This window comes from Macrococcoides goetzii, from assembly GCF_002742385.2.
GTDB classification, from domain to species: Bacteria; Bacillota; Bacilli; order Staphylococcales; family Staphylococcaceae; genus Macrococcoides; species Macrococcoides goetzii.
In genome coordinates, this window is the sequence record NZ_MJBI02000005.1 from 1 (window position 1) to 57,671 (window position 57,671).

At 36.5% G+C, this 57,671-nt stretch carries 65 protein-coding genes, 3 tRNA genes and 1 riboswitch; of the genes, 6 read left to right on the forward strand and 62 right to left on the reverse strand.

The window, feature by feature from the left end; genetic code table 11:
* Nucleotides 1–185: 185 nt before the first annotated feature.
* The 19 genes from BFS35_RS10215 to BFS35_RS10300 form a co-directional block, all read right to left on the reverse strand.
* Nucleotides 186–259 (reverse strand) — tRNA-Gly (locus tag BFS35_RS10215).
* A gap of 26 nt (nucleotides 260–285) precedes the next feature.
* A tRNA-Leu gene (locus tag BFS35_RS10220) sits at nucleotides 286–368 on the reverse strand.
* Nucleotides 369–505: 137 nt separating this feature from the next.
* Nucleotides 506–577: transfer RNA gene (locus BFS35_RS10225), tRNA-Glu, on the reverse strand.
* A gap of 168 nt (nucleotides 578–745) precedes the next feature.
* Complete coding sequence (locus BFS35_RS10230) at nucleotides 746–1,195, reverse strand: SprT family protein (RefSeq protein ID WP_099581369.1); 450 nt, start codon at nucleotides 1,193–1,195, stop codon at nucleotides 746–748.
* Complete coding sequence (locus BFS35_RS10235) at nucleotides 1,185–3,335, reverse strand: Tex family protein (protein ID WP_099581371.1); 2,151 nt, start codon at nucleotides 3,333–3,335, stop codon at nucleotides 1,185–1,187. Before BFS35_RS10235 ends, BFS35_RS10230 begins: the two co-directional genes overlap by 11 nt.
* A gap of 80 nt (nucleotides 3,336–3,415) precedes the next feature.
* Entirely contained in the window at nucleotides 3,416–4,183 is a 768-nt protein-coding gene (sigB, locus tag BFS35_RS10240; RefSeq protein ID WP_099581373.1) for an RNA polymerase sigma factor SigB, read from the reverse strand.
* 10 nt (nucleotides 4,184–4,193) lie between these two features.
* A complete protein-coding gene (gene rsbW, locus BFS35_RS10245) occupies nucleotides 4,194–4,634 on the reverse strand; it encodes an anti-sigma B factor RsbW (RefSeq protein ID WP_099581375.1) in 441 nt (146 codons plus the stop codon).
* 1 nt (nucleotide 4,635) lies between these two features.
* Nucleotides 4,636–4,962 (reverse strand): anti-sigma factor antagonist, encoded by a 327-nt coding sequence (locus tag BFS35_RS10250; RefSeq protein ID WP_099581377.1) that lies wholly within the window; start codon nucleotides 4,960–4,962, stop codon nucleotides 4,636–4,638.
* An 89-nt stretch (nucleotides 4,963–5,051) separates the two neighbouring features.
* On the reverse strand, nucleotides 5,052–6,050 hold the full coding sequence (locus BFS35_RS10255; protein ID WP_205757159.1) for a SpoIIE family protein phosphatase: 999 nt from the start codon (nucleotides 6,048–6,050) through the stop codon (nucleotides 5,052–5,054).
* A gap of 58 nt (nucleotides 6,051–6,108) precedes the next feature.
* Nucleotides 6,109–6,471, reverse strand: coding sequence for a type II toxin-antitoxin system PemK/MazF family toxin (locus BFS35_RS10260; RefSeq protein WP_096078043.1), 363 nt, complete (start codon nucleotides 6,469–6,471; stop codon nucleotides 6,109–6,111).
* On the reverse strand, nucleotides 6,472–6,618 hold the full coding sequence (locus BFS35_RS13815) for a hypothetical protein (protein ID WP_158554301.1): 147 nt from the start codon (nucleotides 6,616–6,618) through the stop codon (nucleotides 6,472–6,474).
* A gap of 62 nt (nucleotides 6,619–6,680) precedes the next feature.
* On the reverse strand, nucleotides 6,681–7,826 hold the full coding sequence (alr, locus tag BFS35_RS10265) for an alanine racemase (RefSeq protein ID WP_099581381.1): 1,146 nt from the start codon (nucleotides 7,824–7,826) through the stop codon (nucleotides 6,681–6,683).
* A gap of 56 nt (nucleotides 7,827–7,882) precedes the next feature.
* Nucleotides 7,883–8,221 (reverse strand): holo-ACP synthase, encoded by a 339-nt coding sequence (gene acpS / locus BFS35_RS10270; RefSeq protein WP_099581383.1) that lies wholly within the window; start codon nucleotides 8,219–8,221, stop codon nucleotides 7,883–7,885.
* Complete coding sequence (locus BFS35_RS10275) at nucleotides 8,214–8,693, reverse strand: PH domain-containing protein (protein WP_099581385.1); 480 nt, start codon at nucleotides 8,691–8,693, stop codon at nucleotides 8,214–8,216. Before BFS35_RS10275 ends, acpS begins: the two co-directional genes overlap by 8 nt.
* Nucleotides 8,686–10,191 carry a PH domain-containing protein gene (locus BFS35_RS10280; protein WP_099581387.1) on the reverse strand — a complete coding sequence of 502 codons (1,506 nt, stop codon included), beginning with the start codon at nucleotides 10,189–10,191 and terminating at the stop codon, nucleotides 8,686–8,688. Before BFS35_RS10280 ends, BFS35_RS10275 begins: the two co-directional genes overlap by 8 nt.
* Entirely contained in the window at nucleotides 10,178–10,657 is a 480-nt protein-coding gene (locus tag BFS35_RS10285) for a PH domain-containing protein (RefSeq protein WP_158554302.1), read from the reverse strand. The genes BFS35_RS10280 and BFS35_RS10285 overlap by 14 nt, the downstream gene beginning before the upstream one ends.
* Nucleotides 10,658–11,170: 513 nt before the next feature.
* Complete coding sequence (locus BFS35_RS10290) at nucleotides 11,171–12,688, reverse strand: DEAD/DEAH box helicase (protein WP_099581391.1); 1,518 nt, start codon at nucleotides 12,686–12,688, stop codon at nucleotides 11,171–11,173.
* 267 nt (nucleotides 12,689–12,955) lie between these two features.
* A complete protein-coding gene (locus tag BFS35_RS10295; RefSeq protein WP_099581393.1) occupies nucleotides 12,956–14,293 on the reverse strand; it encodes a UDP-N-acetylmuramoyl-tripeptide--D-alanyl-D-alanine ligase in 1,338 nt (445 codons plus the stop codon).
* Between the two features lie 5 nt (nucleotides 14,294–14,298).
* Nucleotides 14,299–15,369, reverse strand: coding sequence for a D-alanine--D-alanine ligase (locus BFS35_RS10300; RefSeq protein WP_099581395.1), 1,071 nt, complete (start codon nucleotides 15,367–15,369; stop codon nucleotides 14,299–14,301).
* 170 nt (nucleotides 15,370–15,539) lie between these two features.
* Here BFS35_RS10300 and BFS35_RS10305 point away from each other — a divergent pair, with 170 nt between their 5' ends.
* The gene (locus BFS35_RS10305; RefSeq protein WP_099581397.1) at nucleotides 15,540–16,751 is read left to right on the forward strand and encodes an FtsW/RodA/SpoVE family cell cycle protein; all 1,212 of its coding nucleotides are present in this window, start codon (nucleotides 15,540–15,542) and stop codon (nucleotides 16,749–16,751) included.
* 113 nt (nucleotides 16,752–16,864) lie between these two features.
* On the opposite strand, the gene BFS35_RS14025 is transcribed toward BFS35_RS10305, so the two are convergent.
* Nucleotides 16,865–16,999 carry an Lmo0850 family protein gene (locus BFS35_RS14025; RefSeq protein ID WP_165958643.1) on the reverse strand — a complete coding sequence of 45 codons (135 nt, stop codon included), beginning with the start codon at nucleotides 16,997–16,999 and terminating at the stop codon, nucleotides 16,865–16,867.
* Between the two features lie 207 nt (nucleotides 17,000–17,206).
* On the opposite strand from BFS35_RS14025, the gene cls reads away from it, so the two are divergent.
* Nucleotides 17,207–18,682 (forward strand): cardiolipin synthase, encoded by a 1,476-nt coding sequence (gene cls / locus BFS35_RS10310; protein ID WP_099581399.1) that lies wholly within the window; start codon nucleotides 17,207–17,209, stop codon nucleotides 18,680–18,682.
* A gap of 265 nt (nucleotides 18,683–18,947) precedes the next feature.
* The gene (locus BFS35_RS10315) at nucleotides 18,948–19,577 is read left to right on the forward strand and encodes an HD domain-containing protein (RefSeq protein ID WP_099581401.1); all 630 of its coding nucleotides are present in this window, start codon (nucleotides 18,948–18,950) and stop codon (nucleotides 19,575–19,577) included.
* Between the two features lie 500 nt (nucleotides 19,578–20,077).
* On the opposite strand, the gene yidC is transcribed toward BFS35_RS10315, so the two are convergent.
* The 8 genes from yidC to BFS35_RS10355 form a co-directional block, all read right to left on the reverse strand.
* The gene (gene yidC / locus BFS35_RS10320; protein WP_099581402.1) at nucleotides 20,078–20,938 is read right to left on the reverse strand and encodes a membrane protein insertase YidC; all 861 of its coding nucleotides are present in this window, start codon (nucleotides 20,936–20,938) and stop codon (nucleotides 20,078–20,080) included.
* A 79-nt stretch (nucleotides 20,939–21,017) separates the two neighbouring features.
* Nucleotides 21,018–21,659: a thiamine phosphate synthase gene (gene thiE, locus BFS35_RS10325; RefSeq protein WP_099581404.1), complete on the reverse strand. Its 642-nt coding sequence runs from the start codon at nucleotides 21,657–21,659 to the stop codon at nucleotides 21,018–21,020.
* 3 nt (nucleotides 21,660–21,662) lie between these two features.
* Nucleotides 21,663–22,445, reverse strand: coding sequence for a hydroxyethylthiazole kinase (gene thiM, locus BFS35_RS10330; RefSeq protein WP_407943227.1), 783 nt, complete (start codon nucleotides 22,443–22,445; stop codon nucleotides 21,663–21,665).
* Nucleotides 22,445–23,242: a bifunctional hydroxymethylpyrimidine kinase/phosphomethylpyrimidine kinase gene (gene thiD / locus BFS35_RS10335; RefSeq protein ID WP_099581409.1), complete on the reverse strand. Its 798-nt coding sequence runs from the start codon at nucleotides 23,240–23,242 to the stop codon at nucleotides 22,445–22,447. Before thiD ends, thiM begins: the two co-directional genes overlap by 1 nt.
* Nucleotides 23,235–23,912 (reverse strand): thiaminase II, encoded by a 678-nt coding sequence (gene tenA / locus BFS35_RS10340; protein WP_099581411.1) that lies wholly within the window; start codon nucleotides 23,910–23,912, stop codon nucleotides 23,235–23,237. The genes thiD and tenA overlap by 8 nt, the downstream gene beginning before the upstream one ends.
* Nucleotides 23,913–23,994: 82 nt before the next feature.
* Nucleotides 23,995–24,090, reverse strand: a riboswitch (TPP riboswitch).
* A gap of 85 nt (nucleotides 24,091–24,175) precedes the next feature.
* A complete protein-coding gene (locus BFS35_RS14140; RefSeq protein ID WP_099581413.1) occupies nucleotides 24,176–24,739 on the reverse strand; it encodes a transglycosylase family protein in 564 nt (187 codons plus the stop codon).
* Nucleotides 24,740–25,059: 320 nt separating this feature from the next.
* Nucleotides 25,060–25,899: a transglycosylase family protein gene (locus tag BFS35_RS10350; RefSeq protein ID WP_099581415.1), complete on the reverse strand. Its 840-nt coding sequence runs from the start codon at nucleotides 25,897–25,899 to the stop codon at nucleotides 25,060–25,062.
* A gap of 231 nt (nucleotides 25,900–26,130) precedes the next feature.
* Nucleotides 26,131–26,871, reverse strand: coding sequence for a single-stranded DNA-binding protein (locus tag BFS35_RS10355; RefSeq protein WP_158554303.1), 741 nt, complete (start codon nucleotides 26,869–26,871; stop codon nucleotides 26,131–26,133).
* Between the two features lie 208 nt (nucleotides 26,872–27,079).
* On the opposite strand from BFS35_RS10355, the gene BFS35_RS10360 reads away from it, so the two are divergent.
* Nucleotides 27,080–27,514, forward strand: coding sequence for a YwpF family protein (locus BFS35_RS10360; RefSeq protein ID WP_099581419.1), 435 nt, complete (start codon nucleotides 27,080–27,082; stop codon nucleotides 27,512–27,514).
* A 52-nt stretch (nucleotides 27,515–27,566) separates the two neighbouring features.
* Here the strand turns inward: BFS35_RS10360 and fabZ are convergent, their stop codons facing one another.
* The 30 genes from fabZ to BFS35_RS10510 all read right to left on the reverse strand — a co-directional run bounded on the left by fabZ (nucleotide 27,567) and on the right by BFS35_RS10510 (nucleotide 51,512).
* Nucleotides 27,567–28,004, reverse strand: coding sequence for a 3-hydroxyacyl-ACP dehydratase FabZ (fabZ, locus tag BFS35_RS10365; RefSeq protein ID WP_099581421.1), 438 nt, complete (start codon nucleotides 28,002–28,004; stop codon nucleotides 27,567–27,569).
* Nucleotides 28,004–28,228, reverse strand: a complete 225-nt coding sequence (locus BFS35_RS14040) for a DNA-directed RNA polymerase subunit beta (protein WP_240628429.1) — start codon at nucleotides 28,226–28,228, stop codon at nucleotides 28,004–28,006. Before BFS35_RS14040 ends, fabZ begins: the two co-directional genes overlap by 1 nt.
* Nucleotides 28,229–28,260: 32 nt before the next feature.
* Complete coding sequence (gene murA, locus BFS35_RS10375) at nucleotides 28,261–29,544, reverse strand: UDP-N-acetylglucosamine 1-carboxyvinyltransferase (protein ID WP_099581423.1); 1,284 nt, start codon at nucleotides 29,542–29,544, stop codon at nucleotides 28,261–28,263.
* Nucleotides 29,545–29,671: 127 nt separating this feature from the next.
* Nucleotides 29,672–29,893 carry a DUF1146 domain-containing protein gene (locus BFS35_RS10380; protein WP_099581425.1) on the reverse strand — a complete coding sequence of 74 codons (222 nt, stop codon included), beginning with the start codon at nucleotides 29,891–29,893 and terminating at the stop codon, nucleotides 29,672–29,674.
* A gap of 96 nt (nucleotides 29,894–29,989) precedes the next feature.
* Complete coding sequence (locus BFS35_RS10385; RefSeq protein ID WP_099581426.1) at nucleotides 29,990–30,391, reverse strand: F0F1 ATP synthase subunit epsilon; 402 nt, start codon at nucleotides 30,389–30,391, stop codon at nucleotides 29,990–29,992.
* Between the two features lie 20 nt (nucleotides 30,392–30,411).
* Nucleotides 30,412–31,827, reverse strand: a complete 1,416-nt coding sequence (atpD, locus tag BFS35_RS10390; RefSeq protein ID WP_099581428.1) for a F0F1 ATP synthase subunit beta — start codon at nucleotides 31,825–31,827, stop codon at nucleotides 30,412–30,414.
* 18 nt (nucleotides 31,828–31,845) lie between these two features.
* Nucleotides 31,846–32,712, reverse strand: coding sequence for an ATP synthase F1 subunit gamma (gene atpG / locus BFS35_RS10395; RefSeq protein WP_099581430.1), 867 nt, complete (start codon nucleotides 32,710–32,712; stop codon nucleotides 31,846–31,848).
* A gap of 35 nt (nucleotides 32,713–32,747) precedes the next feature.
* Nucleotides 32,748–34,259, reverse strand: a complete 1,512-nt coding sequence (gene atpA / locus BFS35_RS10400; RefSeq protein ID WP_099581432.1) for a F0F1 ATP synthase subunit alpha — start codon at nucleotides 34,257–34,259, stop codon at nucleotides 32,748–32,750.
* Between the two features lie 22 nt (nucleotides 34,260–34,281).
* Nucleotides 34,282–34,815: an ATP synthase F1 subunit delta gene (atpH, locus tag BFS35_RS10405; protein WP_099581434.1), complete on the reverse strand. Its 534-nt coding sequence runs from the start codon at nucleotides 34,813–34,815 to the stop codon at nucleotides 34,282–34,284.
* Nucleotides 34,815–35,357: a F0F1 ATP synthase subunit B gene (locus BFS35_RS10410; protein WP_099581436.1), complete on the reverse strand. Its 543-nt coding sequence runs from the start codon at nucleotides 35,355–35,357 to the stop codon at nucleotides 34,815–34,817. The genes atpH and BFS35_RS10410 overlap by 1 nt, the downstream gene beginning before the upstream one ends.
* Before the next feature lie 69 nt (nucleotides 35,358–35,426).
* Nucleotides 35,427–35,639, reverse strand: a complete 213-nt coding sequence (atpE, locus tag BFS35_RS10415) for a F0F1 ATP synthase subunit C (protein WP_099581438.1) — start codon at nucleotides 35,637–35,639, stop codon at nucleotides 35,427–35,429.
* Between the two features lie 48 nt (nucleotides 35,640–35,687).
* Complete coding sequence (atpB, locus tag BFS35_RS10420) at nucleotides 35,688–36,419, reverse strand: F0F1 ATP synthase subunit A (RefSeq protein ID WP_099581440.1); 732 nt, start codon at nucleotides 36,417–36,419, stop codon at nucleotides 35,688–35,690.
* Between the two features lie 23 nt (nucleotides 36,420–36,442).
* Nucleotides 36,443–36,796 carry an ATP synthase subunit I gene (locus BFS35_RS10425; protein ID WP_099581442.1) on the reverse strand — a complete coding sequence of 118 codons (354 nt, stop codon included), beginning with the start codon at nucleotides 36,794–36,796 and terminating at the stop codon, nucleotides 36,443–36,445.
* Between the two features lie 180 nt (nucleotides 36,797–36,976).
* Nucleotides 36,977–38,125, reverse strand: a complete 1,149-nt coding sequence (gene wecB, locus BFS35_RS10430) for a non-hydrolyzing UDP-N-acetylglucosamine 2-epimerase (protein ID WP_099581444.1) — start codon at nucleotides 38,123–38,125, stop codon at nucleotides 36,977–36,979.
* A 17-nt stretch (nucleotides 38,126–38,142) separates the two neighbouring features.
* A complete protein-coding gene (gene upp / locus BFS35_RS10435; RefSeq protein WP_099581446.1) occupies nucleotides 38,143–38,772 on the reverse strand; it encodes a uracil phosphoribosyltransferase in 630 nt (209 codons plus the stop codon).
* Nucleotides 38,773–38,838: 66 nt separating this feature from the next.
* On the reverse strand, nucleotides 38,839–40,074 hold the full coding sequence (gene glyA, locus BFS35_RS10440) for a serine hydroxymethyltransferase (protein WP_147329916.1): 1,236 nt from the start codon (nucleotides 40,072–40,074) through the stop codon (nucleotides 38,839–38,841).
* A 23-nt stretch (nucleotides 40,075–40,097) separates the two neighbouring features.
* A complete protein-coding gene (locus tag BFS35_RS10445) occupies nucleotides 40,098–40,619 on the reverse strand; it encodes a TIGR01440 family protein (RefSeq protein ID WP_099581450.1) in 522 nt (173 codons plus the stop codon).
* On the reverse strand, nucleotides 40,612–41,058 hold the full coding sequence (gene rpiB, locus BFS35_RS10450) for a ribose 5-phosphate isomerase B (RefSeq protein WP_099581452.1): 447 nt from the start codon (nucleotides 41,056–41,058) through the stop codon (nucleotides 40,612–40,614). The genes BFS35_RS10445 and rpiB overlap by 8 nt, the downstream gene beginning before the upstream one ends.
* Nucleotides 41,059–41,153: 95 nt before the next feature.
* On the reverse strand, nucleotides 41,154–41,579 hold the full coding sequence (locus BFS35_RS10455; protein WP_099581454.1) for a low molecular weight protein arginine phosphatase: 426 nt from the start codon (nucleotides 41,577–41,579) through the stop codon (nucleotides 41,154–41,156).
* Nucleotides 41,580–41,587: 8 nt separating this feature from the next.
* Nucleotides 41,588–42,592, reverse strand: a complete 1,005-nt coding sequence (locus tag BFS35_RS10460) for an L-threonylcarbamoyladenylate synthase (RefSeq protein ID WP_099581456.1) — start codon at nucleotides 42,590–42,592, stop codon at nucleotides 41,588–41,590.
* An 87-nt stretch (nucleotides 42,593–42,679) separates the two neighbouring features.
* Nucleotides 42,680–43,525 (reverse strand): peptide chain release factor N(5)-glutamine methyltransferase, encoded by an 846-nt coding sequence (prmC, locus tag BFS35_RS10465; RefSeq protein ID WP_099581458.1) that lies wholly within the window; start codon nucleotides 43,523–43,525, stop codon nucleotides 42,680–42,682.
* The gene (gene prfA, locus BFS35_RS10470) at nucleotides 43,509–44,585 is read right to left on the reverse strand and encodes a peptide chain release factor 1 (protein WP_099581460.1); all 1,077 of its coding nucleotides are present in this window, start codon (nucleotides 44,583–44,585) and stop codon (nucleotides 43,509–43,511) included. The genes prmC and prfA overlap by 17 nt, the downstream gene beginning before the upstream one ends.
* Before the next feature lie 42 nt (nucleotides 44,586–44,627).
* On the reverse strand, nucleotides 44,628–45,203 hold the full coding sequence (locus tag BFS35_RS10475) for a thymidine kinase (protein ID WP_099581462.1): 576 nt from the start codon (nucleotides 45,201–45,203) through the stop codon (nucleotides 44,628–44,630).
* A 137-nt stretch (nucleotides 45,204–45,340) separates the two neighbouring features.
* Entirely contained in the window at nucleotides 45,341–45,595 is a 255-nt protein-coding gene (locus tag BFS35_RS10480; RefSeq protein ID WP_099581464.1) for a type B 50S ribosomal protein L31, read from the reverse strand.
* A gap of 116 nt (nucleotides 45,596–45,711) precedes the next feature.
* On the reverse strand, nucleotides 45,712–47,028 hold the full coding sequence (gene rho / locus BFS35_RS10485) for a transcription termination factor Rho (protein ID WP_096078001.1): 1,317 nt from the start codon (nucleotides 47,026–47,028) through the stop codon (nucleotides 45,712–45,714).
* A 164-nt stretch (nucleotides 47,029–47,192) separates the two neighbouring features.
* Nucleotides 47,193–48,170: a class II fructose-bisphosphatase gene (glpX, locus tag BFS35_RS10490; protein ID WP_099581466.1), complete on the reverse strand. Its 978-nt coding sequence runs from the start codon at nucleotides 48,168–48,170 to the stop codon at nucleotides 47,193–47,195.
* A gap of 150 nt (nucleotides 48,171–48,320) precedes the next feature.
* Nucleotides 48,321–48,650, reverse strand: coding sequence for a winged helix-turn-helix transcriptional regulator (locus BFS35_RS10495; RefSeq protein WP_099581468.1), 330 nt, complete (start codon nucleotides 48,648–48,650; stop codon nucleotides 48,321–48,323).
* A gap of 121 nt (nucleotides 48,651–48,771) precedes the next feature.
* Nucleotides 48,772–50,028 carry a UDP-N-acetylglucosamine 1-carboxyvinyltransferase gene (locus BFS35_RS10500; protein WP_099581470.1) on the reverse strand — a complete coding sequence of 419 codons (1,257 nt, stop codon included), beginning with the start codon at nucleotides 50,026–50,028 and terminating at the stop codon, nucleotides 48,772–48,774.
* A 187-nt stretch (nucleotides 50,029–50,215) separates the two neighbouring features.
* On the reverse strand, nucleotides 50,216–51,073 hold the full coding sequence (gene fdaB, locus BFS35_RS10505) for a class IIb fructose-bisphosphate aldolase FdaB (RefSeq protein ID WP_099581472.1): 858 nt from the start codon (nucleotides 51,071–51,073) through the stop codon (nucleotides 50,216–50,218).
* A gap of 91 nt (nucleotides 51,074–51,164) precedes the next feature.
* On the reverse strand, nucleotides 51,165–51,512 hold the full coding sequence (locus BFS35_RS10510) for a response regulator (RefSeq protein ID WP_099581473.1): 348 nt from the start codon (nucleotides 51,510–51,512) through the stop codon (nucleotides 51,165–51,167).
* 65 nt (nucleotides 51,513–51,577) lie between these two features.
* On the opposite strand from BFS35_RS10510, the gene BFS35_RS10515 reads away from it, so the two are divergent.
* Complete coding sequence (locus tag BFS35_RS10515) at nucleotides 51,578–52,072, forward strand: DUF2529 family protein (protein ID WP_099581475.1); 495 nt, start codon at nucleotides 51,578–51,580, stop codon at nucleotides 52,070–52,072.
* 373 nt (nucleotides 52,073–52,445) lie between these two features.
* Here the strand turns inward: BFS35_RS10515 and BFS35_RS10520 are convergent, their stop codons facing one another.
* The 4 genes from BFS35_RS10520 to BFS35_RS10535 form a co-directional block, all read right to left on the reverse strand.
* Nucleotides 52,446–53,339, reverse strand: coding sequence for a nuclease-related domain-containing protein (locus tag BFS35_RS10520; protein ID WP_099581477.1), 894 nt, complete (start codon nucleotides 53,337–53,339; stop codon nucleotides 52,446–52,448).
* A 115-nt stretch (nucleotides 53,340–53,454) separates the two neighbouring features.
* Nucleotides 53,455–55,053 carry a CTP synthase gene (locus tag BFS35_RS10525; RefSeq protein ID WP_099581479.1) on the reverse strand — a complete coding sequence of 533 codons (1,599 nt, stop codon included), beginning with the start codon at nucleotides 55,051–55,053 and terminating at the stop codon, nucleotides 53,455–53,457.
* Nucleotides 55,054–55,187: 134 nt separating this feature from the next.
* Complete coding sequence (gene rpoE / locus BFS35_RS10530; RefSeq protein WP_099581481.1) at nucleotides 55,188–55,712, reverse strand: DNA-directed RNA polymerase subunit delta; 525 nt, start codon at nucleotides 55,710–55,712, stop codon at nucleotides 55,188–55,190.
* Nucleotides 55,713–55,787: 75 nt separating this feature from the next.
* Complete coding sequence (locus BFS35_RS10535; RefSeq protein ID WP_099581483.1) at nucleotides 55,788–56,603, reverse strand: GNAT family N-acetyltransferase; 816 nt, start codon at nucleotides 56,601–56,603, stop codon at nucleotides 55,788–55,790.
* A gap of 157 nt (nucleotides 56,604–56,760) precedes the next feature.
* On the opposite strand from BFS35_RS10535, the gene coaW reads away from it, so the two are divergent.
* Nucleotides 56,761–57,573 carry a type II pantothenate kinase gene (gene coaW, locus BFS35_RS10540; protein WP_099581485.1) on the forward strand — a complete coding sequence of 271 codons (813 nt, stop codon included), beginning with the start codon at nucleotides 56,761–56,763 and terminating at the stop codon, nucleotides 57,571–57,573.
* Nucleotides 57,574–57,671: the final 98 nt, after the last annotated feature.

The following is a 57,671-nucleotide window of genomic DNA, read 5'->3' on the forward strand; positions in this document are numbered from 1 at the left end:
GTATTAGGCACGCCGCCAGCGTTCATCCTGAGCCAGGATCAAACTCTCCATAATAGTTTGTTTGATAATGCTCTTTGATTGCTTATGGCAATCACTCTTGGGAGTGAACTAAGTTCACTCAAATTATTGGAATTAACGTTGACATATTGTCATTCAGTTTTCAATGTTCATGTTTTAAAAATTTATGGAGCGGGTGATCGGAATCGAACCGACAACATCAGCTTGGAAGGCTGAGGTTTTACCACTAAACTACACCCGCATTATTATTATGTGTTAAAAGCAAAGTGCGACCGAGAGGATTTGAACCTCCACTGGAATACTCCAACTAGGCCCTCAACCTAGCGCGTCTGCCGTTCCGCCACGATCGCGCGTTGGCATGTTCTCACTCGTTATCTCTTTTAACGACAAGATTAAGTATATAATGTTTTGATTAATAAGTCAACAACTTTTTAAAAGTTTTTTTAATTTCTTAAATCTTTTATTAAGATTGTTAATTTATTAAAAGTGACCCCTACGGGATTCGAACCCGTGTTACCGCCGTGAAAGGGCGGTGTCTTAACCGCTTGACCAAGGGGCCGTGTTTTCAACAACGAAATTAATCTTATAATGATTCAGAAATAAAGTCAACACTTTTTATAAAAAAACTTCTCGAATTGTAAACTTTCCTATCAATCCTTTAAAAAATCATTATAAATGACACTAAAATACACAAATGAAAACAGCGCACCCATGGGTACGCTGTGCTTTACCATACTTTTGTTATTGAGATTTCTCCCAAACACTTCGAACATTTATACTTCCCTGTATTCACTTTACGTTTTCTTAAGTAAGTCTGTCCGCATTTTTTACATGCATATGTGTATTTATAACCTTTGACAGAAGGAATCATCTCACAAAATCTAGGCGCTCCAACTTTTTCAGATAGATTTTTAAAGTCTTTATCGCGATGTTTATATCCTTTTCCTGCTAGATGTAAGTGATAATGCACGAGCTCATGTTTAATAATATCAACAACCGCATTCTCGCCGAAAGTAATATATTGCTTCGGATTAATCTCTATATTATGACTGTCCAATAAATATCTGCCACCAGTAGTGCGTAAGCGATTGTTAAATGTCGCAAGATGCTCAAAAGGTTTATCAAAATATTCAATGGAGATACGTTCAACTAGCTGCTGTAAATCACTATTTTGCATTTGGATCCTTCATTGTTAATGCAACTTTACCTTTATCTTCAAAGATATCTTCAATCCACACATCGACAATATCTCCGACTGACACTACATCTGTAGGATGCTTAACAAATTTATTTGATAATTTTGAAATGTGCACTAAACCATCCTGTTTCACGCCAATATCTACAAATGCACCAAAGTCCACTACGTTACGTACAGTACCTGATAATTTCATCCCCTTACGTAAATCTTCTATTGATAGAACATCCGACTTAAGTAACGGTGTTTCAAAATCTTCACGTGGATCTCTTCCAGGTGCAATAAGTGCTGCAATGATATCTTCTAAAGTCGGTACACCGATAGAAAGTTTATCTGATGTTTGTTCCAGATTCAGTTGATTCAGTTTTTCTTTTAATGCATCGGTACCTAAATCCTCAATTGTCATACCAATCGATTCGATTAACGCATATGTCGCATCATAACTTTCAGGGTGTATACCTGTATTATCTAACGGTTCACTACCATCAGGTATTCGCATAAATCCGATACTTTGTTCAAACGTCTTTTTACCGAGCCTCGGAATCTTAGCAATTTCTTTATTATGTTTAATAGGTCCATTCTCTTCACGATGCTTAATGATATTCTCAGCGACTGTAGAAGATAATCCTGAAACATACTGTAATAACGGAGCTGATGCTGTATTTACATTGACTCCAACTTTATTTACTGCAGTTTCTACAACAAATGATAAAGCTTCATTTAACGCTTTTTGGTTAACGTCATGCTGGTATTGGCCTACACCGATAGATTTTGGATCAATTTTCACAAGTTCTGATAACGGATCCTGTACACGGCGACCGATTGAAACCGCACTTCTCTCTTCTACCTGAAAATCAGGAAACTCTTTACGTGCTAGATCACTGGCAGAATAAACTGATGCTCCCGCTTCATTCACGATAATATATTTTACATCTAAATTATTTTCTTTAATAAGTGCTGCAACAAATTGTTCTGATTCACGACTTGCAGTACCGTTACCTATCGCGATTAATTCAACATTGTTCTTTGAAATTAACTCAAGCAGCTTCTTCTTTGATTCTGCTACTTTACTTACTGGGGGATGTGGATAGATAACTGCTTTTTCAACAAATGTACCAAACGCATTGATTACTGCTAATTTACATCCCGTTCTGTAAGCTGGATCTAGACCAAGAATAACTTTACCTTTAAGTGGTGCTTGTAATAAAAGGTTCTCCAAGTTAACAGAGAAAATATCAATCGCCTGTGTTTCAGCTTTTTCGGTTAGTTCATTACGAATTTCACGTTCAATAGATGGTAATATTAAACGCTTTAATGCTTCTTCAATTGCCAGATCAATATATTGATTTGAATCGATTTCTTTTTTTACCATCTGTTTGCGGATATATGTTTTTATACGTGTATCGTCGACATTTACACCTACTTTTAGTACACCTTCTTTTTCACCACGGTTAATCGCAAGTGTACGATGCGGTACAATCTTATTCACTTTTTCTGAGTAGTCATAATACATTTCAAATACTGCTTTTTCATCTTCGGCTTTTTTCTTCTTAGTAGTTACAATCAGACCATTTGTCTCTACAAACTTTAATATGTATTCTCGATACTTCGGCTCATCTGAAATAATTTCAGCAATAATATCAATCGCACCATTGATTGCAGCTTCAACATCTTCAACCTCTTCATTTATAAAGTTTCGAGCCTCACTTACAATATCTTTCCCTTCAAAAGAAAGGATCATCTGTGCCAAAGGCTCAAGACCTTTACGCTTCGCTTCTGTAGCACGTGTCTTCTTCTTTTGTTTAAACGGACGATATAAGTCTTCTACACGTTGAAGCTTGACCTGCTCCATGATTTCCTGACGTAATTCATCTGTAAGCAAACCTTGTGCTTCAATTGTTCGGATCACATCATCTTTTCTTTTCTGTAGTGTTTCCATATAGCGATATTCAGTTTCAATATCTTTAATTTCAACTTCATCTAATCCACCCGTTACTTCTTTACGGTAACGTGCGATAAATGGCACTGTATTCTTTTCTTCTAAAAGGTTCAATACAGATTCAATCTGTTCTTTTTTAAATGGTAATTTTTCAATAATTAAATCAATAATATGTTTTTGCATAGCTGCCTCCTTAAGATACGTATATTTTACCACAATAGAAAAACTGCTGAAAACAATCGCTTGTTATCAGCAGTTTTAATTTAACTTTTTTGAACAGCATCGCGTAACTTTTTAATCGCTGTACGTTGTAACCTTGAAACATGCATTTGACTTAATCCTATTTTCTCGCCTGTTTCTTTTTGGCTTAAACCTTCTATAAATGTGCATTGAATAATTTCTTTTTCACGATCAGACAAAATCGGTAATACTTTTTCTAAGATCATACGCTTTTCAGTTAATTCATAACCTTCTTCAGTATCACCCATTACATCAAGTAATGTCACTGTTGAGCCATCTTTATCAGCTTCGATAGAATGATCGACACTCAGTGCATTATAACTTTGACCCATCTCCATTGCTTCCAATACTTCTTCTTCAGATGCTTCAATATAGTCAGCAATTTCTTTAATCTTAGGAGAACGGCCGAGTTCATTTGTTAACTCATCTGTCGCTTTCTTTATCTTTGGCCCGATTTCTTTGATACGTCTCGGTACGTGAACACTCCACGTTTTATCTCTTAAATATCGTTTGATTTCTCCAATGACTGTCGGCACTAAAAACGCTTCAAATTTACGGTCAAAACTTACATCAAATCGGTTAATGGCACCAAGTAAGCCGACCATACCGACCTGTACTAAATCTTCATGATGACTTTGACCTTTTGAATAGCGATATGCTAATGATTCAACTAACTTCTTATAATGCATAACAAGTTCGTTTTGAGCCATTTCATCTTTAGTATCTTGATAAAGCTTTATCCAAGCATTTATCTCTTCTGGAGTAACATCATTATAATTAGAACTGGTCATGAAGTTACACCTACTCCCCCGCAATATACTTTGTCATACTAATTGTAACACCGCTATCTTTCTTAACATTTACTTCATCCATTAATGATTCGATTAAGAATAATCCTAATCCACCTTCACGAATAAAATCGATATTTTCATTTTCCTGGTATGGTCCTAATTCTAATTTAGCACGTTCATAATCAAAGCTAGTACCAGAATCAGAAACGATTACTTCTACTTTGTCTTCAAAAATTACATAACCAACTAATACATCGCCTTTAACATCACCTTTGTAGGCATGTTTCACTGCATTGGTAACAGCTTCACTGACAGCAATCTTAGTGTCTTCGATATCATCGTATGAAGCGCCAGCTCTATTTAAAATACCTGATAATGTTAATCGTACTAAGCCCACGTACTCAGCGGCTGCAGGAAATCTCATTTCGACATAATCATATGTTTTTTCCATATTATTCTCCCTCCACCGGCTGGTTAACATGCATAAGATCTTTTAAACCTGTAATATCAAATAATCGTTCTATACGACTATTTACACCTAATACATACAACTCTTTATTGTTTTTATTGAGTTCTTTTAATGTACCAACAAATAAGCCTAAGCCAGTACTATCCATATATGTAACTTCATCAATATGTAAATGAATATCATGTGTTCCTGCACTTCTGATAGGGACTAATACTTCTTGTAATTGTGGCACAGTTGCAACATCTAACTCTCCTGCGACTTTAATCTGATAAAAACCTTCTTGTTCAATCGTATCGATAGTTAAGTTCATGAATATTCTCCTTAAAATCATAAAATTTATAAATACTTAAAATATTATAGTATAAATATGAATACCCCCAACTTGAGGATATAAACACATTATTTTGTTCTTTTTATAATTAATATTGTTAAATCATCTCTTTTTTTAGGATCACCTATCGCAATCAGTTGTTCATAGACCACTTGAACGATATCTTGCGGATGCAAATCTTTGTATTGATAAATGAAACCTAAGAGTTCTTTAGTCGTGATAAAATCACCATTCAGATGACGTATTTCAGATACACCATCCGTATAGACAATGACCATATCACCAATCTCCAGCTCCAGCTCTTCTTGATCATATCGCGTTGATGGATGTACACCAAGTACTAAACCACGTGCATCCAGTTCTTCAAAAGAATCACTTTTTTTACGATAAACGTATCCCGGCTCATGTCCAGCAGATGCATAATAGAATTTATTGTTAATTTCTTCGTATAAACCGTAGAACATTGTGACAAACATGTTTTGGTTAACATTCTTTTCGACTACGCGATTTAATCGTTTTAAACCATCACTTGGCAACTGACTGTGACCATATGAATCCATACCGAACTTAATCATACTCATCGCAAGTGCTGCAGGAATTCCCTTCCCGATGACATCAGCGACAGCAAAGCTCATCGTACCATCTTTATGATCAATTAAGTTAAAGTAATCCCCATTAACGCGATGTGCCGGCACACTAATAGCACCAATCTGAACGTTATTAAGATGTGGAATTTGCGTTTTTAACATCGTCGTTTGTAAGCTCGCCGCTAAATCCATTTCTTTATCATGCGCTTCCATCATTCTAACGAGCGCTTTATAATCTCGGTATGAAAATCCAAAACCGATAATCATCTCTGTTAATACATCCATCGCATAATGCTGTTCAATCGCGTTATAACCAGATTCGACAACGATATCTTTATGAAGTATCACGATTTCTTCAGGCGATATATCAAGTTCAATCGCTTCAAAGCTTAATGTCTGAACATCTTCTAATGCTGTTTCATCTTTATGCTCGATATATTGTTTAAGAATTTGAGTATATCTTTCGACAATCTTGTCAATTTGACGCATCCAACTTTCCTCCCTATAAACCTTAAAAGAGACTTTAAGATAACTTATGTTAGCCTAAAGTCTCCGAGTCATCAATAGATAAATTAAGACTAATTGCTAGTGCTGCATCAACTTCCTCCATCTTCTCTTTTGGCAGGTAAGTCAACTTTTCAATAAGTCGATTTTTATCAATTGTTCTTATTTGTTCTAATAAAATCACAGAATCTTTATCTAGATGATGATTGGTCTTACCAATCTCTACGTGGGTTGGGATTTTTGATTTATTGATTTTTGCAGTGATTGCTGCAACTATAACCGTCGGACTATATTTATTTCCTATATCATTTTGAATGATTACTACAGGTCGTTTACCGCCTTGCTCTGAACCCTTAACAGGTGACAAATCAGCTAAATAAACATCGCCGCGTTTCATTTATTCACCATCAGTTTGTACTGACATATGTTCCACATTATCATACACTTCACATTCAAGGAGATAATGTTCTGAAGCAATTAACAGGTTAATTTCAGCCATTGATTGATAACCTTCAATCAACTGTTGTTCTTGTAGTTTACTCATCTTTTCTCCTCCAGTTACACGATTAACATAATTTTATCAAAAAATTTGTGACCGTACCATTTTTATTTTAATAATTCATTATATTTTTCGACCGAACCGTCAGTATTATAAAATTTAGGTAATCTTCTACTTAAACTTGTCAACACTTCATAACTAATCGTTCCGAGTTGCGCTGCCACCTGTTCAATAGATTGCTTGCTATCCGTATGATGATCGATGATGATTGCTTGTGTGCCAACAGGTGTGCCTTTAGGTACACGCGCTATAAACTGATCCATACATATACGACCGATAATTTCAGCATCAGTTCCTGCAAGATTAATTTTATATCCCTGCAACTTTCGATTTAATCCATCTGCATATCCTAACGGGAATGTCGCAACTGTTTCTTCATGTTCAGCAGTGTACGTCGCACCATAACTTATAGTATCACCAGCCTGTATATCTTTAACGAAATTCACTGTAGAAACAAGCTGCATCGCTGGCTTTAGTTTAAGTTTAGAAATGCTGCGAATATATTCAGAAGGATAGTAACCATATAAACTAATACCTAAGCGTATAGCTGTACATGCTGAAGCATCAAAACGTAAAGCTGCTGCACTATTTTGACAATGAATATATGGTGGCATTTCATTTGAATGAACGATATCTATAAATTTACTGTATGCAACTGACGCACTGTCATTCTCTTCATCAGCACAACTAAAATGCGTATATACACCTTCAAAGATTGTTTTATCGTGCGCTTGAACAAGATCAACAACTTGTTGATATTCTTGCTTATCACGCATGCCAATGCGACCCATTCCAGTATCCACTTTTAAATGCACCCAGAATGGTTTGTCGTCTTCGTCCAGTAACCGAAGTGCCTCTTCTAACCAGGTTAATCCTGGCACAGTTAACGCTAATCTATGTTGACTTGCTTTATGTATATCTTTTGGTTCAATAATACCTAATACTAAAATTTTAGCTTTAATACCGTGCATCCTTAATTCAATTGCTTCATCAAGCGTTGCAACTGCAAAAAATTCAGCACCTTGATTATAAAGGTGTGTAGCTATTTGTACCGAGCCTAGCCCATATCCATTTGCTTTAACTACTGCGATAACCGTCTTATTAGGATGTAATCTACCTACAGCTTTAAAGTTTTCATTGATCGCATCAAGATCAACATTGACGAAACTCGGTCTATATATCCTGTCACTCATCTCTCTCACCCCATCATTTAATACTCAAATTTTATCATACTTTTTGGAATAATCCATTATTCCTCTATCACAACATAAGCTGTTGCTACAGTTTCCGAATGTGCGATGCTCACATGTGCATCACTACCTACAATATAAGGCTTTCCATTATCATCATTTAAACAACAGATTTGATTGAATCTAAGTTGACCAATACCTGTGCCTAATGCTTTACTATAGGCTTCCTTAACACAGAACCTGCCCGCAAAAAATTCAATCTTACGTTTTTCACTTTCAAAATGATCATACAGTTCGATTTCTTTCGGATGCAAAATACGGTCAATCATCTTTTTATTTTCAAGTGATTTACGAATGCGCTCTAATTCAATAATATCTGTTCCAATACCTTTAATCATGACTTCTCCTTACATCGAGGTTGTTCATTTTTTGATGGATATATGCTTTTAATGTTTCGGCTTCATGTTCATGGACATAAGGTATTTCCATATCATTTTCTGCGGTAATAATTTTTAATGACTTAATATTAAAACGCTTCATGATAGGACCTTGCTCCATTTCAACATTTTGAATCGTTACATAAGGCACAATCAACTTTTCTTTATTCCAGATGCCGTTTAATGTTGTAATTTCTTCTTCTCCTAATTGAAATAGTGACGTTTCATAAGTCAGTTTAGGAAATACAAAGAAATCCAGAACAAAGATTATCAATCCGATTAATGCTATTCCGATAAATACATATGGATGAATCGGAATAAAATTTTTAAATTGAATAAACCATAAAACTGCTAAGACAATTAAAAAGACACTTGCGGTTAAACATGCACCAATCTTCATTAATTTTAGACTATCTCTATGCATCTTATTCATATTGACGTCGCTCCTTTAACAAGAACCAATCATAGATGTTTGCAGCATCAACTTGTTCAATATAATCTAAACTGCATTGTATACTGTTACTTCCTGATGAAATGCCTAAACCAACATTTCTTAAATCTGCACGATTCATAAATGGTGTGGATGATACTTCTAACCCGATAATGTTCTCTTCTTTAATAAAAGAAGTTTGCATTACAAATACACCACCATTACGCACATTAATCTGATCATCTAAAATTATATAGCCTGAATTTTTATATTTGATAAATGCCGTAATAAGGGTTAACACCATCAGCAGAATAACAATCAGCCATGTATATTCAAACCAGTAATACTGAATGATGCCACCAACAATTAATAATATTACCCAGGAAACCTGGAAGTATCTGCGTATACTGCGCTTTGGAATAACTTTGTTCACTTCATCAAATTGATACTTCGGAACGAGTCTTTGAATCAATTGATACGCATCATCACGATTAATAAATGGTAGTACTTCTTCATCACCTAAAATGCTGTCTTCTGAACCTTTCATTTCACTCGTTGTAGTAACGACAAATGATGTTTTATTCAATAACTTTCTAAGATAACTTTGTTTTTCTGTGACTTTCTGAATATTTTTTACAGCGATGTATTTATTTTTTCGTTCGAACAAACCATATTTAATATTGATTAACTCACCGTCAAACTTCACAGTATATTGATGATATTTAAGTGCAGTAATAAATACCCCGATAACATAGCTAAATAACAATGCCACTAGTATGATAATACCTACCATCATATAACTTTCTCCAACGATACTTTCCAATTTATCCAAATATCTATCCAAATTAAATATGTCATTCACCTGAGAATAAATCGCACTCACAACCGCAATGACCGTAAACATTGATGCACTTGTTGAACTCATCATGATAAGATCGGCAAATGATAATTGATAAATTGTTTCATAAGACTTTTCGTCGTATTTAATTACATCCTCTTCTTCAGGATTTTCTACTAGACTATCATGTACAACGGCACCCTGTTGCAATTGAAATTTACGCTGATTAATATACTCACTTAAAGTTTGAGCATCATTCTTTCCTATACTATTCAATTCAATCCCGTCACCCGCTGTTTTAATATGCATGATGACACCACCGAGTAATTGATTCGCAATCCCCGCTGAAGAATCCATCGTCTGAATTTTACCGATATAAATTTCTTTAACCGTACGACTGATAATACCCTTTTGAAGCATTAATTTATCATCTTCAATCCAGTATTTTGTTATCTTTGCTTCAATCATACTAAATATCGCACTCAGTAAAGTAAATAATAAAATCAAGATAGCAAAGCCATTATCTAGTAGCGCCTCTTTAGAGAAACCATCTTTGATGATTAAGAACAACCCAAAACCTATCGGAAAGATATTACTTTTTAAAGATTTAAGCAGATTAGATAGATACGTAGAATAATGAAGTGATTTTTTAGTTGAGTCCATATTGAATCTCCTTAATTCTTGCAATAATACGTTCCGCTACCGCTTCAGCTTCTTTCGTTTCCATATAAGGTAGAACAACCATATCTCCACGTGTATAGACAGTAACAACTGCAAGATTAAATTTTTTCATGATAAATCCTTGTTCAATCTTTACTGACTGCATCAAATCTAGCGGTACAATCTTTCTGCTCATGAAGAAAGCCCCGCTACTCATTTCAAGTGTAGCCTGATTGAGCTGATAGCGTGTGTATTTATAACTTAAGAAAATACCGAGTGAAAGAATATAGATGGGAATTAGCATCAACAAGAATATTAAGTATGTATAACGCCATTCATACAACCAATTGATGCCAAAATACAATCCGGTACAGATGGCTAAAGTAAATAACGCAAAAACGCTCCATTTAATACGTCTGTATACAGGAGTATTTGCAGGTTGTGCATGTGGTAACGGTTCAAAATACAATTCAATCGCCTCCATTTATGTAAATTATAACAAAGAACATAAGATTTTCATAAGGTGAGTATTATATGTGAAGTTTGTCTCTGTTTTTTTGTGAGGAAGTGGCGTGAGATTCATTTTGAAGACACTTACTCACACTTGTTTCTAGTTTCGTTTGCGGAAGTGGCGGCAAATTCATTTTGAAGACACTTACTCACGCTCACTTCTAGTTTTCTATACGGAAGTGGCGGCAAATTCATTTTGAAGACACTTACTCACACTCACTTCTAGTTTTCTATACGGAAGTGGCGGCAAATTCATTTTGAAGACACTTACTCACACTCACTTCTGGTTTTCTACTCGGAAGTGGCGGCAAATTCATTTTGAAGACACTTACTCACACCCACTTCTGATTTTCTACACGGAAGTGGCGGCAAATTCATTTTGAAGACACTTACTCACACCCCAGTCAAACAAAAACAAAAAAACACCTCAAACTAATCACTTCGATTAATTTAAGGTGTTCAAAATAACTATTTATTTTTTATGGTCTGCAAATGTTCTTGCTTTAAAAGGTTTTTTTCCACCTTTTGAAGCACCTGCTTTACCAGCACGGTCGAACGATTTACGACGGTTATCTTTACCGCCATCTTTAGAACGACTGCGAGATCCGCCTGGACGTCCGCTGTTTCCACCACGGCCACGACCATAAGATTTACCGCTTCCGCCTTTACGGCCAAGTGGTTTTTCGAATGTTAATTGTACATCCACATCGTTGTTAGATTTAATTAATTCTTGTAATAATGAGGCTACTAATTTCACATCACCATGTTCGTTAATTAATTCCTGAGCGATTGATTCGATACGCGCTTCAGTATCTTTTTCAACCCATCCTTTAACTTTCGTCTTAACATCTAATTCACGCGCTTTCATTACTTCACCAGGTGTTGGTGGACGTAATGCAGTCATCGTACGATTTTTAGATTTTTCGATTTGACGGATGTAATCCATTTCAACCGGGTTAACGAATGAAATCGCCATACCATGTTTACCAGCACGGCCAGTACGTCCAATACGGTGTGTATAACTTTCAACATCTTGAGGAATATCAAAGTTATAAACGTGTGATACGCCAGAAATATCTAATCCACGTGCAGCAACGTCTGTTGCAACAAGGATGTCAATTTGGTCGTTTTTAAATTTCTTAAGTACTTCTAAACGTTTCGCTTGAGTGATGTCACCATGTAAACCTTCTGCACGGTATCCTTTAGAGATTAACGCACTTGTTAACTCATCTACACGACGTTTCGTACGTCCGAATACGATTGCAAGTTCAGGTTGATGAACATCTAAGAAGTTCGTGAATGTATCAAACTTCTCTAATTCTTTAACGATTGTGTAATGCTCGTCGATATCAGGGTTTGAATCAACGTTTGTCATTGTCTTAACAATGATAGGATCTTTCATGAACTTTTGAACTAGCTCTTGAATGGCTCTCGGCATTGTTGCTGAGAATAACATTGTTTGACGTTGTTCTTTCGGTAATTTATCCATGATAAAACGCATATCATCGATGAATCCCATGTTCATCATTTCATCCGCTTCATCTAAAATTAACGTATTGATATCTTCAGTTTTTAACGTACGACGGTTTAAATGATCGATTACACGACCAGGTGTCCCAACTACGATTTGGGGTTTCTTTTTTAATTCTCTAATTTGACGGTCAATCGGCATTCCACCGAATACTGTCGCTACTTGAATTCCTTGTCCACGACTAAATGCTTTTAATTGTTCAGCAACCTGGACTGCTAATTCACGTGTAGGAGCAAGAATTAAACTTTTGATCCCCTCTTGGCCTCTAACTTTTTCAATTAAAGGAATTCCAAAAGCACCAGTTTTACCAGTACCAGTTTGCGCTTGGCCTAATACGTCACGGCCTGCCATCGTATGAGGGATACTATCCGTTTGAATCGGTGTAGGTTCTGTAAATCCCATTTTCTCCAGCGCATTTATGGTAGGTTCGCTGATACCTAGGTCTCTAAATTTTTGCAATATTATTTCTCCTTTTATCTTTCATAAATTACGCCTCTATAGTGTGCGCATTCGACTTGTCCTCATGGCACAGAGTAATTTTCCACCCTCTTGCCTATTCAACTTCTCTATCTTAGCACCTATCGTATATTTTTACAATCAATACAATTGTAAATACAAGTTTAAAAACATAAAAAAATGACTGTAAGCTATACAGTCATTCATTTTATATGGACCGGAAATATTTTTTATTTATTTTATTTATTACGTTATTTATCCCACAATCATTTAAATGAGATGATTAATAATCGTTTCAAGCGCCATGCCGCGGCTTGCTTTAAATAGTATAACCGTTTCTGGATTTAAATATGGTATAAGTGCTTCTTCCAGTGCTTCTTTCGTTTCAAAATGCATAGCATGCGTGAAACCTTGTGCTTTATCATGAATGTATTTTGCCTCAGTGCCAACAGTAAATAAATGATCGATTGATTTATTTTTAAAATAAGCACCTACAGCTTCATGATACATTTTTGAATCAGGACCGAGTTCTAACACATCGCTAAATACGATAATCTTCGTCGGAACATCCATAATTGATAACGTATCAATAGAAGCACGCATGCTCGTCGGACTTGCATTATACGCATCATTTATTAAACGGGCTTTATTCTGGCCGATAATTTGTTCCATGCGCATATTCGTTAAATGCAGATGTCCTAAATTATTATTTATTACTGCGTCACTTAATCCAAGTAAACGACCAATTGCGATTGCAATCGTTGCATTGCGCGCATTATGTGCTCCAAGTGTCGGAATGCTAAATTGCGCTGCTCCCACTTTAAAAGCAATACTTCTTTCAGATGCTTGTAAGTCATGAATGTAAAAATCATTATCCTGATTAAAGCCGATACTTTTAAATTCACCATCAGTCTTATCTACTAATTCATTTAGTAATGGTTCATCGCCATCATAAAATAATGGCCCCTTTAATCCTTCAGTAATTTCAAACTTAGCTTGTGCAATACCAGCGCGTGACCCTAAGTCACGCATATGACTTTCGCCAATATTAGTAATCGCAGCAATATCAGGTTGTACGAGATTTGATAAAAATGCAATCTCACCAAATCCTGACATCCCCATCTCTAAAATAGAAATTTCTGTATCTTCATCTAATTGACATAGCGTAATCGGCAGACCAATTTCATTATTGTAGTTCCCCTGCGTTTTCTTAACTTTAAAATTCGGTGCTAAAACAACTTCTACCATATCTTTTGTAGAGGTTTTACCGTTACTGCCTGTAATCGCAATAACTTTCGGATTTACTTCTTCTAAATAAGCTTTACCGATTGCCTGTAATGCACTTAAAGTATCTTCGACCACAACTAGCGGCAAACCTTCAGGCATATTTGGTGCATCACTTTGCCATAAAGCAGCTGCAGCCCCACTTTCAATTGCCTGCGCCACATATTGATGTCCATCAACATGTTCACCTTTAAAAGGGATAAACAATACATCCTCATTAATATGTCTCGAATCAATTGATACGCCATCGATTAACACATCATGATTTCCTTTTACTGTGCCATTCGTTTGTTCTGCAATCCATTGTAAATTTCTTTTTATCATCTTAATCAGTCCATTTTGTATTTAATTTTTTTCTTTTCTGCATGACGTTCTTTTGCTAAATTAATCAATTCAGTAATAAGTTCACTATAACTCATACCCATGTTCTGCCAAAGTAAAGGATACATACTAAATTGTGTGAAACCAGGCATCGCATTTGTTTCATTGATGTAAATCGTATTGTCTTCAGTTAAGAAGAAGTCAGCACGAACTAAACCTGAACAATCTGTAGCTTTAAATGCTTCTACAGCCATATTACGCATTGTTTCCTGAATTTCTGTAGGAATATCAGCTGGAATTTCTAACTGCACTTTCCCGTCTTCATACTTCGATTTATAATCATAAAAATCTACATCTTTGACAACTTCTCCAGGTAATGTCGTTTTAGGATTATCATTCCCTAATACCGCAACTTCAATTTCGCGCGCAACAACACCTTGTTCTACAACAAGTTTACGGTCAAACTGTAGCGCTTCTTCAATGCCTTGTATTAACTCTTCACGATTCGTACATTTTGAAATGCCGACAGATGATCCTAAGTTCGCAGGTTTAACAAATACCGGATACTCTAATTTATTATTAACAAGCTCTAAAATATTATGCTTATAAGTCTCATATTCACTACGTAAAAAACTTACATATGGTAATTGTGGTAAACCGCGATTTGCAAATAGTTGCTTCATCACTAATTTATCCATAGAACTTGCAGCAGCTAATACACCATTACCCACATACGGTAAATCTAATACTTCAAATAATCCTTGTATCGTACCGTCTTCACCATTAGGTCCGTGAAGTAACGGGAAAATCGCATCATAAGATTTACCTTCAGTAGATGCTGTTAATAGATGCATAATAGAGTCATCATTTGATGATGATAATCTTAAAGTTTCGCTATCTTCAATACGTTCAGTGATTTGTGGACCTTTAATCCATTCACCTTCGTTTGTTATATAAATTGTATCTATCGCATATGTTGCTTTGTCCATAGCGTTGATTACTGATTGTGCCGTTAAGATCGAAACCTCATGCTCAGCACTTTTACCGCCATAGACGATACATATATTTTGTTTAGACATGTTAATTCCTCCAGAATATTAATATAATAATACTATCACGATATATGATGATATGCATGTTTTTTATCGAAAGGCGTAAATCATTCATAAAAGAATCATTTATTCCTATAATGTTTCAACTTATTTATGTATAATAATGACTATAATTTATTTAGAGTAGGAGTTTGGCCATGGCTCAATCAAGTAATACATCACGCATCAAAATTAAGCGCCCATGGATTGAAAAAATCGATTGGTGGCTCATTATTCTTATATTATGTTTTTTTACTGTTAGTTTAACTGTAATCACATCTGCAATGGATGGTCAGCAATATGTTACGAACTTTGCTGAACGTCAAGTATTCTATTATATTCTCGGATTTATTCTCGCATTCAGTATTATGCTTATTAAACCGAAACTGATTAACAAATGGGTTTTCGTACTTTATTTTTTAGGTAATCTGGCCCTGCTGGGCTTACTGATACTACCTGAATCTTCTTTGACACCGACGATTAACGGTGCAAAAAGCTGGTATGTATTCTTTGGACGACTCAGCTTACAACCTTCTGAATTTATGAAGATTATTTTAATCCTGACATTAAGTAAAGTTGTATACGATCACAATCGTTTCACATATTACAAATCTTTTCAGACAGATATCATTTTACTGATGAAGATTGGCTTAACTTCGATTATTCCTATGATATTAATCTTGTTACAAAATGACTTAGGTACAACACTCGTATTACTGGCGATTATTTTAGGGATTACGGTGGTCTCAGGAGTAACCTGGCGTATCCTTGCACCATTTTTAATTGGGCTTACAGCAATTGGTGCCACGCTTATACTTGCAATCATCTATAAACCTGAACTTATCGATAAAGTACTCGGTATTAAGACGTATCAGCTTGGCCGAATCAACTCATGGCTAAATCCCGCACAATATAGTGACGGCGAAGGTTTCCACTTGATGGAGTCATTAAAAGCTATCGGATCTGGTGGATTATTCGGTAAAGGATTTAAAGGTGGAGAAGTGTACATTCCTGAGAATCATACCGATTTTATCTTTTCAGTTATCGGTGAAGAATTTGGATTTATTGGTACTGTAATCGTACTCGTATTATTCCTGGCATTATTTACACATTTAATTCGTATGGCACAAGTATCAACAAATCAATTCGCATCTATATTTTTAGTTGGATTAATCAGTATGATTATCTTCCATGTATTTCAAAATATCGGCATGACGATTCAGGTTGTGCCAATTACAGGTATCCCATTACCATTCATTAGCTATGGTGGTAGTGCGCTTTGGGCATTGATGTGTGGGATAGGTGTTGCATTATCTATCTTTTATCACTCTGATGCCGAACAAATTAAAAAGTATAAGCAAGTGAGATAATCAATATCCACATAATAAAACTCTTTATCAACCACTATTGGATTGATAAAGAGTTTTTAATTTAAACAACAAAAAAAAGACACTCTAAATTCGAATGTCATCTCATATGTATATTATTTTAATTTTGCGGGTGCTACATGTGGTAACGTACGCATAACTTCAAGTCGTGATTTTGTTTTTGAGATATTAACACCAAGTGAAGAAAGCAGAGTGACAACATTTTTCATTTTTTCCTGAGATTGTTTCATTTCGATCACTCCTAATCAATTTGTTAATACTAGTGTACCCGAAAATAACCAATATAGCTATAGGTCCATAGACTTATTTATGTAAAGATTTTGTGAACAATGATAGCGATTTGTAAAAGCAGATTTTAGTATGAAATTTGTATAAACACAAAGTATTTAATTGTTTTTTCATGTATAATAAAGCTAATTCTAAAGGAGGAATGCTTTTTGTCAGTATTCTCAAATATCGATTATTCTCAAGTATTCTCAATACTTTTCTTTGTTGCATTTGTCTTTAATATATTTTTAGCTTTCGTAATTATCTTTTTAGAACGTAGACAGGCGGGATCTACATGGGCATGGCTACTTGTACTATTCTTCCTGCCGATTATCGGTTTCATAATTTATTTGCTATTCGGCCGTCAAATCAAACAGTCAAGTATCTTTAAGTTAGATGAAGAAGATAAAATTGGTCTTCAGCAAATTGTGCATGAACAGATGCATGCAATTGATGAAGATGATCTAATGGTGCGCTCTAAAGAAATTATGAAGCATAAAGATATTATTCGTATGAACTTAAATAATTATTCATCATTTCTGACGACAGATAATGCAGTTGAAATTCTTACAGATGGTCGCAAAAAGTTTGATGCGCTTATCCAGGATATACGTAATGCTGAAGATCATATTCATATTCAATATTATATATTTAAGCGAGACGGCATTGGTAAAGAAATTTTAGATGCATTGATGCAGAAGCTTGAAGAAGGTGTCGAAGTTAAGATGCTGTATGATGATATCGGTTCACGTACGTTAACTTTATCCCGTTTTAAAACATTTAAGAAGCTTGGCGGACAGGTAGAAGCATTCTTCCCTTCTCACTTTCCTCTTATTAATTTCAGGATGAACAATCGAAATCATCGTAAGATCGTTGTAATTGATGGAAAAATCGGATATATCGGTGGCTTTAATGTCGGCGATGAGTATTTAGGACTAGATAAACGATTTGGGTATTGGCGAGATACCCATTTACGTGTCGAAGGTGACTCAGTCAATGCATTACAACTTCGTTTTATGATGGACTGGAATTCCCAATCAACGCGTAATTTTATGCATTATGATAAAAAATATTTTCCGGATGTCGATAGTAAAGGTGAAATCGGAATTCAAATTGCCTCGAGTGGGCCAGATTCCAGTGAACAACATATCAAATTCGGTTATCTAAAAATGATCACATCAGCAAAAGAATCTATATTTATTCAGTCACCTTACTTTATACCAGACACTTCTTTGCTCGATGCGTTAAAAATCGCTGCGCTTACTGGGGTAGAAGTCAACATTATGATTCCAAACAAACCCGACCATCCATTCGTTTATTGGGCAACTTATTCAAACGTCGGTGAACTGATTCAGGCCGGTTGCAATATATTTATCTACGAGAATGGATTTATCCATACGAAAATGATGGTGATCGACGATGAAGTCGCAAGTGTCGGTACAGCAAATATGGACTTTAGAAGTTTTGAACTAAATTTTGAAGTTAACGCATTTATATACGATCATGATATTGCCTATAAATTACGTAAGACGTTTGAAGATGACGTTAAAGTTTCCAGTCAGCTCACACAGGAAATTTATGATCAACGCGTATTACTCATCAGAGTTAAGGAAGCCATTGCAAGATTAATATCACCGCTATTATAAAAGAGAGTGAGAAATCAATTCGCACTCCCTTTTTATTTAATGTATCAATAAGAAATCAGCTGCTAAATTTAAGAAAAATACACTATGAACAATCAAATATGTAAATCCTAGTTTCTTTTGTTGTTTCGTGAGTTCGAAATGATATGTATTTTGCATGATTTACATCCCCTTTGTCATATAAATTGTTTTGAATTTTCTGATAATTTTTAATCTTATTATACCAACTTTTTATATAAAGTAAACATTTAAAAGGAGTTTTTTTCACATGAATAACAAAGAAGTACTACACATCACCGAATCATTTGTGAAAAATGTGCATAAAGATGAATCGAGCGGTCATGATTATGCGCATATCGAACGTGTCCGAAAAATGGCTGTTGAAATCGCTGTAAAAGAAAATGCTGACCTTTTTATCGTTGAAATGGCAGCGTTATTACATGATACTGTCGACGAAAAATTATTCGATACTATTGCTGCATGGGAACGATTGAATAAATTTTACGAAGAAATTCAACTTCCTATAGAACATCGACAAGCTATTAATCATATTCTTAAATATATGAGCTTTAACGGCGGAAAGAATGAAGGGAAGTTGGAATCGCTTGAAGGCAAAGTTGTTCAGGATGCTGACCGACTTGATGCGTTAGGTGCGATAGGAATTGCCAGAACATTTATGTTTGCCGGAAAGTTTGGTGAAGCGATGTATGATCCAAACATACCTGTTCGCGATGATTTAAGTGACTATCGAACACCGAGCACTGCCATCAATCATTTTTATGAGAAACTATTTAAACTAATTGACCTGATGAATACAGAAACTGCAAAGAAAATGGCAGAAGAACGCAATACCTATATGAAAGCATTTATTGAACAATTTAAAAAAGAATGGTGTTAGTGCGTTTGTAGGTGATTTGGGAAGGGATTGTGGAAGTGACTTCAGATTTCGTTTGACGACACTTACTCCAGAGTTTTGCATTTATAGTGGACGGAAGTGACTTCAGATTTCGTTTGACGACACTTACTACAAGGTTTTGCATTTATAGTGGACGGAAGTGACTTCAGATTTATTTTGACGACACTTACTCCAGGGTTTTGCATTTATAGTGGACGGAAGTGGCTTCAGATTTATTTTGACGACACTTACTACAAGGTTTTGCATTTTTGGTGGACGGAAGTGGCTTCAAATCTATTTTGACGACACTTACTCCAGGGTTTTGCATTTTTGGTACACGGAAGTGGCTTCAAATCTATTTTGACGACACATACGCGCTGAATTTATCTCTGCGGTACACGGAAGTGGCTTCAAATCTATTTTGACGACACTTCCGAACCTCTTTCCCCTCATCAATTAAAAAAAGTGACCTCAAATCAATTTTGAGGTCACTTTCTATCTAATTATTTCTTTTTCTTCTTTTTAGATGATACAACTTGCACATTTTTAGGTTTATTTTCTGCTTGATTTTGTTCATGTGCTGCTACTAAAGGTGCAATTTCTTCTTGTACTTTCTTTTTATAGAACTTATTCCCTAACCATGTTTGCACAACTAAGAATGCTCCGCCGACAGCCCAATATAATGGTAATGCTGCTGGAGAGATTGCTGACATCCACACGATCATAATCGGTGAGATAAACATCATCATTCGCATTTGCGCTTTTTGCTCTTCAGGAATATTCTGCATTGATACATAAGCTTGAATTGCATAGACGATACCTGCAATGACTGTCATTGCAATATCTACTTTTGTTAAATCGAACCATAAGAAATCTGGATATTTTGTAATACCACCTGATGTTGGATATTTCAATACGTAGAATAATCCAGTTACGATCGGTAATTGAATCAGTAATGGTAAACATCCCATGTTCAGTGGATTGATACCATTATCTTTATATAATGCCATCATTTCCTGGTTTGCAGCCATCTTCTCTTCTTGTGTACGTGCACGTTTCACACGTTCCTGAATTTCAGTCATCTGTGGCTTGATTAACGCCATCTTTTCTTTCATTACATATTGGTTCTTATATGTACGCATCATAAACGGGAATAATGCTAAACGTACGATTAAAGTAATCGCGATGATTGCTAAACCATAGTTATGTCCCATATTTGCACCTAACCAATGGATCAATTGGTCTAACGGATGTACAAATGTATCATAGAAAAATCCAGTACGATTCTCTTCTTTTGAATAATCACAACCCGCTAAAAATAATGCAATTGCAATGATTAACGGCCAAATTGCCTTTTTCTTCATTCTTTCACCTCATAATATTATTCACATAGAGGTTATTTTATCACAAAAAGTGATAATCATAAACAAAAACCATGTATTTTTATTTATCTGTATAATATTTCAGGTAATCTGTAACAACCTGTTTAATATCGTCACTTTTCGTAATAGAAGAAATTGTTGAAATGCCATCAGCACCGGCTGCAATAATCATCTCGCTATTGGTACTTGTGATTCCACCGATTGCAACGATCGGAATGTCTTCATCGTAAAGTCTCATTTTGCGAATCAACTCTATGCCTCCAGGTTTCTTCGCATCACTTTTACTGCTTGTTTCATACACTGGTCCTACACCGATATAATCAACATGCGTCAAATCAGATTGATCATATTCTGCAAAATTACCGACAGAGAGTCCGATAATCTTATCATTGAAATCTTCGATGATGTTTTCGATTTTTTCATCATCCTGACCAAGATGAATACCGTCTGCATCAATTTTCTTCGCTAGTTCAATGTCATCGTTAACAATAAACGGTACACCTTTTGCTTTACACTTCTCAAAAAGTTTTCGTGCTAATATTTCTTTAGCTTCTCCAGTCAGTGCATTCGGACCTTTTTCTCTAAATTGATATAGCGTTATACCCGCTTCAAGTGCTTCCTGTAATACTCGCTCAAGATTACCGTCAGATGTATCCTGAGTACCTGCAATAAAATAAACGCGCAATAATTTTCTATCAAACATTCGCTACACTTCTTTCACAAGTCTATTCTCTGCCACATCACTTTCCTGTATTAAATATAACTGATCGATTAAATTTACAGCAAAATGTCCCGGCAAAGTGCCGTTAGACGCACGTTCAGCAAACTCTGAGGCAACAGTATATGTCGTCAATGCTTCTGTTAATGATTCTAACGTTGGTTTAGTTTCATTATATATGAAACTTGCAACAACTGCCCCTAATAAACATCCACCACCAGTGACTTTTGTTAAAAGTGCAGTACCATTCTCAATTAAGTTAATTTTTCCATTCACACAAATTGCATCGATTTCACCTGTTACGACAATCGCACAATTAAATTTCTTATAAGCAGCGCGTGCCACATCTTCTGTTGACAGACTCGTATCTGCATCTGTTCCTTTCATACTCGCCTCTCCTGTCAAAGCTTGTAATTCAGAAGCATTCCCACGAATTACTGTAATATCATATGTTTCTAACAATTTTAAACAGAAGTCTTTACGAAATTTTGATGCGCCACATGCAACAGGGTCCAATACGATAGGTACATCATGTTGATTGGCATATTTTGCTGCTGCCAGCATATTTTCAATATCACCTTCTTCAATTGAACCAATATTGATGAGCAATGCACCAGCATGTGTCAGAAATTCGTCCATCTCTAACTTTTCTGTCGCCATCGCTGGGCTGGCACCTAATGCCAGTAGGCCGTTCGCTGTAAAATTTTTAACTACATCATTTGTAATACAAATAATGAGTGGATTATCTTTTCTTAGCTGTTCTAATATCATTATTCCATCTCCTGAAACTTAAAGTGATTAACCGGACCTTGACCATGTCCTAGTTCTGGTGTGAATCTGATTGCTGCATCCATATAACGTTTAGCAAGTTGTACAGCTTCTACAATAGATTTTCCTTTAGCAAGTTCAGATGTAATCACTGCTGAATATGTACATCCTGTGCCATGTGTGTGTTTTGTATCATAACGTTCACCTTGCAAAACAACAAAATCATCTCGAGTAAATAAATAATCTGTAGCATCTCCTTTAAGATGCCCACCTTTTATCAGCACACTGTCAGAACCAATTTCATTGATAAATATTTTACCGGCACGTTTAATATCATCGAGTGTTTCAACTTTCATCTGTACGATTTCCTCAAGCTCCGGAATATTCGGTGTCACGACTGTTGCTACATCTAAAAGTTTTGTACGCACCGCACTGCGTCCATTTTCGTCAAGCAATGCATCACCACTTTTAGCAACCATGACAGGATCGATTACATAAGGAATATCATGTTTTACAATATAAGGACGCACGACATCCATGACTTCACTCGTTGCAAGCATTCCTGTCTTCACAGCATCCGGTACGATATCACTATACACACTCTCTAGTTGTGCTGCAATAACATCTACATCCTGATTAAATACTTGCTGAACGCCTAACGTATTTTGTGCGACAATGCTTGTGACAACACTCATACCATAGACGCCTCTTGATTGAAATACTTTTAAATCAACTGTTGTTCCGGCGCCACCCGTTGGATCTGTTCCTGCGATCGATAAAGCTGTCTTCATATTATTCAACCACACTTTCCCAAGTTTCTTGTGTATAAGCCATATTAAAGAAACGTTTCTCATGTATACAGCTCTCTTTAAAGTTCTTTGTTAATATCGCGCGTTCCGTTTCACTTGCTTGTTCTGCAAATTCATCTACCCAGCCATCCAGATGTTCCATTAACGGTTTCATCTCTTTAGCATAGAAATCTACCCAGTCTTTAAATGGATTGCCGTTGAAATTATGACGTTCTTTCATCTTTAAAGCAACTTGCTGATACACATACGGACACGGTGCCATCGCACAAATTGTAAATGCTGCATCACTATAACGATATGCATTAAAATACATGTGTTTAATATAATGATCACTTGTTGGATACCATTCTCCGTCTTTAATGATTGTTTTATAATCAACCTGTGCATAGTCTGCTAAAGTATAATGTGCAGTTACTTCTCCGTTCATTACAAAATCAATTTGTTCTAATAAAAATTTTATACCTTCTTTATCATCTAATTTCGGAATTAATAAGCTATAAATTTTCGCAAACTCGTTTAAGTAAAGATGGTCTGCTTTTAAATAATGAATAACAGCCTCTTTACTTAAATCACCACGCACCATTCCCTGAATAAATGGGTCATTGTAAATTGACTCAATAATTGGCTCTACTTCTTCTTTTAATTTTTGTGTAAACATCATTTACCTCCTAAAAGTTTATAAAGAAAGCCCATCTCCAAATAGGAAATGGGCTAAATACCATTATTAAAAATATAAAATCAATAAAGGAATTTAACTACTTTCCTACGCTAGCATTATCTAGATCAGGTAAAGGGTTTGACGAAGTCATCTCAGCCAAAAGGCACCCCTAGTAGTAATATATGTATTTAATATTAGTGTAACGTAATCAATTTATGAAAGCAAGAATTGAAAAAAGACCAACGACTTTGTCGTTAGTCCTAAAATTATAAGCGAAGTCCACATACTGGCCAAGGTTGCGCGCCACGCATGTTATATAAAATTTGAGCACGTTTCGTTTGTTCTGCAGCTGATGCCTGGTGTGGATATCCATATCCACCAACGCCACGCCATGTTTGTAAATCAAACTGATACATACCATAGAACCCATTCCCAGTATTAATAGATGGATTACCACCAGATTCACATTGTGCTAATGCAGCCCAGTTTAAACCTTTATTAATGTACGTTGTATTTGTAGTTTTTACAGTTTTAGAACTTGTATAAGCTGTTTTACTTACAGGTGCTTTATACGTAGATTTTTTGTATGATGTCTTTTTGTAAACGACACTATTCTTCTTATTATTAATCTTTAACACTTGGTTCGGATGGATTAAGTTAGATCTTAAGCCATTTGCTGATTTAATTGCTGCAATTGACGTACCATATTTATTTGCAACACTCCATAATGAATCGCCAGCTTTAACTTTGTATGAAGCTGCATCTGCTGTTGAAACTGCCATTGTCGTAGTGATTGCAATTGCTGCTGTAACACTTAAGATTTTTTTCATGTTTATTTTCCTCCGGGAAATGTTTGTTTTTTATTTTATAAATGAATTCTTTTGAATGTATATGTCTTGTTCTTGTAATTAACTATATCAGAAATAAATATTTCATAGGTTACAGTCAAATAAAAGATACGTCCTTTTATTACGCTTGCGTTACAATAAAAAATAAGAAATAAAACAATTACCATATAGTGTTAAATATTTAAGGGAAATATAAGACGCCTCGCTATATTATTAATTATGAAGATTGTCATACTTTTGAAACAATTCACTAAAATTTATCATAAAAAAAGCAGAACGTGAAGTTCTGCTAAAATTTATTATTAGTATGCTGTTGACCAATGTTGCGCGCCGTGTTGTGTATATAACATACGTGCACGTTTCCATTGTTCTGCTTCTGAAGCTTGTGCTGGGTTACCAGTTCCGCCTACAGCAGCCCATGTTTGTGGAGAGAATTGGAATAATCCGTAGTAACCTGCTGGGTTAACGGCTCTTGGATTTCCACCTGATTCACGTTGCATGATTAAACGTAAATGTGCGTCAACTGATGAATTACCAGCTGGTGCTGATGTTTGTTGAACTGCAGCGCGTTTAGTTTGTTGTACCGGCGCTTGTTGTACTGGTGCTTTTTGAACTGGTGCTTGTTGTACACGAACTGCTTTTTGAGTTTGTTGTACTGGTTGATCTTGCGGTTGTGTAGTTGCTGCAGTATTTTGTGTTGCAACCGGTGCTGAAACTGGTGCTGCTACTTTTTTAGTAACTGGTGCCGCTTTTACTGGAGCTGCATTCACATGTTTACGATGTGATTTTTTCTCAACGATTAATAATTGACCTTCTTTTAATTCTTTAGAAGATTCAATTTTATTCCATTTTTTTAATTCAGTAATTCTCACGTCGAATTTACGTGCGATTTTACCTAAAGTATCTCCAGCTTTAACTTCGTATTTACCTTTAACTAATACTTCTAATTTTTGGTTAGGCACGATTATGTCTGATTCTAATTTATTAATCTTTTTAATTTTTTCGATTGTAGTGTCATATTTATCTGCAATTGTCCATAAAGATTCACCTTGAGCGACTTTATGTTCTTTCGCGTCTGCTTGTGTTGTAGCTACGCCTGTAGTAAGTATTGCCATTGTAGTAATTGCTGCTAATTTTTTCATTATATATAATTCCTCCGAATAGTCTCTTTTATCAATAACACTACTTTATCACGATTTGACATTCCTTTGGTTACAGCATTATTATAAGTAACTTCCTTAAATTACAAATATATTACAGCCATATCTCAATTCGATACAAAAACCGTCTATCGCTCCGGCACGAGTGATAGACGGTTTAATTTGGGAGGTGTATATAGGATATGAGGTGTGTGAGTAATGAAGCAATCTAACTTAAAATGGTATTTGTTGATCTGTTATTTCTCCCTCTGTCATTTCAGAAGAACTATCATTATCTTCGTCGTCAATCACACTATCATCATGATTTACTGACGATGCAACTTCATCATTTTCATCTTGTGTTGTTTCATTGTGATTAAGAGATGACTCGCCACTGAACTTCTGCACAATTTCTTCTGCCTGTTCCTGAATCTCTGCAGACAGCTTTTCGTCTTTATTCAGTTCTGTAGACCATCGCTGATTGTATGTCGTTACAGCTTCATGCTCTTGTTGAGCTGTGGTTATATTAGAAACAGTTTCCTTTTTGTAATCTGATGTTTCTTTTTTAGCTGCACGATATCCATTAATAACGATTAATTTTTCATCATATGACAGTTCATCCCAGGTTTCATCAGGCGTCTTTTCTTTATTATTACCGCCGAATGAAGGAAGAAACTTAATACTTTCTATTACGATTTCAGTTGAATATCTTGTCTGACCATCTCTTTCATAGCGATTATTATGAATTTGTCCTGTCACACAAATGAGAGAACCTTTCTTACAAAATGAATGTATGTTTGTAGCTGTACGATTAAATGCTTTACATCTTAGAAAATCAACTGTACTTTCTTTTGCACCTTTCTTTTTTCCGCGATCAACTGCCAGAAAGAATGAAGCAATTTGTAGTTTACCTGAAAAATCTTTCAGATCTATATCGCTGGAAATTCTACCTGCTAATATTACTTTATTTATCAATGTGTCACCTCCTTTCTTAATAGCACTATATTACGAAAATAAATTGTTGCAAAAATGCAGCAATTCAATTTTAGATATGAAGTACGTTCAAAAATTGAATAATTCATCAATTTCTAACAAAAACGAAAGGATTTTCGACATAAAAAGAAAAATTTTATAATTTGAAAATTATATGTGATAATTTATAATAGACAATGGAGGGATATACATGAAAACGTTTAAAGCAGTAAGATTTCAAATCGTCGAAAACGAATCAGTAACAGAATATGCGCTACATGACGGTGTTATTATTAATAAAGAAAACAGCGGTACAGGTTGGCTGCTTGAAATCGTTATCGATGATATTCATCTTGAAAAAATGCAGCACTATTTAGATAATGAGACGATACTCGATACACGTGTTGTTATTACACGTGCATCAAATGATCCTGCCTTATTTGAATCAACTGTAAAACAGATTATTCCTTTAAAAGATAAAATCTCTGTAATCATCGAATGCCACATTTATACGTTACGACAAGTTTATGCAGAGAAGTTACTTGAGCAGCTTGTAACAGACGGCCTAAGTGGTCAGGAGCTACTTATCGCATTCAACCGTATGATGAAATCAAAACCAAAATTAAAAGATGAAATAGAAGAATAAAATAAAAAGAAGATAATCCAGAAACTTGTGCTTTCCGAATTATCTTCTTTTATTATTTCTCTAAAATTGCAAAACTGATTTCACAGCTACAAGCAATCTCTCCATTTACTGTAGCTTTTGCTACACCTTTACCTAATGGACCTTTTACTCTTGTCATTTCAACTTCTAACTGTAATGTATCACCAGGGGTTACCTGTCTTTTAAATCTGCATTTATCAATACCAGTAAACATTGCAAGCTTTCCTTGATTCTCTTCTAACTTTAGCATTGCAACAGCACCAACTTGCGCAAGTGCTTCTACAATTAATACGCCAGGCATTACTGCATATTCCGGGAAATGCCCTTGAAAGAATGGTTCGTTTCCACTTACCTGTTTAATACCAGTACATTTTTTTCCATCTTCTAATTCAATAATTCTATCAATTAGTAAAAATGGATAGCGATGCGGAATAATCTTTTTAATTTCGTCAAAAGTTAGTAATGTTTCCATCAACTTTCACTCCCAGTTAGTTTTAATAAGTGTGTCCATGTCGAAGGTTTAAACACATCCATCGGTGAATGTAAGATACCATATCCAATCATCATTCCGATAACAAATAAAATTATCATCAATAAGATTACGATACTTACTGTTAACAGAATGGGTATACGTCTATGTATTACTTCTGTGCCATTAATAACACTTACTTTTTGATTTAAGTTCGGTCGTTTCAAATCAATCACCCCTCAGGTTTGATTGTACATCATTATGATTTTACAGTAACTTTTTTATCGCCTGTACGTTCAATTTCTGCACCTAAACTTCTTAATTTAAGATGGAAATCTACGTAACCTCTATCTAGATGATAAAGTTCAGTGACTTTAGTGTAACCTTCAGCTACAAGGCCTGCCAATATTAAAGCTGCCGCTGAACGTAAATCTGTTGCTTTTACTTCAGCACCTTGTAACTTACTTTCTGAAACACGCGCAATACGTTTATCTACTGCAATCTTTGCATTCATCTTAGCAAACTCTGCAACATGCATAAAGCGATTTTCAAACACTGTTTCATGCATCGTACTTTCTTTTGATAACACAAGCATAAGTGCCATCATCTGAGCCTGCATATCTGTAGGAAAGCCAGGATGAGGTAAAGTCTTCACATGAACTTCTTTTAAAGGTTGTTCAGCGCGCAGGCGAATACCAGCTTCATCAATTTCAATGATACAACCTGTTTCTTCTAATTTCGCAATAAGCGCCTGCATATGCTCATAAATTGCTCCTTCAACATACACATCACCTTGCGTTAAAGCTGCAGCCACTAAAAATGTTCCGGCAACAATTCTATCCGGTACAATTTCATGTTCAGCACCTTTAAGCGCTTCGACACCATTGATTACGATACGATCAGTACCAGCACCCTGCACATCAGCACCCATTTTATTTAAATAGTTTGCTAAATCAACGATTTCTGGTTCTCTTGCAACGTTATCAATAATTGTCTTCCCTTCAGCGAGTGATGCTGCCATCATAATATTTTGCGTAGCGCCAACGCTTGGAAAATCAAAATAGATTTGTGCACCTTTTAATCTACCATTTACACGACCCATTAAATAGCCGTTTGTCTGTGTAATCTCTGCACCTAAAGCACGTAAACCTTTTAAATGCTGTTCAATTGGACGAGAACCTATCGCACAACCACCAGGCATCGCTACTTCAGCTTTTCCAAAACGCGCTAATAGTGGTCCTAACACAAGTACACTTGCACGCATTTTACTAACGTATTCATATGCAGCATGCGTTAATAGTTCGCCACTTGCGTCAACTTCAACAGTATTAACATCTAATCTTTTATATACTTTTGCATTTAAGCCTTCTAAAACGGCAGAAATCGTATCAACATCTAATAAATTCGGTACATTTGTAAATACACTTTTACCCTCAGCAGCAAGAATTGACGCTGTTATAATCGGTAACACTGCATTTTTAGCACCTTCAACTTTAACATGACCCTTTAATTTAGCGCCACCTTTAACTATAATTGTATCCATTTTAACCTCCAAATTAACATAGCTATACATCTATTTTATACCAAATACTCCTTGTATGGATAATGAAAACCGTATATGAGATAAATTTATTAATATTCTTTAAATATAACGTATGTTAATTATAGCACTAAAATAATACCATAATAAGATTTGTTTGCTTAATCAGATCAACGATAAAGTTTGTGACTAAATAGCTTATAGCCATACTGAAACATATTAACAATATTTGAATTTCTCTTGTTTTACCTGCTTTAAATAAATGATCAAAACGCAGTGCCTGTAAACTGTTAAAACTCACGGCTGTGACAGCTAAATATAAAAAGATATATGTTAATGCGTAAATATTCATATTTCTCCTCTACAAAAAAAGTACACAGAGAACTGTGTACTTTAAATTTCTTAATTAATTGGGCATGCTCAAGACAAAAGCTTCTTTCACAGCCTCTTAGCGATATTTTGCAACTTCTAATCGGTTCAATGCACGATGTAATGCACGTTCTGCACGGTGGAAATCAACATTTTCACTTTTAATACGCTCTTCAGCACGAAGTAATGACGCTTTAGCTCTTTCAATGTCAATTTCATCAGCTTGCTCAGCTGATTGAACAAGAATCGTAACTTTCTCCGGACGGATTTCAGCAAATCCTTCCGTTACAGCAATATGATCTTTATCATTACCCGAACGTGTAACACGTACGGCCCCAATTTTTAGAGGTGCGACTGTAGGAATATGACCAGCCATCACACCCATTTCACCTGATTCAGTCTGTAATACTACTAACTCTGCTTCATGCTCTGAGTAAACTGAACCGTTAGGAGTGACGATATCTAATGCGATTTTATTCATAGTTCCATCCTCCTAAGAAATTAAACTTCAACACCCATACCTTTAGCTTGTTCTAACACAGCCTCGATGCCACCAACTAAACGGAATGCATCTTCAGGAATGTGGTCGTATTTACCATCTAAGATCGCTTTAAAGTCTTGTACCGTTTGTTGAACTGGTACGTAAGAGCCTTTTTGACCTGTAAATTGTTCAGCTACGTGGAAGTTTTGAGATAAGAAGAACTGAATACGACGTGCACGGTTTACAGTCTTTTTATCGTCATCAGATAATTCATCCATACCTAAGATAGCGATAATATCTTGTAACTCACGATATTTTTGTAATGTTGCCTGAACGCGACGTGCTACTTCATAATGCTCTTCTCCAACTACTGCTGGTGTTAATGCACGTGATGTAGACGCTAATGGGTCAACGGCTGGGTAGATACCCATCTCCGTTAATTTACGCTCTAAGTTTGTTGTTGCATCTAAGTGAGCGAACGCTGTTGCTGGCGCCGGGTCAGTATAGTCATCGGCAGGTACGAATACCGCTTGGATAGATGTTACTGAACCAACGTTCGTTGACGTGATACGCTCTTGTAATTGACCCATTTCAGTAGCAAGTGTTGGTTGGTAACCAACAGCAGAAGGCATACGACCTAAAAGTGCCGAAACCTCTGAACCGGCTTGTGTGAAACGGAAGATGTTGTCGATGAATAAAAGTACGTCCTGACCTTGTTCATCACGGAAGTATTCAGCCATTGTTAAACCAGATAATGCTACACGCATACGTGCACCAGGCGGCTCGTTCATTTGTCCAAATACCATCGCTGTTTTCTTAATAACGCCTGAGTCACTCATTTCGTGGAATAAGTCATTACCTTCACGTGTTCTTTCACCAACACCTGCGAATACTGAGATACCACCGTGCTCTTGTGCGATATTGTTGATTAATTCCTGAATTAATACAGTTTTACCTACACCGGCACCACCGAATAGACCGATTTTACCACCTTTGATGTAAGGTGCTAATAAATCTACTACTTTGATACCTGTTTCTAAGATTTCAACTTTTGTAGATAATTCTTCAAATTTAGGTGCTAAACGGTGAATTGGATCACGACGAACGCTTGCATCTAATTCTTCACCTAAATCGATTTTTTCTCCTAATACGTTAAATACGCGACCTAAAGTTACGTCTCCAACTGGTACTGAGATTGGTGATCCAGTATCGACTACTTCTGCTCCACGTTGCACGCCATCAGTAGAACTCATAGCGATTGTACGTACAGCATCGTCACCTAAATGAAGGGCAACTTCTAACGCTAACTTCGTAGTTTTGCCTTCTTCACGTTTAATATCTAAAGTTAAGGCATTGTTTAATGCTGGTAATTGACCGTTTTCGAACTTAACGTCGATAACAGGACCCATAACTTGGATTACGTGACCTACTGCCATGTTTATTCCTCCTAAGTGTTATTCTAATGCGGCTGCTCCACCAACAATTTCAGTAATTTGTTGAGTGATTGCTGCTTGTCTCGCACGGTTATATTGTAATGATAAATCATCGATTAATTCTTTTGCATTGTCTGTTGCATTTTTCATTGCCGTCATACGTGATGCATGTTCACTTGCTTTACCATCTAAAATGGCACCATAGATTAAACTTTCCGCATATTGTGGAAGAATAACTTCTAAAATGGCATCTTGATCAGGTTCAAACTCATAGTTAGATAATGAAGATTCATCTGATACTTCATCTTTAGATATCGGTAAAATTTTGCGCTCCTGAACTTCTTGCTCTAGTACACTGATGAAGTGGCTGAAATGCATATAAATTTCGTCATATTCTCCAGTTTCAAAACGTGAAACAGCTTTTTGACTGATATCTTTAATTGATTTAAATGATGGTTGCTCAGAAAGCCCGATAATTTCACCTTCAACGTTATATTCACGTGAACGTAAGAAATCACGACCAACACGACCAATTACTAAAATACCATATTCAGCAGGATTGTTATTATGACGTTCTTTTATTTTAGCTGTAACGCTCTTTAAAATGTTTGCATTATAAGGTCCGGCAAGACCTTTATCACAAGTAATTACTAAGTAACCTGTCTTCTTAACAGGGCGTGATTGCAACATTGGATGGTTTGAGTCTGAACTATTACCGCCGATCGCTGTAATTGCTTCCTGCATTTTATTCATATATGGATAAAAGTTTTTTGCATTTTCTTCAGCACGACGAAGTTTAGAGTTTGAAACCATGTGCATCGCTTTTGTAATTTGACTTGTTTTTTTAGTCGAATTTATGCGGCCTTTTATGTCTCTAAGAGAAGCCATTTTGTCACCACCTTCTGATTAATTTCCTTTAAAGATTATACTTCTGATTTTCTGAAGACTTTCTTGAATGCATTGAATGCATCAACAAACGTTTCATCAGCTGGTAAGCCTTTAGTTTCACGGATTTCTTGGTAGATATGTGGTGCATTTGAACCAATCCATGATAATAACTCATCTTCAAAACGTGTAATATCTTCAACAGGAATATCATCTAAGTGACCTTTAGTTAATGCATAAAGAATTGTAACTTGTTTATCAACTGTTAAAGGTTTGTTTTGATCTTGTTTTAATACTTCAACCGTACGTTTACCACGTTCTAATTTCGCTTTAGTTTGTGGATCTAAGTCAGAACCAAATTGAGCGAATGACTCTAATTCACGGTAAGATGCTAAGTCAAGACGTAATGTACCCGCTACTTTTTTCATCGCTTTAATTTGTGCAGAACCACCAACACGTGATACTGATAATCCGGCGTTGATCGCAGGGCGAACACCAGAGAAGAATAAATCTGATTGTAAGAAGATTTGTCCATCTGTAATTGAGATTACGTTCGTTGGTACGTAAGCTGAGATATCCCCTGCTTGTGTTTCAACGAATGGTAATGCAGTGATAGAACCGCCACCTAAATCATCATTTAATTTAGCTGCACGTTCTAATAGACGGCTGTGTAAGTAGAATACATCCCCCGGATAAGCTTCACGACCTGGCGGACGACGTAATAATAACGATAACTCACGGTAAGCTGCTGCTTGTTTCGTTAAATCATCATATACGATTAATACGTGTTTACCATTGAACATGAATTCTTCTGCCATTGCTACACCAGCATAAGGCGCGATGTATAATAATGGAGCTGGTTGAGATGCTGATGCTGATACTACGATTGTGTAGTCTAATGCACCGTGTTGACGTAATGTTTCAACTGCAGTACGTACAGTTGATTCTTTTTGTCCGATCGCAACATATACACAAATCATATCTTCATCTTTTTGGTTAAGAATTGTATCGATTGCAACTGTTGTTTTACCAGTTTGACGGTCACCGATGATTAACTCACGTTGTCCACGTCCGATTGGTACTAACGCATCAATCGCTTTGATACCTGTTTGTAATGGCTCATCAACTGATTTACGATCCATAACACCAGTAGCTGGTGATTCGATTGGACGTGTTTTAGTTGTGTTAAGCGGTCCACGTCCATCAATTGGTTGCCCTAATGGGTTAACAACACGTCCAATTAATTCTTCGCCAACTGGAACTTCCATGATACGACCTGTACGTTTAACTTCGTCGCCTTCTTTAATATCTAAGTAAGGGCCTAAGATTACGACACCTACGTTATTTTCTTCTAAATTTTGTGCAAGACCTAATACACCGTTACCAAACTCGACTAGTTCCCCAGCCATAACGTTGTTTAAGCCATGTACTAAAGCAATACCGTCACCGACCTGGATAACAGTACCTACATCCGTTACTGTCATACCAGACTCGTAGTTTGCAATCTGTGATTTTAGTAACGCACTGATTTCTTCAGCTTTGATGGCCATTGATGTCACTCCTTATAAGAAATTATTGTTTTTGAAACGACTTACTTAATTGATTTAATTCATTGATAACTGAACCATCATAGACTGTCGTTCCGATTGTAGCGCGAATACCGCCAATTAAAGATTCATTAATAATATTTTCAATTAATAATTTTTTATAGCCTGTTTTTTCGATAAATACTTTTCCTAACGCATCTAATTCTTCAGAAGATAGTGGATAAACAGATTCTACTTTCATCTTAGCTTGTTGATTTGCATTGTTATAATATTCAACGAATGCGTCTACAATACCAGGAATAAGTCCTAATTGTTTGCGGTCAGCTAAGATTTTCAGTAAGTTCATAAGTGGTGCATCCACACCTTTAAATGTTTCTGAAACAAACTGAGTACGTGCTTCTTTAGATATTTTAGGATCTTCAGCAAATGCAGCAAATGTTGAATCATTTACTAATGCCTGCTTAATCTCTAAAAGATCTGAATAAACACTTTGTGCTACACCTTGTCCCTTTGCTACTTCTAACAAGCTCTCTGCATATTTATTTAAGACGTTGGCCATTATTTATCGCCTGCCTCTTGAATAAATTGTTGAACAAGTTGCTTTTGATCTTGTGCGTTGATTTCTTTGTTAATTACTTTTTGTGCAATTAATACAGATAATTCAGCGACACGATCATTAATATCAGCAATCGCACGTTGTTTTTCATTCTCGATTTCAGCTTGTGCGTCACTGACAATTTTGTTAGCACGCGTATTCGCTTCGTGAATAATTGCTTCTTGTTGTGATTTAGCTTGTGCTTTAGCATCTTCCATGATGATTGATACTTCGTTTTGAGTTTTTGCTAGTAAAGCTCTATTTTCTTCAGCGTAATGTTTTGCATCTTCGTTTTGTTTTCTAGCGTTATCAAGATCGTTATTAATACCTTCTTGACGTTCATCCATAATTTTCTTAAGTGGCTCCCAGGCAAACTTACTTAAAAGTAATAATAAAATTATGAACAGTGCTAAAGTATATAATGCTGTGCCCCACTGGACACCTTGAGGTGCAGCGTGTGCTGTCTCACCTAATATTAAGAAATTCAAAGTTAACGCTCCTTTCATCGCAGTTATATTGATAAATGAATGGCGAAATCAATTTTGACTTCGCCTTTAACGAGTTATATTTTATAATTAACGGTTCATTACCATGAATGCGATAACTACTGCGATAATAGGAAGTGCCTCTACTAAACCTACACCGATGAACATGATTGTCATTAATGGACCACGAGATTCTGGTTGACGTGCTACACCTTCAACTGTACGTGCTACGATGTTACTTACTCCTAAACTTGCTCCTAATGCTGCTAAACCGATTGCGATTGCTGCTGCTAATAAATTCATGAATAATTTCCTCCTAAAGAAATATAATAGTTTTTTAATTTTTTTATATTAATGGTCATCTGACACTTTATGTGACATATATACCATTGATAACATTGTGAAAATAAATGCTTGAATAGCACCTACGAAAATTGAGAAACCTTGCCAAATTATTGTTGGTATTGCTGCACCTAAGAAACCAGCCGCACCCATACCTGCTGTAACACCCATAGCTGCGAGTAATCCTAATAATACTTCACCTGCGAAAATATTACCGTAAAGACGTAGTCCAAGCGTTAATGTAGAAGAAAATTCTTCAATAATCTTGAACGGTACCATAAACCAAACGGGTTCAGCAAAGCTTTTTAAGTAATTGCCGCTACCACGCATTTTCACACCATAAAAGTGTGTTAATACTACCATTAAAGTTGATAGTGTTAATGTCACTGTCGGGTCCGCAGTAGGTGATTTCCACCATAATGTATGACCGTTAATGAAAGCAAATGGTAACCCTAACATATTTGCAATAAAGATAAACATTAAAATTGTTACCGCTAGAAAGTGAAAACGTCCACCTTTGTTCCATGCCATGTTACTGTTGATGATGCCTCTAGCAAAATCGAAAATCCACTCGATAAAGTTCTGTTTACCATTCGGGCGGATACTTAAGTTACGTGTGCATAAAAATGCAATAAGAAATACTATCACTGCTGTAACTGTAAGCATCAATACAGATGATAAATCAAACAGCAAATTATAACCGCCGATTTCGAGATTATAGAGGGGTGATTCATGTTCCATTTCTTCACCTCTTCCTTTATGTATTATTTTTTCAAACTGTTAACACCATGAATGATAATCATTACATAGGTCAACATAAGGCCGAGTGCAATCCCTACTATGTTAAACGTATCGGGATATCTTACCCAGAAGAGGCATGCCATGATCGCTATTAAGAAGCGAATCCCCATACCACTTGAAATGTATAATGCATCACTATTTATCGCTTTCGACAAGTTGTGATACCATACAAAAGTACCGATTGCAGATGCAATGGTTCCAATTATTAATCCTAACACAAAATCGCTATGCGTGAGCATATAGATTATGAAAAAAATTAGAATTAAATAAATGAAATACTGTAAAAACAACTTAAAAAATGTCTTAAATTCTGACATATTGGGAACTCCTTAGAAATAGTTTTCATGCGAATGAAAACCGTTTCATTCCACGTTTTATAATAATATAGTGAAAATTCCGTGTCAATGCTCTGCAAAAACTTTGGAAACATAATCTTCACGGAAAGTTCACAAATTAGACACAAATTGTTGTTTATTTTCAAAATTAATAAACATAGCTTATTTGTGGTCTTCGTTCACCTTAAATGGTGCCGGTTTTTCCTCTGTCAAGTTAAAATAATATTTAATATGCTCGCAAATTCGTTTCGAAGTTTCTCCATCACCGTATGGATTGCTTGCTTTTGACATAATTTGGTAATTATCAGCATCCGTTAATAAAGTTTTAGTGAGATTATAAATATCTTCCTCTTCAACACCCGCAAGCTTTAATGTTCCAGCTTTCACACCTTCAGGACGCTCAGTTGTATCGCGAAGAACTAATACAGGTTTACCTAAAGATGGCGCTTCTTCCTGAACACCACCAGAATCAGTTAGGATAAAGTGGCTACGTGCTGCAAAGTTATGAAAATCAATCACATCTAAAGGCTCAATAAGTTGCACACGTGAATGATCTGCTAAATGTTCTGAAGCAATTTCACGCACTTTAGGATTTTTATGCATTGGATAGACTACTTCAACATCTTCAAATTCATCGACGATACGACGAATCGCTTTAAATATATTATGCATTGGCTGTCCAATGTTTTCTCTGCGATGGGCTGTAAGTAATACTACTTTCCTACCATCAGCTTTATCTAATATTTCAGAAACATAATCATCTTTTACAGTCGTCTTTAAAGCATCAATCGCAGTATTACCGGTAATAGCAATTTTATCTGCCGGTTTATTCTCATTCAGTAAGTTTTGTGCAGCTTCTTCCGTCGGTGCAAAGTGAATATCAGCAAGTACACCTGTCATTTGACGATTCATCTCTTCCGGGAATGGAGAATACTTCTGGAAAGTACGTAATCCCGCTTCTACGTGACCGATTGCAACTTCGTTATAGAAAGCAGCAAGACTACCTGCAAATGTTGTCGTTGTATCGCCATGCACTAAAATCATATCCGGCTTAGCTTCCTGAATCACTTCTTCTAAGCCTAAAATTACGCGACTTGTCACTTCAGATAACGTTTGCCCTGCTTTCATTATGTTTAAATCATAATCTGGCGTAATATCAAAGATTGTTAATACTTGATCCAGCATTTCTCTATGCTGCGCAGTTACTACTACAATTGGTTCTAATTCCGGATCTTCTTTTAAAGCCAGTACAAGAGGTGCCATCTTAATCGCTTCAGGTCTTGTACCAAAAATCGTCATAATTTTTTTCATGATAATCTCCTAAATTCTTATTTTGTACCAAATAATCTATCGCCAGCATCACCTAATCCAGGGACGATATAGCCATGGTCATTTAATTTCTCATCTAATGCTGCGATATAGATATCTACATCAGGGTGTGCTTCTTGTAATAACTTAACACCTTCTGGTGCCGCAATTAAACACATAAAACGAATTTTAGTAGCACCGCGTTTCTTTAACGAATTGATCGCTTCAATTGCAGAACCACCTGTCGCAAGCATTGGGTCAACGACGATAAAGTCACGTTCCTCAATATCCTGTGGTAACTTTGCGAAGTATTCAACAGGTTGCAGCGTTTCAGGATCACGGTATAATCCGATATGTCCGACACGGGCTGCTGGAATTAACTTTAATACACCATCAGTCATACCTAACCCTGCGCGTAAAATAGGCACAACAGCCATCTTCTTACCTGACAATCGTTTCGCTGTCATTTCAGTAACGGGTGTCTTCACTGTAACATCGTCTAACTCTAAATCACGCGTAACTTCGTATGCCATTAACATACCTACTTCATCTACAAGCTCGCGGAATTCTTTCGTTCCTGTTTGCTCGTCTCGAATGTAACTCAACTTATGTTGAATTAAGGGGTGATCAAAAACATGAACTTTCGCCATAATCATCTTCTCCAAACTATATTGTATTTATTCTTTTTATAAGCTCGATGATTCATCGTTAAATCTTTACTGATATAAAGGAAACTTATCTGTAATTGATTTAACTTGTTCTCTTGCTTTCGCTAATACTTGCTCATCTTCATGATTTGCTAATACGTCAGCGATAATATTACCGATTAATTTCATTTCTTCTTCTTTTAATCCACGTGTTGTTACTGCTGGCGTACCAATTCGAATACCGCTCGTTACGAATGGGCTTGTCTTATCAAATGGAATCGTATTTTTATTTGTTGTAATACCAACTGCATCTAGTGCATGCTCTGCAACTTTACCAGTTAAATCCATCGGTGTAACATCAACGCTGAACAGATGATTATCTGTACCACCACTTACGATACGTAGTCCTCTTTCTGATAATGTTTCAGCGAGTGTCTTCGCATTGTTGATAACTTGTGTTTGATACGTCTTAAATTCAGGTTGTAACGCTTCACCAAATGCCACAGCTTTCGCTGCGATTACATGCATTAAAGGTCCACCTTGAATACCTGGGAATATTGCTTTGTCGATCGCTTTTGCATATTCCGCTTTACATAAAATCATACCACCACGTGGTCCACGTAATGTCTTATGCGTCGTTGTCGTTACAAAATCAGCATATGGTACTGGGTTTTCGTGAAGACCTGTAGCCACAAGTCCAGCGATGTGTGCCATATCAACCATAAATAATGCGCCTACTTCATCAGCAATTTCCCTAAATTGTTTAAAGTCAATTTCACGTGAATATGCTGAAGCACCAGCTATAATTAATTTCGGTTTGTGTTCCTTTGCTAAAGCGCGAACGTTATCGTAATTAATCGTTTCAGTTTCCTTATCAACTTCATACGCTACAAAATGATAATCGATACCACTGAAATTCACATGTGAACCATGCGTTAAGTGCCCGCCGTGGCTTAAATCCATACCTAGAACTGTATCTCCGGGTTTAATCGCTACACGATAAACCGCCATGTTCGCCTGAGATCCTGAATGTGGTTGAACGTTTGCATGTTCAGCTCCAAATAATTCTTTCGCTCTATCTCTTGCTAAATCTTCAACGATATCGACAAACTCACACCCACCATAATAACGTTTATGTGGGTAACCTTCAGCGTATTTATTTGTTAATACTGAACCTTGAGCTTCCATTACAGCTTTAGAAACAAAATTTTCTGAAGCAATTAATTCAATGTTGTTATTTTGTCTTTCTAATTCTTTATGCATTGCCTCAAATAGTACATTATCCTGCGCTTTAATTTCGTTCATCATATATCCCCCTTGATATTCACTTAATATTGACTTCTTGGTCCACCAATTAACTTCGGACGATGCGTTGCAATTGTAACAACTGCTTCGCCGACTTTTTTCGTTGCTACGCGTACAGGAATCTGTACATGTTTAATATGCTGACCAATCAAAGTCTGACCGATATCAATACCTGTATCACATACGACATGCTCAACAACTACAGGATCTTCGAAACTTTGATATGCCAGACTACTCATACTACCACCTGCCCCTTTTACAGGTACCACGCTGACTATTTCAAAGCCATATCGTTCCTGTACACGACGTTCCATCGTTATCGCACGATTAATATGTTCACAACCCTGGAAACAAAAATCAACACCAGTTTGTTTGTGTATACGTTGAAATGCTTCAAAAAATACTTTTGCTACTTCATCAGAACTATTTGTACCGATACGTTCGCCAATGACTTCAGACGTTGAACATCCAATCACACATAACGTATTCGGCTTAAAGAAATCAATTGCTACGAGTTCATCCAGCAGTGTATTAATGTTATCCATTGCAAGACTCCAGCTGTGCTATTTTGTCAATACGTTTCTGATGGCGTCCACCTTCAAATTCAGCATCCAACCATGTTTTGACGATAAGTAGCATCAATCCTTCACCAATAACGCGTTGTCCCATTGCCAGGATGTTTGAATTATTATGTTCGCGCGTTACTTGAGCTGTAAACACGTCATGAACGAGCGCACAACGAATACCAGGCACTTTATTTGCTGCAATACTCATTCCAATACCAGTACCACATATCAAAATACCTCGGTCATATTCACCGTTAGCTACTGCACGTGCTACAGGACCTGCATAATCTGGATAATCTACTGATTCAGTTGACGCTGGACCAAAATCTTTAAATTCAATACCTTGTGCTGTTAAAAATTCTGTAATTTTAGCTTTGTACTCAAATCCACCATGGTCACTTGCAATCGCAATCTTCACAATATCCCTCCTCTTATTACATACTTCATATTATAGCCTATTTAAAAAGTGAGATAAAACATTTCCGAAAAATGAGACGTTATTTTTTGAATTGTCTATTTTTCATCAATTTTTGCTAATAATTTCGTGATATTTTCCTGTAATTGTTCGTAAGTCTGTTGATATATCTCATAATCTCCACCATATGGATCCTGGATATCCTGGCTAACACCATTCGCGTATTCAATTAGCGTATATACATTGCTTGTTGGATACATCGAACGAATTGTATCACGGTGATTTGCTGTCATCGTTAAGATTAAATCTTTTTCACTGTCTGCGCGGTCAAAGCCAGCACTTAGTGAAGCAGCTGGTAAGTGATTCGTTTCAATAATTTGTTGCGTATGGCGTGAAGCAGGTATACCATCTGTCGCAAAGATACCTCTCGATGAAAATGAATGTTCATTTGACATTGATTTTGCGATACTTTCTGCAAGTGGACTACGACACGTATTTCCTGTACAAACAAAAACGATTTCCATCTTTCTCCCTACTTTCCTGAAGTTGCTTTATTGATGCGGTTCATTAATGCATCGCTCCCTGCAATATGGGAATAGTCAGCGATATAAATCTTCGTAATTTCTTTGTGCTGATCCATTTCTCGTAATGCACTATATAAATTATGCATTGCACCATCGATATCTTCAAATGTATCGCTTAAAGCATATGTCACATTATCATTAAAACGTGACAATTCTTTACGTGGTGCAATCAACGCTTCATTTGAGGCAAGCTGTAATTGCGTCAGTTCAGACACGAGTGCCATAGGACTATTTGGCGCATAATGACGATATTTCATACCGGGCGCTATCGGCTGCTCTGATTGATAATTTGCTGTCGTAATACATGCTGGAATAATGCGTTCTAAATCATCTTTTGTAATCGCACCAGGACGCGCAATTTTATATGGATAAGATGTACAATCGAGAACTGTGCTTTCAATACCTACTTCCACCTGAAACCCTTCGACGATGCCATAAATTTTCCCATCCATATCGTACTTCACATGATCTGCAGTTGTTGGAGACGGCTTTCCACTTGTATTTGCAGAAGGTGCAGCAAGCGGCAAATAAGTTAATTTCAAAATTTGGCGAGCAACTTTGTCACTCGGCATACGCACAGCAACAGAATTAAGTCCAGCAGTAACTGCAGGTGCCAGCACCTCTTTTTGAAGCGGTAAAATAAACGAAATGGGTCCTGGCCAGAACGCATCCATCAATTGATGTACTTTATTATCCGGAATACATGCAAAATCTTCAATTTGTGCTTTTTCATAAATGTGGACGATAAGCGGATTATCCTGTGGTCGTCCTTTTGCTTTAAAAATTTTATCCACAGCCGTACTGCTCAATGCATTCGCGGCTAATCCATAAACTGTTTCAGTAGGTATTGCAATGATTTCATCTTGTTTAAACCCTGTAATGATTTCCTGTACTTGTGGATATGTTAATAAATCATCCACATTGTTACGCACATCCCAAATTTTTGTCTGCATGCTGCATCTCCTCTCTTAACTCATATTTTAAAACAAAATAAAAAGTTATGCACAAATTGTGGATAACTCCTGTAATTTGTGCATAACTTATTCACACCATTCAAACCAGACAATGCGATCCAAACCGTTAATATCCTGAACGACTTGTGGCGTAATGTGTGGATAAAGTTGTAAGACATATTCTGATATCGCTGCACCTTGTGCATGTCCAATCTCAAAAGCTACAAGTGCCGCTGGATTTAATATTTCCGGCATTCGCTCGATCATACGTTTATACAATGCCAGACCTTTATCTTCTGCAAATAAAGCGATATGAGGATCATGCAACGCACTTTCATTCATTAATTCCAGTTCACTTTGTGCGATATACGGCGGGTTACTTACTAAACAGTCTACTCTAATACCGTCAGTAATCAACGGTTCGAGTAAATCGCCTTCTAAAAAGATGATATTTGCATTAAGTGATGCTGCATTATTTCGTGCAATATTGAGCGCATCACTTGAAATGTCTATTGCATATGCTTTAATTTCTGATAGCTCTAACGCAAGTGTTATTGCGATAGCACCACTACCTGTACCGATATCAACAAAAGATTGACGATTGCTCCATTTTTCGATGATGAGTTGAACGAGCTCTTCCGTTTCATTGCGCGGCACAAGTACATCTTGTGTCACCTTAAATTTACGATCATAGAACATTTGAAACCCCGTAATATGTGCTAGCGGTATATGATGCGCTAACTGTTCGATCCCAGTTAGGTAATGCATTCGTTCTGCTTCAGTTAGTTGTTTGTTATCCATCAATATGTCCATTTGGGATAAATCAAACAGGTCCATCATTAAATATCTCGCACTGATAATCGGTTCATCATTTTGAGCTAAAATCGTTTCACCTTGTTTAATCAGTTGCTGGACATTATAGTACGCCATCATTTAACGCTTCTAATTTAGACGTTTGTTCTGCAATCGTTAACGCATCGATAACTTCACCTAATTTACCTTCTACGATCTGATCCAGCTTTTGAATCGTTAAACCGATACGGTGATCTGTCACACGGTTTTGAGGATAATTATATGTTCTAATACGTTCAGAACGGTCACCAGTACCTACTGCTGATTTACGTTGTTCAGAATACTTCGCTTGTTCTTCCTGTAATTTCGCATCAAATACACGCGTTTTAAGTAACTTTAATGCTTTTTCACGGTTTTTAATTTGAGATTTCTCTGAAGACGTTGCCACAATCCCAGTCGGAATATGCGTAATACGTACTGCTGAGTCAGTCGTGTTAACGTGCTGACCACCAGATCCAGATGAACGGTACGTCTCAATACGTAAATCTTCCTGGCGGATTTCAATTTCAACATCTTCTACTTCTGGTAATACCGCTACGGTCGCTGTAGACGTATGAATACGTCCACCACTTTCAGTCGTCGGGATACGTTGTACACGGTGGGCACCATTTTCGAATTTTAACTTACTGTATGCACCTTTACCGATAATAGTGAAACTGATTTCTTTAAATCCACCATGGTCCGCTTCGTTTGTTTCCATAACTTCAATCTTCCAGCCTTGTTCTTCTGAGAATCTTGAATACATACGGAATAAATCTCCGGCAAAGATATTTGCTTCATCCCCACCAGCTGCTCCACGAATTTCCATCACTACGTTCTTATCATCCATAGGGTCTTTAGGAATCAATAAAAATTTCATCTTTTCTTCTAATACTGGAATTTGTGGTTTTAATTCATTGATTTCTTCTTTAATCATTTCCTGCTCATCCGCATCACTTGCGTCACCCATCATTTCTAACGCTTCTTCAAGTTGCTGCTTCACTTCTTTATACTCCCTAAATACTTCAACTGTTTCCTGAAGGTCAGCCTGTTCTTTTGAGTATTCTCTTAATTTATCAGTATCACTTACAATATCTGGATCACTTAACAACTCATTTAATTGTTCATAACGTTGTTCTACGATTTCTAACTGATCAAACATATATATTTACTCCTTTTAAGTTTATTTAATGTGTTTTATATTTTATTTTGGAACGATATGATGCTCACGACATCTCGCTTCATAACTTTCTTTTGCGCCCACTAAAATAATCGGATCATCAAAGCGTGCCGGCTCACCGTTAATCAGACGTTGTGTTCTTGAGCTCGGGGCACCACATACACTGCAAACTGCCTGCAATTTCGTAACATGTTCAGCAACTGCCATTATTTCAGGTACGGGTTCAAAAGGTACACCTCTGAAGTCCATATCTAAACCCGCAGTTATCACACGATAGCCTTCTTCCGCAAGTTGCGTTGCTACGCCGACGATATCATTATCAAAAAACTGAATTTCATCTATCGCAATAATATCATGGTCTTCCTGCACATGTTCCATAATTTCTGACGAGTGTGAGACATTAACTGCTTCAACTTTGTTGCCATTATGAGAGACGACTTCTAAATCGCTATATCTGTCGTCGATGGATGGTTTAAAGACGATGACACGCTGCTTCGCAAAAAGTCCGCGACGCACACGACGAATCAATTCTTCACTTTTCCCGCTAAACATACTACCTGTAATACACTCTATCCAACCCGAATGATACTGCTCATACATCTTGAATGCCACCTTTTTAAGTCATAATCGCTTTATTATATCATAATTTCACCCTATGTTACATTGAGATTTGAAACTCATGTTCAACATTAAAAAAACTCCTACACCAAAAGGTATAAGAGTTTAAGACTTCAGTATTAGTTGTTTGACTTAAGACCGAATTTTTTGTTGAAACGTTCAACACGTCCATCCGCAGATGCGAATTTTTGACGGCCTGTGTAGAATGGGTGAGAGTCAGAAGAAATATCCAAACGGATTACTGGGTACTCGTTACCATCTTCCCAAGTCATTGTTTCGTTTGATTTACGTGTAGATCCACTTAAGAATTTGTAGTCTGTAGTAGAATCTAAAAAGATTACTTTTTGGTAATCTGGGTGAATGCCTGGTTTCATAATTGTTTTCAGCTCCTTTGCCCTGAACCATCTGGAACAGAGTTATTTCGTGAAATATTTTCACGTCAATACTTACATATTATATACGTCTCACTATAAAAAAGCAAGGTTAATTTTTAAATGATTGGTTTACCTGACTTCGCACTTTCGACCATACGTTCACCAAGCTGTTTAAAGAAATCTTCATTTGATTCACTTTGTTTCAGACGGCGTAAGAAACGCTCTGTAAAGTCATTGCTATCCGTAAATAAATTTCTCAGCTGCCAAACCATCTCTAATTCTTTCTTATCAAGTAATAATTCCTCTTTACGCGTTGAACTTCTGCGGATATCAATCGCCGGATAAACACGCTTTTCAGCAAGCTTTCTATCTAACGTAAGCTCCATGTTTCCTGTCCCTTTGAACTCTTCATAGATCATATCATCCATACGTGAACCTGTTTCAACAAGCGCCGTAGATAGAATCGTCAAACTTCCGCCTGCTTCAATGTTACGCGCTGCTCCGAAAAATGCTTTCGGACGATGCAGACTGGCAGGATCTAGTCCACCTGATAATGTACGACCACTCGGGGGTACTACTAAGTTATAAGCACGTGCCAGTCGCGTAATCGAATCCATTAAGATAATGACGTCTTCACCAATCTCAACGAGACGTTTCGCACGCTCTAATAACAGTTCGGCAACTTTTACGTGGTGTTCTGGTGGTTCATCAAATGTTGAATGCACGACTTCTGCCGCTTCAACTGAACGCTCAAGATCCGTTACTTCTTCAGGACGTTCACCAACCAGTAAGATAAACAATTTCGCTTCCGGATGATTGACACAGATTGCATTTGCGATTTCTTTCAGCAATGACGTTTTCCCTGCTTTAGGAGGTGCTACAATCATCCCACGTTGCCCAAATCCAATCGGTGTCACTAAGTCCATGATACGCGTTGAATATGCTGTCTTCGTTGTTTCAAGACGAATTCTTGTATCCGGATAAAGTGGTGTTAATGCCTGGAAGTGAGGACGCTTCTTAACTTCTTCAGCATTTTGATCATTGACGAAGTCTACTTGCAATAATCCATAATATTTCTCATTTTCTTTTGGTTTACGAACTTTCCCGGTAACTTTATCCCCTTTTTTAATCTCAAAACGACGAATCTGACTCGCAGAGATGTAAATATCTTTCTCACCTTTTGAATAGTTAACCGTTCTTAAAAATCCATATCCATCTGGCTGTATATCATCTAATATACCTTCCATATAGTAGTTGCCGTCTTTTTCCATCTGTTTCTCCATGATGGCCAGCACTAATTCTTTTTTATTTAATTTACTATAATTAACAAGGCCTAGTTCTTTCGCTTTCGCTGTTAATGCTTTTGTTGTGTGATTTTTATATAATTCGTGAAAAGACTCATACTGAGGGCTTGTTCTCACTTTTTCTACCATTTCTACACCCATTTCTATATTAATTTATCGTTAAAGCTCTATACATTCGTTTTGGAAAATTCAAAAAGAAAAAGAAGAAGTTTCAAGAGGAATATCACTAGATAGTTTAGCATGTTTTGATAAAAAGAAAAAGCTCGAGCGTCTGCTCAAGCTTTTATTTATGATTAAATTGTATCTTCGTGGTTGATTGTTAAGCCTGGTTTCTTCTCTAAACTATGGCGACCTTGTACGAAACGTACTGTACCAGATTTTGCACGCATAACTAATGAATGTGTTTCAGCGTATCCGCCTTTAAACTGAACACCTTTCATTAATTCACCGTCAGTTACTGCTGTAGCAGCAAAGATTGCATCGTCACCTTTTACCATATCATCCAATTGTAATACAGTGTTTGGCTCGATTCCCATCTTGCGGCAACGTTCTTCTTGTTCTGCATCTTCCGGTAAAAGAATACCCTGGAAGTCGCCACCTAAAGCTTTAATACCAACAGCAGCGATAACGCCTTCAGGTGCACCACCTGAACCGAATAAAATATCAACACCCGTAAAATCAAACGCTGTATTAATCGCACCAGCAACGTCTCCGTGTTCGATTAATTTAATGCGCGCACCCGCTTCACGGATTTCTTTAATGATACCTGCATGGCGCTCACGATTTAATAATGTTGCTGTAACGTCAGAAATATTTTTCCCTTTCGCTTTAGCAACTGCTTGTAAATTTTCTGTTACTGATTTAGAAATATCCACTACACCTACACAGTCAGGACCGACTGCAATTTTCTCCATATACATATCCGGTGCATGAAGTAACGTTCCTCTATCACCAACAGCTAGTACTGTCATTGCATTCCATGAACCTTCAGCAACGAGTGTTGTTCCTTCTAGAGGATCAACTGCGATATCAATTTGAGGACCTTCTTTTGTTCCTAGTTCTTCACCGATATATAACATTGGTGCCTCATCCATTTCACCTTCACCAATAACTACAACACCGTCCATAGGAATTGTATCAAATACTTCGCGCATTGCTGTTGTTGCTGCGTCGTCCGCTTCGTTCTTTAACCCTTTACCTACCCAACGCGCACTTTTAAGCGCTGCCGCTTCTGTAACTCTAACTAATTCCATTGACAAACTACGTTCCATAAACATTCTCCTCTGCATTAGATATGTAACATCGTTAATAGTATAACACATTCCAACATTATGAGTACCATTAGTTATCAAATGATGCTTATTTTTATAAAGACAAAATAAAAAGCCTACTTGCTGGCTATTCAGCAAGTAAGCTTCTTATTATGCTTGTTTTTCGTCTAGTTCTAAGTGCTCTTGTGCCCATGCTTCAATCGGATGCATTGCATTAGATAAGGCATAACCTTTATCTGTTAATACATATTTAATTGAAAGAGGGGTTGTAGAAACGACTTTCTTTTCAACAAGACCCCATTCAGCTAATTCACTCAATTTCAAACTTAATGCACGTGGCGTAATTGATTTTAAGTCACGTTTCATATCAGAAAAATGTGCAGAGCGATCTTCTGAACGCGATAAATAGTTTATAAGTAGGCCATTCCAACTGCGACCAAGAATCTTAAACGTCTCTTCTAAATACGGACATACTTCCATATGACTCACCTCTTTATATTACTATTGTACACCGATATAAAAAATATATCAAATATATTTTTTATATATTTGTTGCTTAAGAAAAAAAAACGGCATTATCGCCGTTTTAGGGAATTAATTATTAAATCTCTTCTCTCCAGATATCTGCACCAAGTGTCTTTAACTTCTCAACAATACCGCTATATCCACGGTCAATATGTCTAACGTTATAAACCGTCGTAATACCTTCAGCAGCAAGACCTGCTATAACCAGACATGCACCCGCACGTAAATCACTTGCAGCAACTTCTGCGCCTGATAGTTGAGAAGGTTTAACGGTTGCAGTTCCACCAGACTCAGTAATATCCCCGTTCATACGTGACAATTCATCAACGTGTTTGAATCTTGCTGGATAGATTGTATCTGTAATCGTACTTTGACCATCTGCCATAAATAATAATGGTGTAAACGGTTGTTGTAAGTCAGTTGCAAATCCTGGATAAACATTTGTTGTAATTGTTACCGGGTTATACTTTTCCGGTTTAGAAATTAATGCTTTATCTTCACCAATCTGAACATTAACACCCATCTCAATAAGCTTGGCTGTTAATGGTTCCATATGTAAAGGGATGATATTTTCAATTAATACTTCCTCACCCATCATTGCAGCAGCACACATATATGTCCCCGCTTCAATTCTATCAGGAATAATTGTGTGTGAAGTACCTTGAAGTGATTCTACACCTTCAATTTTTAAAGTATCAGTACCTGCGCCGCGTATTTTTGCACCCATGTTGTTTAAAAGTGTCGCAACATCAACGATTTCAGGTTCTTTAGCAGCATTCTCAATGACTGTTTTACCTTTAGCCATCGAAGCAGCAAGCATAATATTAATTGTCGCTCCAACAGATACGACATCCAGGAAGATTTTCGCACCTTTTAATTCTTTAGCTTCAAGGTACATGCCACCTGCTTCATTCGTAACAGTAGCACCTAACGCTTCGAAACCTTTAATGTGCTGATCAATTGGACGTGGTCCTAATGGACAGCCACCAGGTAAACCGATCACACATTTTTTAAACTTTCCAAGCATTGCACCCATCATATAATATGAGGCACGTAATGATTGAACTTTATGATTAGGAAGAGGCATATTAACAGCATTTGAAGGATCTACTGTTAAGCGGTCGCCATCTAAAGTTGTCGTTATATTCAAATCTTCTAATAAACTCATTAAAGTCACAACGTCTGAAATTTCTGGTAAACCTTCTAATGTAACAGGACTACTTGCCATTAATGTTGCCGGAATTAAAGCAACTGCACTATTTTTAGCACCACTGATTTGAACTGATCCTTTAAGAGGATTGCCTCCTCTTATTTTAATTACTTCTTCTGACATAATTGTACTCCTTTAACTTTTATCACACACATTTATCTTATTATTGTTGATTATTTTTATTATAAACTAATTCATTTTAGTAATGCAAAACAAAAAGCATGAAGTTCAATATAATCTAAAGGGTAAAATTAGTCAAGAAAAAAAGACTGATATGACATGCATATCAGTCTCAAGTATGAAATAAAATTTAAGCTTTGTTAGAAGTACCAAATTCTTTAATTTTACCGATTACTGTTGCTTTAATTGCTTCACGTGCTGGTCCTAAATATTTACGTGGATCATATACGTTAGCATCATTATTTAATGTATCACGAACAGCTTTAGCTGAAGCGATTTGGTTTTCAGTGTTTACGTTGATTTTAGCAGTACCTAAAGAAATTGAACGCTCGATATCTTTCGTTGGGATACCTGTACCACCGTGTAATACTAATGGTAAACCAGTTGCTTTACCGATTTCTTCCATTTCTTTGAAACCTAAGTTTGGCTCACCTTTGTAAGGACCGTGTACTGAACCTAATGCAGGCGCTAAGCAGTCAATACCAGTTTTTTCAACTAATTCCTGACATTCTTTAGCATCAGCATATACAACACCGTCAGATACTACATCGTCTTCTTGTCCGCCAACACGTCCTAATTCAGCTTCAACTGAAACGCCTTTAGCGTGGGCATATTCAACTACTTTACTTGTGATTTCAACGTTTTCTTCGAATGAATGATGAGAAGCATCAATCATAACAGAAGTAAATCCAGCATCAATCGCAGCTTTACAGCTTTCAAAACTTGAACCGTGGTCTAAATGGATTGCTACAGGAACTGTAATTTCCATATCTTTCATTAAACCTTCAACCATTTTTACTACTGTGTAGAAACCACCCATATATTTAGCTGCACCTTCAGAAACACCTAAAATAACTGGTGCATTTTCTTCTTGAGAAGCACCTAAGATTGCTTGAGTGAATTCAAGGTTGTTAAGGTTGTATTGACCAACAGCATAACCACCTTCTTTTGCTTTGATTAACATTTCTTTCATAGAAACTAATGGCATGGATAAAATCCTCCTTGTTTGTGCTTAAGCACTATTTTTATAAGGTAAGTATAGCACTTCGTTATTTTATTTGCATGCGTTAAGGGTCGTTTTATGAAAACTTTTCAGCGATTTTCACAACTTCGTCAATTGTAAACGGCTTCATTAAGACACCTGTTGCGCCAGTCTGCTTAATCGACTGAATCTCTTCATCTGTCTGAAAAGCTGAAACAAGATAAACGGGAACATCCGAGAATGCTCTCAGCTGATTTAGCGTTTCGTCACCCGACATGACCGGCATTTTTCTATCTAAAAATACGAGATCATAATCATTTGATTTGATTAATTCCAATCCTATTTTTCCATTTTCGGCAATTTCAGTATCATACTCTTTCATTTTAAATATTTCCTGAAAAAGCAGTCTTATATTAGGTTCATCGTCAATTACTAATATTTTCATTTCATGTTTTCTCCATTTCATTTATGATATGATATGTGTTAAGAATTTTAGAAAGAAGGTTTACCATGCTTAAAATATTTAATACGCAACTTAATGGTATCTTTAAAAAAATAGATATGCAAGAAGCTGAGCTAGATATAGCAGGCAGATTACTTGCACAAGCCGTAGTTGGAGAAGGTAAAATATACATTAAAGGATTTGGCGACTTAAAGTTTTTCGAGGAATTTGCTGCAAATAGCAAAGAAAATTTATTCGATGCTGCAGTCTACATTTCTGATGCGTTAGTTGATGGAACAGATCGCGTTCTCGTAATGAGCGATGCATATGATGAAAGTACTGCTGAGTTTGTTGATAGTCTGGAAGTCCGAGATATCGACTACGTATTAGTATGTAATAAACACGATGATATTCGATCGATGAATTTTATCGATTTGAGTACACCACGTGCACTAGTACCTACTGAAGATTTCAGTCGTATTATCACGCCACATATGATGGCGATGAACTACATCTACTATGCGATCTACAACGTGATGCATGAGATGCTGGTGGAGGAATAGAAATAGCGTGATGAAACAAGTCTGATATATTGCGAATATCGGACTTGTTTTCTTGATATACACGATTTCGACGTGCGTCTTGTCCGATATTCCACTTATATCGGACTTGTTTTCTTGATATACACGATTTCGACATGCGTCTTGTCCGATATTCCACTTATATCGGACTTGTTTTCTTGATATACGCGATTTCGACGTGTGTCTTGTCCGATATTCCACTTATATCGGACTTGTTTTCTTGATATACACGATTTCGATGTGTATCTTGTCCGATATATCACTTATATCGGACTTGTTTTCTTGATATACGCGATTTCGACATGCGTCTTGTCCGATATTCCACTTATATCGGACTTGTTGCTCTCACACATTGCTACTCAAACCAATAAACTCTACCTTTATTCTTTCCTTTAAACTTACAGCTATTTAAAAGAGCTCTTTGGACTGTCTTAATTTCACAGTTACTCCATTCAGCTATTTCTTTAATTTGAAATGGTTCATTTTTAAGGACTGAAACTTGTCTAGCTGCTTCTGTAATATAATCTAGTTTGCTTAGTCTTCTCCCACAACGACAAGCCACATATTTCTTTCTACTTGCTACCTCCACACACCCAAATCGTTTACACTTTGGACAACGATAACCTTTCTTCATCTGCGTATAATCGTAATAAGCAAATCGGTGATTATCGACCACGTTCGCTGCAATCAACGCTTTAGCCAAACGGTAATCTTCATCAGTCGGTGGTCCAAGTTTTTTAAGATAATCTATAATACCAGGTATTTGGCCGGCAAACTTTACATATTGATCACCATTGAAGTTCCTCAGAATAAAATTCTCATTCACAAAGATGATACGACTCATATGTTCGTATCGAAATCCATTGTGCATTAAAAATTGGGGTAAAATAAGGTCTGCACGTTTCAACTGTGATATTATCGTTTGATCGACTCTACCGCGATTATTCTTAAATATTCCATCTATATAAGTGTATTCTCCAGAATAATTTTTTGTATCAAAGTGAAAAATTTTACCATTCCCAATAATCAAAAAATCAAACTGAGCTTTACTAGATTCTTTCAACGTAATATCCCAAAGCTTCAATCCCCCTTCGACAGCTTGCAGTTGTTCATAAAAATGGTTTTCTCCGGTAAATCCGACTTGATAGGCAAATAAAGTAGTACTGTCATCTTTTGTCAGGCTACACCTTCCATCAACATTCATTAAATAACTCATCTTATTATCAGGTTCATGAAGTTTTAGAAACATATTACACCTCCTACCCCTTAATTTACAACACTAATTTCAATATTTCAATAGTTAACTTTTGTTAACTCTCAACATACAAAAAAGGCCACCTCAAAAGGATGACCTTTAAAAACTCTTATTTATTAATTGCAGCTTCTACAAATCCACGGAATAAACTTTGTGGTTTCATTGGACGTGATAAGAATTCCGGATGGAACTGACATGCCACAAACCATTTATGGTCAGGGATTTCAACGATTTCCACTAAGCGACCATCTGGTGAAAGTCCAGAGAAAACTAACCCTTTTTCTTCTAAACGTTCACGATATTCGTTGTTAAATTCATAACGATGACGGTGACGTTCATCCACATGGTTCACCCCATATGCTTCAAACGCTTTCGTACCTTCCTGAACTTCACATGGATATAAACCTAAACGTAATGTTCCGCCTAAATCTACAACATCTTTCTGATCAGGTAATAAAGCGATAACTGGATACGGTGTATTTGGATCCAACTCTGCTGAGTGCGCACCTTTCAATCCAACAACGTTACGTGCAAATTCAACTGTTGCAAGTTGCATACCTAAACAAATACCGAAGAACGGAATATTGTTCTCACGCGCATATTGCGTCGCTAAAATCTTACCTTCGATACCACGCTCACCAAAACCACCTGGTACTAATATACCGTCAGCATCCTGAAGACGTTCTTTATAATTTGTCACATCTAAATGTTCTGAATTGATCCAGTCGATTTCGATATCTTTACCAAATGCATAACCTGCATGTTTTAATGCTTCAGCAACTGAAAGATATGCATCCTGTAATGCAACATATTTACCGACTAGCGCAATTTTCACTTTTCCTTCTAAGTTACGTACAGTATCCAATAACTGATTCCATTCAGTCAGATCAGCTTCACCACTTGCTTCTAAACCTAAACGTTCAATAACAAGGTCATCCATATCTTGTGCTTGTAATGCAACCGGAATTTGGTAAAGTGTATCTGCATCACGACATTCGATAACTGATTTCTTATCGATATCACAGAATAACGCAATTTTATCACGTAAGTCTTCTGTCATTTCATATTCAGTACGTACGACGATCATATCTGGTTGAATACCTAATCCACGTAATTCTTTTACAGAATGTTGTGTCGGCTTCGTTTTCATTTCACCCGCAGCTTTAATGTACGGTAATAATGTACAGTGAATGTACATTACATTCTCACGACCGAGGTCACTTTTAATTTGACGAATTGATTCAATAAAAGGAAGTGATTCGATATCCCCTGTCGTACCACCAATTTCAGTAATGACTACGTCAGCTTTCGTTGATTCGCCAGCTAGAAGTAAGCGCGATTTGATTTCATTAGTAATATGTGGAATAACCTGAACTGTTCCACCTAAGTAATCACCGCGACGTTCTTTCTTCAATACATGAGAATAAACACGACCTGCTGTAACATTAGAATATTGATTTAAATTAATATCGATAAAACGTTCATAGTGCCCTAAATCTAAGTCTGTTTCTGCGCCATCATCAGTTACGAATACTTCACCGTGCTGATATGGACTCATCGTACCTGGATCCACGTTTAAATATGGATCAAACTTTTGAATTGTTACATTTAGACCACGATTTTTTAATAATCTTCCTAAACTTGCTGCAGTAATCCCTTTACCTAAAGAAGATACTACCCCACCTGTTACAAATATAAATTTTGTCATGATTTACCTCCTAAAAAAAATAAAAAAGCACTCCGTTTGCAAAAGCAAAGGGAGCGCATAAGTTTATACGTTCGTCCTAATTAAAGGAGCCCAAGTAAAATAATAATCATTTTTGAGCAAAATGTCAACTAAGATTATAATTCTTCTTCGTCATCTTCATCTTCGAATTCATCATCTTCGTCATCGAATTCATCCGCTTCAACTACTAAACCTGCTTCTTCTAATTCATCTTCGACTTCTTCGTCTTCAGTGTCAACATTTTCTTCATCATCTTCACTAACAACTAAGTCTAATTCATCTTCGACTTCATCTTCACCAAGTAAAGCGATCTTAGGTGCATCTTCATCGTCTTCATCAAGCACGTCAAATTTTTGTACTGTCGGCGCGATTTTTTCTTCGATATCATCTACTGAATACCAGTCACGAAGACCCCACATATATTCACCTGTTGATAAGAAACGACCATCCGTATTTAAATCTGTGTAGAACTGAACAACACGTGTTTCAATGTCTTCACTCGTATACTCACCTAAAGATTGGAATTCATCGATTAAATCATAAAGGTTAACTTCTTTACCTTTTTCAGTTAAATAAATATAAGCTAAATCGATAAAAGAGCTTTCATCTATCATTTCTTTTGTATATTCAGAGATTTTCATTTTCTTCGTCCTTTCAAACTATGCTAGTTTAAGTTCACACTACATCATATCAAGAAAACGACCTCTAAAGCAAGATTAATAACGAATTAATTTCGTTAAATGATTAGGATGTTCAGCATCCATCGGTACAAAGTTATTATTTAAGTAAACATCTCTTAAGTTTTCCGGAACCTCTACTTCTATCTTGATGACCTCTTTAAAATGTTTACGGACAAAAGTCGCAATCTGGCGCAACACATTTTCACGGATAACATCCACATCTTCAGTAATATCCATCGCCTTCAATGTAGCGATATTTCCTACAACATCTAAATCGATAGTCCCTACTTCTTTATCATCTTTCAACAATTTAATATTGTCACCATCTTGAACCAATCTTAATTTAGAAACATAGTTTGCATCTAAGTCTAAATAATAAAGACGCTCCTTACCAATTGGTCCATTCGGATTTGTCGCTAAATGCATAAAGCCAGCACGCTCATATAAATTCCATGCCCCCTGATTCTCAGCATCGACCACTAAGAAAAGATGGTCAAAGTTTGGAAATACACTTTGTGCAAACTCAGGGATATTCATCATAATCTCAGTACCGTACCCTTGTCCCTGTAATTTATTATTGATTGATAAACTACGTACATATACTGCATTAACCGGTGTATCATATCCTTCATGCTGATAATGTTGATGAAGCACAAAGAACCCGACAACCTGCTCGTCATGATTAAGCACGACACATGGTCTGCGGTTCGGGTCAAATAATCCTTCGTCCAGAACTTCTAAAGGTAATGATGAATATATCTTTTGTCTATCTGTTAATTCAAATGCCTCTAATTGAGGTCTATAATCCTCTTTATATTGTACAATCTTAATTTGCGATCCTATAAATTCCATAATGTTGCCTCCGTCTTGGATGAATTTAATCATTTCTCAATATATATACCCATTTCATCTCAAAATTATCACAAAATTTAAACAAAACAATGAAACCCCACAAACTACGTTTCAATATAGTATAATGACAAAAACAAATGATAAATGAGGTATTGATATGAAAATTGGTATTGACGCTGGTGGCACTTTAATTAAAATTGCTATTTTAGAAAACGACAAATTCACCTTCAGAAAACAGCTGAGCACTGAAATTGAGGAAGTAGCTGAATGGTTAAAGACCGTACCAGATGCACAAGTTGCTTTAACGGGTGGGAAAGCGACGTATCTTCAAAGTTTAATCCCACAAAATGCTTTTCAATCGATTGAATTTGATGCAACATTCCGTGGCATCCAGTCATTCCTTACAGAAATGAACCTTGATATTTCTAAGTTTGTGTTTAGTAACGTCGGTACAGGAACATCTATCCATTTTGTAGATAACGACAAACAAATTCGTGCAGGCGGAACAGGCGCAGGTGGTGGTATGATGATGGGACTTTCATACTTACTGACTGGAAAAGAAGATTTCGATGAGATTGTTACGATAGCTAAAGAAGGCAATCGCGACATCATCGATTTAAAAGTTAAACATATCTACAAAGGAGATAAATCACCGATACCTGGTGAACTGACTGCAGCGAACTTTGGTAACGTACTCCATAACAAAGATACTGAAAACTTTACCGATGCTGATAAAATTGCTTCAGTATTAGGTATCGTCGGTGAAACCGTAACAACCGTATCCATTCATGCAGCCCGTGAGTTTGGTGCTGAATATGTCGTCTATATCGGCTCAAGTTTCTTAAACAATACGTTACTGCGTGATATCGTAATGAACTATACAGTATTGCGCAACTTTAAACCGTATTTCATCGAAAACGGTGAATATTCAGGTGCAGTTGGAACATTGAGATTAATGGATGAGCAATAAAAAAACGCTGCGTTACTCGTGTGAGTAACGCAGCGTTCTGCTTTGCAGACGACCTTATTTGACGGCGTCTTCAAAGCAGACGCTTTGCTGACGACCTT

Bases quoted from the DNA above. Each gene is read 5' to 3' on its own strand.
- glpX (WP_099581466.1), bottom strand. From the start codon at position 48,170: ATGGAACGTAGTTTGTCAATGGAATTAGTTAGAGTTACAGAAGCGGCA.
- thiE (WP_099581404.1), bottom strand. From the start codon at position 21,659: ATGTTTGATAGAAAATTATTGCGCGTTTATTTTATTGCAGGTACTCAG.
- BFS35_RS10305 (WP_099581397.1), top strand. From the start codon at position 15,540: ATGGCTCAATCAAGTAATACATCACGCATCAAAATTAAGCGCCCATGG.
- atpD (WP_099581428.1), bottom strand. From the start codon at position 31,827: ATGGCAGTAGGTCACGTAATCCAAGTTATGGGTCCTGTTATCGACGTT.
- BFS35_RS10475 (WP_099581462.1), bottom strand. From the start codon at position 45,203: ATGTATGAGCAGTATCATTCGGGTTGGATAGAGTGTATTACAGGTAGT.
- BFS35_RS10260 (WP_096078043.1), bottom strand. From the start codon at position 6,471: ATGAAACGCGGCGATGTTTATTTAGCTGATTTGTCACCTGTTAAGGGT.
- murA (WP_099581423.1), bottom strand. From the start codon at position 29,544: ATGGATACAATTATAGTTAAAGGTGGCGCTAAATTAAAGGGTCATGTT.
- upp (WP_099581446.1), bottom strand. From the start codon at position 38,772: ATGGCGAAAGTTCATGTTTTTGATCACCCCTTAATTCAACATAAGTTG.
- atpH (WP_099581434.1), bottom strand. From the start codon at position 34,815: ATGGCCAACGTCTTAAATAAATATGCAGAGAGCTTGTTAGAAGTAGCA.
- BFS35_RS10350 (WP_099581415.1), bottom strand. From the start codon at position 25,899: ATGAAAAAATTAGCAGCAATTACTACAATGGCAATACTTACTACAGGC.
- BFS35_RS10250 (WP_099581377.1), bottom strand. From the start codon at position 4,962: ATGAACTTAACTATCGATACGATTGAACAAGAAGGTTTTTATCAGATT.
- BFS35_RS10460 (WP_099581456.1), bottom strand. From the start codon at position 42,592: ATGCAGACAAAAATTTGGGATGTGCGTAACAATGTGGATGATTTATTA.
- BFS35_RS10275 (WP_099581385.1), bottom strand. From the start codon at position 8,693: ATGAATAAGATGCATAGAGATAGTCTAAAATTAATGAAGATTGGTGCA.
- BFS35_RS10535 (WP_099581483.1), bottom strand. From the start codon at position 56,603: ATGGAATTTATAGGATCGCAAATTAAGATTGTACAATATAAAGAGGAT.
- BFS35_RS10230 (WP_099581369.1), bottom strand. From the start codon at position 1,195: ATGCAAAATAGTGATTTACAGCAGCTAGTTGAACGTATCTCCATTGAA.
- BFS35_RS10300 (WP_099581395.1), bottom strand. From the start codon at position 15,369: ATGTCTAAACAAAATATATGTATCGTCTATGGCGGTAAAAGTGCTGAG.
- BFS35_RS10380 (WP_099581425.1), bottom strand. From the start codon at position 29,893: ATGAATATTTACGCATTAACATATATCTTTTTATATTTAGCTGTCACA.
- BFS35_RS10495 (WP_099581468.1), bottom strand. From the start codon at position 48,650: ATGGAAGTATGTCCGTATTTAGAAGAGACGTTTAAGATTCTTGGTCGC.
- sigB (WP_099581373.1), bottom strand. From the start codon at position 4,183: ATGACCAGTTCTAATTATAATGATGTTACTCCAGAAGAGATAAATGCT.
- thiM (WP_407943227.1), bottom strand. From the start codon at position 22,445: ATGATATTAGAACAGCTAAGAAAAGATAATCCACTCATTATTTGTATT.
- BFS35_RS10425 (WP_099581442.1), bottom strand. From the start codon at position 36,796: ATGTCAGAATTTAAGACATTTTTTAAGTTGTTTTTACAGTATTTCATT.
- prfA (WP_099581460.1), bottom strand. From the start codon at position 44,585: ATGTTTGATCAGTTAGAAATCGTAGAACAACGTTATGAACAATTAAAT.
- rho (WP_096078001.1), bottom strand. From the start codon at position 47,028: ATGGTAGAAAAAGTGAGAACAAGCCCTCAGTATGAGTCTTTTCACGAA.
- BFS35_RS10520 (WP_099581477.1), bottom strand. From the start codon at position 53,339: ATGTTTCTAAAACTTCATGAACCTGATAATAAGATGAGTTATTTAATG.
- BFS35_RS10480 (WP_099581464.1), bottom strand. From the start codon at position 45,595: ATGAAACCAGGCATTCACCCAGATTACCAAAAAGTAATCTTTTTAGAT.
- atpA (WP_099581432.1), bottom strand. From the start codon at position 34,259: ATGGCCATCAAAGCTGAAGAAATCAGTGCGTTACTAAAATCACAGATT.
- BFS35_RS10500 (WP_099581470.1), bottom strand. From the start codon at position 50,028: ATGTCAGAAGAAGTAATTAAAATAAGAGGAGGCAATCCTCTTAAAGGA.
- atpB (WP_099581440.1), bottom strand. From the start codon at position 36,419: ATGGAACATGAATCACCCCTCTATAATCTCGAAATCGGCGGTTATAAT.
- BFS35_RS10295 (WP_099581393.1), bottom strand. From the start codon at position 14,293: ATGATAAAAAGAAATTTACAATGGATTGCAGAACAAACGAATGGCACA.
- BFS35_RS13815 (WP_158554301.1), bottom strand. From the start codon at position 6,618: ATGAGTAAACTACAAGAACAACAGTTGATTGAAGGTTATCAATCAATG.
- atpG (WP_099581430.1), bottom strand. From the start codon at position 32,712: ATGGCTTCTCTTAGAGACATAAAAGGCCGCATAAATTCGACTAAAAAA.
- yidC (WP_099581402.1), bottom strand. From the start codon at position 20,938: ATGAAGAAAAAGGCAATTTGGCCGTTAATCATTGCAATTGCATTATTT.
- acpS (WP_099581383.1), bottom strand. From the start codon at position 8,221: ATGATTAAAGGTATTGGAACAGATATTATTGAATTAGAGCGCATTCGT.
- BFS35_RS10525 (WP_099581479.1), bottom strand. From the start codon at position 55,053: ATGACAAAATTTATATTTGTAACAGGTGGGGTAGTATCTTCTTTAGGT.
- BFS35_RS14025 (WP_165958643.1), bottom strand. From the start codon at position 16,999: ATGAAACAATCTCAGGAAAAAATGAAAAATGTTGTCACTCTGCTTTCT.
- tenA (WP_099581411.1), bottom strand. From the start codon at position 23,912: ATGATGTTTACACAAAAATTAAAAGAAGAAGTAGAGCCAATTATTGAG.
- prmC (WP_099581458.1), bottom strand. From the start codon at position 43,525: ATGATGGCGTACTATAATGTCCAGCAACTGATTAAACAAGGTGAAACG.
- BFS35_RS10385 (WP_099581426.1), bottom strand. From the start codon at position 30,391: ATGAATAAAATCGCATTAGATATCGTCACTCCTAACGGTTCAGTTTAC.
- BFS35_RS10315 (WP_099581401.1), top strand. From the start codon at position 18,948: ATGAATAACAAAGAAGTACTACACATCACCGAATCATTTGTGAAAAAT.
- BFS35_RS10445 (WP_099581450.1), bottom strand. From the start codon at position 40,619: ATGGATAACATTAATACACTGCTGGATGAACTCGTAGCAATTGATTTC.
- BFS35_RS14140 (WP_099581413.1), bottom strand. From the start codon at position 24,739: ATGAAAAAAATCTTAAGTGTTACAGCAGCAATTGCAATCACTACGACA.
- BFS35_RS10280 (WP_099581387.1), bottom strand. From the start codon at position 10,191: ATGGACTCAACTAAAAAATCACTTCATTATTCTACGTATCTATCTAAT.
- fabZ (WP_099581421.1), bottom strand. From the start codon at position 28,004: ATGGAAACATTACTAACTTTTGACGAAATTAAAAAGATTATTCCGCAT.
- rpoE (WP_099581481.1), bottom strand. From the start codon at position 55,712: ATGAAAATCTCTGAATATACAAAAGAAATGATAGATGAAAGCTCTTTT.
- BFS35_RS10235 (WP_099581371.1), bottom strand. From the start codon at position 3,335: ATGCAAAAACATATTATTGATTTAATTATTGAAAAATTACCATTTAAA.
- alr (WP_099581381.1), bottom strand. From the start codon at position 7,826: ATGAGTGACAGGATATATAGACCGAGTTTCGTCAATGTTGATCTTGAT.
- glyA (WP_147329916.1), bottom strand. From the start codon at position 40,074: ATGAACGAAATTAAAGCGCAGGATAATGTACTATTTGAGGCAATGCAT.
- wecB (WP_099581444.1), bottom strand. From the start codon at position 38,125: ATGAAAAAAATTATGACGATTTTTGGTACAAGACCTGAAGCGATTAAG.
- BFS35_RS10510 (WP_099581473.1), bottom strand. From the start codon at position 51,512: ATGAAAATATTAGTAATTGACGATGAACCTAATATAAGACTGCTTTTT.
- BFS35_RS10410 (WP_099581436.1), bottom strand. From the start codon at position 35,357: ATGAAAGGAGCGTTAACTTTGAATTTCTTAATATTAGGTGAGACAGCA.
- fdaB (WP_099581472.1), bottom strand. From the start codon at position 51,073: ATGCCATTAGTTTCTATGAAAGAAATGTTAATCAAAGCAAAAGAAGGT.
- rsbW (WP_099581375.1), bottom strand. From the start codon at position 4,634: ATGGAAAAAACATATGATTATGTCGAAATGAGATTTCCTGCAGCCGCT.
- BFS35_RS10515 (WP_099581475.1), top strand. From the start codon at position 51,578: ATGCTTAAAATATTTAATACGCAACTTAATGGTATCTTTAAAAAAATA.
- atpE (WP_099581438.1), bottom strand. From the start codon at position 35,639: ATGAATTTATTAGCAGCAGCAATCGCAATCGGTTTAGCAGCATTAGGA.
- coaW (WP_099581485.1), top strand. From the start codon at position 56,761: ATGAAAATTGGTATTGACGCTGGTGGCACTTTAATTAAAATTGCTATT.
- BFS35_RS10360 (WP_099581419.1), top strand. From the start codon at position 27,080: ATGAAAACGTTTAAAGCAGTAAGATTTCAAATCGTCGAAAACGAATCA.
- BFS35_RS10455 (WP_099581454.1), bottom strand. From the start codon at position 41,579: ATGGAAATCGTTTTTGTTTGTACAGGAAATACGTGTCGTAGTCCACTT.